The sequence below is a fragment of the Nocardioides sp. genome (assembly GCF_041913365.1).
GTDB lineage: Bacteria > Actinomycetota > Actinomycetes > Propionibacteriales > Nocardioidaceae > Nocardioides.
On sequence record NZ_JAYSFM010000003.1, the window covers coordinates 404,320 to 445,019 of the forward strand.

The 40,700-nt window shown below is 67.0% G+C and carries 40 protein-coding genes and 1 tRNA gene (1 of these 41 running past the window's edge); 25 read left to right on the top strand and 16 right to left on the bottom strand.

Going from position 1 to position 40,700, the window contains the following annotated elements; translation table 11 throughout:
- Positions 1-272 carry the 5' portion of a PIG-L deacetylase family protein gene (locus ACE3QY_RS10350; protein WP_374455932.1) on the bottom strand. The gene continues 469 nt to the left of window position 1, outside the view, so 272 of the gene's 741 nt are visible here — the first part of the coding sequence; the start codon lies at positions 270-272; its stop codon lies beyond the left edge, outside the window.
- A 98-nt stretch (positions 273-370) separates the two neighbouring features.
- Here ACE3QY_RS10350 and ACE3QY_RS10355 point away from each other — a divergent pair, with 98 nt between their 5' ends.
- Positions 371-1,564 (top strand): molybdopterin-dependent oxidoreductase, encoded by a 1,194-nt coding sequence (locus ACE3QY_RS10355; protein ID WP_374455933.1) that lies wholly within the window; start codon positions 371-373, stop codon positions 1,562-1,564.
- A 21-nt stretch (positions 1,565-1,585) separates the two neighbouring features.
- Here ACE3QY_RS10355 and ACE3QY_RS10360 read toward each other — a convergent pair whose 3' ends face one another.
- Together ACE3QY_RS10360 and ACE3QY_RS10365 are read right to left on the bottom strand one after the other, a co-directional pair.
- Positions 1,586-2,893: a DUF1501 domain-containing protein gene (locus tag ACE3QY_RS10360; RefSeq protein WP_374455934.1), complete on the bottom strand. Its 1,308-nt coding sequence runs from the start codon at positions 2,891-2,893 to the stop codon at positions 1,586-1,588.
- Between the two features lies 1 nt (position 2,894).
- On the bottom strand, positions 2,895-4,346 hold the full coding sequence (locus ACE3QY_RS10365; protein ID WP_374455935.1) for a DUF1800 domain-containing protein: 1,452 nt from the start codon (positions 4,344-4,346) through the stop codon (positions 2,895-2,897).
- 122 nt (positions 4,347-4,468) lie between these two features.
- Between ACE3QY_RS10365 and ACE3QY_RS10370 the strand changes: the two genes are divergently transcribed.
- Positions 4,469-5,425, top strand: a complete 957-nt coding sequence (locus ACE3QY_RS10370; RefSeq protein ID WP_374455936.1) for an N-acetyltransferase family protein — start codon at positions 4,469-4,471, stop codon at positions 5,423-5,425.
- A 12-nt stretch (positions 5,426-5,437) separates the two neighbouring features.
- Positions 5,438-5,514 (top strand) — tRNA-Ile (locus tag ACE3QY_RS10375).
- Positions 5,515-5,737: 223 nt separating this feature from the next.
- On the opposite strand, the gene ACE3QY_RS10380 is transcribed toward ACE3QY_RS10375, so the two are convergent.
- Together ACE3QY_RS10380 and ACE3QY_RS10385 are read right to left on the bottom strand one after the other, a co-directional pair.
- Positions 5,738-6,070 (bottom strand): helix-turn-helix domain-containing protein, encoded by a 333-nt coding sequence (locus ACE3QY_RS10380; RefSeq protein WP_374455937.1) that lies wholly within the window; start codon positions 6,068-6,070, stop codon positions 5,738-5,740.
- Positions 6,071-6,144: 74 nt separating this feature from the next.
- Positions 6,145-6,756, bottom strand: coding sequence for a hypothetical protein (locus tag ACE3QY_RS10385; RefSeq protein WP_374455938.1), 612 nt, complete (start codon positions 6,754-6,756; stop codon positions 6,145-6,147).
- Between the two features lie 501 nt (positions 6,757-7,257).
- On the opposite strand from ACE3QY_RS10385, the gene ACE3QY_RS10390 reads away from it, so the two are divergent.
- On the top strand, positions 7,258-7,668 hold the full coding sequence (locus ACE3QY_RS10390; RefSeq protein ID WP_374455939.1) for a DUF2442 domain-containing protein: 411 nt from the start codon (positions 7,258-7,260) through the stop codon (positions 7,666-7,668).
- Positions 7,665-8,102, top strand: a complete 438-nt coding sequence (locus ACE3QY_RS10395) for a hypothetical protein (protein ID WP_374455940.1) — start codon at positions 7,665-7,667, stop codon at positions 8,100-8,102. The genes ACE3QY_RS10390 and ACE3QY_RS10395 overlap by 4 nt, the downstream gene beginning before the upstream one ends.
- A gap of 34 nt (positions 8,103-8,136) precedes the next feature.
- On the opposite strand, the gene ACE3QY_RS10400 is transcribed toward ACE3QY_RS10395, so the two are convergent.
- A complete protein-coding gene (locus ACE3QY_RS10400; RefSeq protein ID WP_374455941.1) occupies positions 8,137-8,415 on the bottom strand; it encodes a hypothetical protein in 279 nt (92 codons plus the stop codon).
- A 129-nt stretch (positions 8,416-8,544) separates the two neighbouring features.
- Positions 8,545-8,784 (bottom strand): hypothetical protein, encoded by a 240-nt coding sequence (locus ACE3QY_RS10405; protein WP_374455942.1) that lies wholly within the window; start codon positions 8,782-8,784, stop codon positions 8,545-8,547.
- A gap of 404 nt (positions 8,785-9,188) precedes the next feature.
- On the opposite strand from ACE3QY_RS10405, the gene ACE3QY_RS10410 reads away from it, so the two are divergent.
- Positions 9,189-10,571: an MFS transporter gene (locus ACE3QY_RS10410; protein ID WP_374455943.1), complete on the top strand. Its 1,383-nt coding sequence runs from the start codon at positions 9,189-9,191 to the stop codon at positions 10,569-10,571.
- Between the two features lie 157 nt (positions 10,572-10,728).
- Here ACE3QY_RS10410 and ACE3QY_RS10415 read toward each other — a convergent pair whose 3' ends face one another.
- Positions 10,729-11,466, bottom strand: coding sequence for a response regulator transcription factor (locus tag ACE3QY_RS10415; protein ID WP_374455944.1), 738 nt, complete (start codon positions 11,464-11,466; stop codon positions 10,729-10,731).
- A 353-nt stretch (positions 11,467-11,819) separates the two neighbouring features.
- On the opposite strand from ACE3QY_RS10415, the gene ACE3QY_RS10420 reads away from it, so the two are divergent.
- Positions 11,820-13,484: an AMP-binding protein gene (locus ACE3QY_RS10420; protein ID WP_374455945.1), complete on the top strand. Its 1,665-nt coding sequence runs from the start codon at positions 11,820-11,822 to the stop codon at positions 13,482-13,484.
- A gap of 29 nt (positions 13,485-13,513) precedes the next feature.
- Here the strand turns inward: ACE3QY_RS10420 and ACE3QY_RS10425 are convergent, their stop codons facing one another.
- The gene (locus tag ACE3QY_RS10425) at positions 13,514-14,005 is read right to left on the bottom strand and encodes a MaoC/PaaZ C-terminal domain-containing protein (protein ID WP_374455946.1); all 492 of its coding nucleotides are present in this window, start codon (positions 14,003-14,005) and stop codon (positions 13,514-13,516) included.
- A 196-nt stretch (positions 14,006-14,201) separates the two neighbouring features.
- On the opposite strand from ACE3QY_RS10425, the gene ACE3QY_RS10430 reads away from it, so the two are divergent.
- The 3 genes from ACE3QY_RS10430 (at position 14,202) to ACE3QY_RS10440 (ending at position 17,590) form a co-directional block, all read left to right on the top strand.
- Positions 14,202-16,064, top strand: a complete 1,863-nt coding sequence (locus ACE3QY_RS10430; protein ID WP_374455947.1) for an FAD-dependent oxidoreductase — start codon at positions 14,202-14,204, stop codon at positions 16,062-16,064.
- A gap of 105 nt (positions 16,065-16,169) precedes the next feature.
- Positions 16,170-16,811 (top strand): TetR/AcrR family transcriptional regulator, encoded by a 642-nt coding sequence (locus ACE3QY_RS10435; protein WP_374455948.1) that lies wholly within the window; start codon positions 16,170-16,172, stop codon positions 16,809-16,811.
- Positions 16,808-17,590, top strand: coding sequence for an enoyl-CoA hydratase/isomerase family protein (locus ACE3QY_RS10440; RefSeq protein ID WP_374455949.1), 783 nt, complete (start codon positions 16,808-16,810; stop codon positions 17,588-17,590). The genes ACE3QY_RS10435 and ACE3QY_RS10440 overlap by 4 nt, the downstream gene beginning before the upstream one ends.
- An 80-nt stretch (positions 17,591-17,670) precedes the next feature.
- Here the strand turns inward: ACE3QY_RS10440 and ACE3QY_RS10445 are convergent, their stop codons facing one another.
- The 3 genes from ACE3QY_RS10445 to ACE3QY_RS10455 all read right to left on the bottom strand — a co-directional run bounded on the left by ACE3QY_RS10445 (position 17,671) and on the right by ACE3QY_RS10455 (position 19,617).
- The gene (locus ACE3QY_RS10445; protein ID WP_374455950.1) at positions 17,671-18,210 is read right to left on the bottom strand and encodes an ABATE domain-containing protein; all 540 of its coding nucleotides are present in this window, start codon (positions 18,208-18,210) and stop codon (positions 17,671-17,673) included.
- Positions 18,211-18,306: 96 nt separating this feature from the next.
- Entirely contained in the window at positions 18,307-18,966 is a 660-nt protein-coding gene (merB, locus tag ACE3QY_RS10450; protein ID WP_374455951.1) for an organomercurial lyase, read from the bottom strand.
- 30 nt (positions 18,967-18,996) lie between these two features.
- Positions 18,997-19,617 carry a LysE family translocator gene (locus ACE3QY_RS10455; RefSeq protein WP_374455952.1) on the bottom strand — a complete coding sequence of 207 codons (621 nt, stop codon included), beginning with the start codon at positions 19,615-19,617 and terminating at the stop codon, positions 18,997-18,999.
- 523 nt (positions 19,618-20,140) lie between these two features.
- Here ACE3QY_RS10455 and ACE3QY_RS10460 point away from each other — a divergent pair.
- The 8 genes from ACE3QY_RS10460 to ACE3QY_RS10495 all read left to right on the top strand — a co-directional run bounded on the left by ACE3QY_RS10460 (position 20,141) and on the right by ACE3QY_RS10495 (position 27,871).
- Positions 20,141-20,812, top strand: coding sequence for a GntR family transcriptional regulator (locus ACE3QY_RS10460; protein ID WP_374455953.1), 672 nt, complete (start codon positions 20,141-20,143; stop codon positions 20,810-20,812).
- Positions 20,813-21,418: 606 nt separating this feature from the next.
- Positions 21,419-22,183: an amino acid ABC transporter ATP-binding protein gene (locus ACE3QY_RS10465; protein WP_374455954.1), complete on the top strand. Its 765-nt coding sequence runs from the start codon at positions 21,419-21,421 to the stop codon at positions 22,181-22,183.
- Positions 22,173-22,817, top strand: a complete 645-nt coding sequence (locus tag ACE3QY_RS10470; protein ID WP_374455955.1) for an amino acid ABC transporter permease — start codon at positions 22,173-22,175, stop codon at positions 22,815-22,817. The genes ACE3QY_RS10465 and ACE3QY_RS10470 overlap by 11 nt, the downstream gene beginning before the upstream one ends.
- Complete coding sequence (locus ACE3QY_RS10475; RefSeq protein ID WP_374455956.1) at positions 22,814-23,467, top strand: amino acid ABC transporter permease; 654 nt, start codon at positions 22,814-22,816, stop codon at positions 23,465-23,467. Before ACE3QY_RS10470 ends, ACE3QY_RS10475 begins: the two co-directional genes overlap by 4 nt.
- 63 nt (positions 23,468-23,530) lie before the next feature.
- On the top strand, positions 23,531-24,388 hold the full coding sequence (locus ACE3QY_RS10480; protein WP_374455957.1) for a substrate-binding periplasmic protein: 858 nt from the start codon (positions 23,531-23,533) through the stop codon (positions 24,386-24,388).
- A 72-nt stretch (positions 24,389-24,460) separates the two neighbouring features.
- Positions 24,461-25,690 carry a flavin monoamine oxidase family protein gene (locus tag ACE3QY_RS10485; RefSeq protein WP_374455958.1) on the top strand — a complete coding sequence of 410 codons (1,230 nt, stop codon included), beginning with the start codon at positions 24,461-24,463 and terminating at the stop codon, positions 25,688-25,690.
- 30 nt (positions 25,691-25,720) lie between these two features.
- Positions 25,721-26,857 (top strand): NAD(P)/FAD-dependent oxidoreductase, encoded by a 1,137-nt coding sequence (locus ACE3QY_RS10490; protein WP_374455959.1) that lies wholly within the window; start codon positions 25,721-25,723, stop codon positions 26,855-26,857.
- Positions 26,858-26,908: 51 nt separating this feature from the next.
- Entirely contained in the window at positions 26,909-27,871 is a 963-nt protein-coding gene (locus tag ACE3QY_RS10495; RefSeq protein ID WP_374455960.1) for an ornithine cyclodeaminase family protein, read from the top strand.
- A gap of 157 nt (positions 27,872-28,028) precedes the next feature.
- Here the strand turns inward: ACE3QY_RS10495 and ACE3QY_RS10500 are convergent, their stop codons facing one another.
- Positions 28,029-29,357 carry a nitrate/nitrite transporter gene (locus tag ACE3QY_RS10500; protein WP_374455961.1) on the bottom strand — a complete coding sequence of 443 codons (1,329 nt, stop codon included), beginning with the start codon at positions 29,355-29,357 and terminating at the stop codon, positions 28,029-28,031.
- Between the two features lie 385 nt (positions 29,358-29,742).
- Here ACE3QY_RS10500 and ACE3QY_RS10505 point away from each other — a divergent pair, with 385 nt between their 5' ends.
- From ACE3QY_RS10505 to ACE3QY_RS10530, 6 genes are read left to right on the top strand one after another with little or no spacing between them, the layout of a single operon-like run.
- Positions 29,743-30,480: an aspartate/glutamate racemase family protein gene (locus tag ACE3QY_RS10505; RefSeq protein ID WP_374455962.1), complete on the top strand. Its 738-nt coding sequence runs from the start codon at positions 29,743-29,745 to the stop codon at positions 30,478-30,480.
- A 45-nt stretch (positions 30,481-30,525) separates the two neighbouring features.
- On the top strand, positions 30,526-30,912 hold the full coding sequence (locus ACE3QY_RS10510) for a RidA family protein (RefSeq protein ID WP_374455963.1): 387 nt from the start codon (positions 30,526-30,528) through the stop codon (positions 30,910-30,912).
- A gap of 25 nt (positions 30,913-30,937) precedes the next feature.
- Positions 30,938-32,200 (top strand): D-amino acid dehydrogenase, encoded by a 1,263-nt coding sequence (locus ACE3QY_RS10515; protein ID WP_374455964.1) that lies wholly within the window; start codon positions 30,938-30,940, stop codon positions 32,198-32,200.
- The gene (locus ACE3QY_RS10520; protein ID WP_374455965.1) at positions 32,197-32,685 is read left to right on the top strand and encodes a VOC family protein; all 489 of its coding nucleotides are present in this window, start codon (positions 32,197-32,199) and stop codon (positions 32,683-32,685) included. Before ACE3QY_RS10515 ends, ACE3QY_RS10520 begins: the two co-directional genes overlap by 4 nt.
- Before the next feature lie 12 nt (positions 32,686-32,697).
- A complete protein-coding gene (locus ACE3QY_RS10525; protein ID WP_374455966.1) occupies positions 32,698-36,204 on the top strand; it encodes an indolepyruvate ferredoxin oxidoreductase family protein in 3,507 nt (1,168 codons plus the stop codon).
- Positions 36,205-36,206: 2 nt separating this feature from the next.
- Positions 36,207-36,611: a pyridoxamine 5'-phosphate oxidase family protein gene (locus tag ACE3QY_RS10530; protein WP_374455967.1), complete on the top strand. Its 405-nt coding sequence runs from the start codon at positions 36,207-36,209 to the stop codon at positions 36,609-36,611.
- Positions 36,612-36,636: 25 nt separating this feature from the next.
- Here the strand turns inward: ACE3QY_RS10530 and ACE3QY_RS10535 are convergent, their stop codons facing one another.
- Genes ACE3QY_RS10535 through ACE3QY_RS10545 form a run of 3 tightly spaced genes read right to left on the bottom strand, consistent with a single transcriptional unit; the run spans position 36,637 to position 39,384 of the window.
- Complete coding sequence (locus ACE3QY_RS10535) at positions 36,637-37,401, bottom strand: GntR family transcriptional regulator (protein WP_374455968.1); 765 nt, start codon at positions 37,399-37,401, stop codon at positions 36,637-36,639.
- A 43-nt stretch (positions 37,402-37,444) separates the two neighbouring features.
- Positions 37,445-38,332 (bottom strand): sulfite exporter TauE/SafE family protein, encoded by an 888-nt coding sequence (locus ACE3QY_RS10540; protein WP_374455970.1) that lies wholly within the window; start codon positions 38,330-38,332, stop codon positions 37,445-37,447.
- Positions 38,329-39,384, bottom strand: a complete 1,056-nt coding sequence (locus ACE3QY_RS10545; protein WP_374455971.1) for a LacI family DNA-binding transcriptional regulator — start codon at positions 39,382-39,384, stop codon at positions 38,329-38,331. Before ACE3QY_RS10545 ends, ACE3QY_RS10540 begins: the two co-directional genes overlap by 4 nt.
- Before the next feature lie 203 nt (positions 39,385-39,587).
- On the opposite strand from ACE3QY_RS10545, the gene ACE3QY_RS10550 reads away from it, so the two are divergent.
- Positions 39,588-40,631, top strand: coding sequence for a sugar ABC transporter substrate-binding protein (locus ACE3QY_RS10550; RefSeq protein WP_374455972.1), 1,044 nt, complete (start codon positions 39,588-39,590; stop codon positions 40,629-40,631).
- Positions 40,632-40,700 lie beyond the last annotated feature (69 nt).

A 40,700-nucleotide genomic window follows, 5' to 3' on the forward strand; every position in this document is an offset into this window, starting at 1 on the left:
GGCAGCCGCAGGAACTCGACCTCGTCGACGCCGACCACGCCGGCCGAGGCGATCTCCTCGGCCTCGCGGGCGGGGCGGCACTCGTCGGGGTGCATCCCGTCGATGCCCGCCTCGCCGCTGGTCACCATGCAGTAGACGACGCGCTTGCCCTGGCCGGTCCAGCGCGCGACCGCGGCCGCGGCGCCGTACTCGATGTCGTCGGGGTGGGCCACCACGAACAGCGCGGTCTGCCAGTCCTCGGGGAGGGTCTCGTAGGTCGGAGGGTTCGCCATGGCCTGAGCATGGCACCGGCCCCTGACAGGTGTCTTCCCCTCCGCGCGAGGCGGCATTGTGTAGTGAATCAACCGTATTGCTCGTATATGATCGACGCATGACCCTCGTGACTTCCCGTCGTGGATTCCTGGCCGGTGCTGCCGTCGTCGGTGGTGCGGCGCTCGCCCCGGTCTCCTGGCCGGCACCGGCGCTCGCCCGCCCGGGGCTGATCGCCAAGCCCACGCCGCCGGAGTGGTTCATCGACCACGGGTCGAACGCCGAGATGCTGTGGGGCTCGGTCGACCGGGCGAGCTACCTCACCCCACAGTCACGCCTGTTCGTGCGCAACCACACCAAGACGCCGACGATCGCCGCCGGCGACTACGCCCTGCGCGTCTTCGGCGACGGCCTCGCCACCGCGCGACCCGAGGCGGACGCGCTGTCGCTCACGCTGCGCGACCTCCAGCGCCTCCCGCGCCACCGGCTCACCTCGGTCCTGGAGTGCACCGGCAACGGCCGCCGCTACTACGCCGCGCAGCAGGGGGAGACGGTGTCCGGCACGCCCTGGGGCCTCGGCGCGGTCGGGACCGTGCGCTGGGAGGGCGTACGCCTGCGCGACGTGCTGCGCGCGGTCGGCCTCTCCCGCGACGCCGTGTCGATCCAGGCCGCCGGCCTCGACGACCCCTACGTCAACGGCGGCGTCGACCACGGCCGGGTCCGCCGCCCGTTCCCCGTCGCGAAGGCGCTGGACGACGCCCTGCTGGCCTGGGGGATGAACGGCGAGGACCTGCTGCCCGACCACGGCTACCCGCTGCGGCTGGTGCTGCCCGGCTGGGTCGGCATCGGCAGCATCAAGTGGCTGGGGACGCTCGAGGTCTCGCGGTCCGAGCTGACCTCGCCGTGGAACACGCAGTGGTACCGGATGACCGGTCCGCAGTGGCCGGCCGACGCACCGGCGCTGACCGTCAACCCGGTGCGCTCGGCCTGGGAGCTGGCCGACGACGCCGTCCTGCCGGCCCGTCCGGTCACCCTCACCGGCCGCTCCTGGAGCGGGGCCGGCCGCATCAGCCAGGTCTCGGTCAGCCTCGACGACGGCGCCTCGTGGCGCCCCGCGGTCCTCGACCGCCGGTCGCGCCAGGACGCCGGCTGGACCCAGTGGTCGGTGCTCTGGGGCAGGCCGCGGCCCGGCACCCACCACCTGCTCGCGCGCGCCACCGACGAGCTCGGCCGCACCCAGCCCCTCCGGGCGGCCGTCAACAGCCAGGGCTACTTCTTCGACGCGGTCGTGCGCCAGCCGGTCGTCGTCGCCTGAGCGTCCGGCGGCAGTCCGCGCTCAGGCCATGACGCCGACGGACTGGGGTGCGAAGCCCGGGAACACCTGGGCCACGCTCACGCCGAACCGCTTGGTGACCACCTCGGTCAGCACGCTGCGGTAGTCGGTGGTGACCAGCAGGTCGCCGTCGAGGGTGTTCTGCAGCCCGGGCCACGAGCCGTAGTACTTCCCGCCCCGGACGCCCGCGCCCGCGACGAACATGACGTTGCCGAAGCCGTGGTCGGTGCCGTAGTTGTCGTTCTCCTTGACGCGGCGGCCGAACTCGCTGAGCGTCACGAGCGTGACGCGGTCGGCGGCGGGCCCGAGGTCGGCGAAGAAGGCCGCGATCGAGCCGGCCAGGTCGCCCGCGTTGCGCTTCATGTCGCCCCAGTCGAGCGTGCCGAGGTCGGTGTGCATGTCCCAGTCGCCCTGGTCGACGGTGATCACCTCGGCGCCGACGCCCGACCGCACGATGCGCGAGACGTCGGAGAGGGCCTTGCCCAGCGTGGTGCCCGGGTAGGGCGTCGCCGGGGCGCCGGCCGCGGTGTCGCGGGCGGCGCCGAAGGTCTCCGCGCCCGAGATGGCGTCGCGCACCGCCCGGTTCATCGGGCCGCTGCCCTTCCAGGCGTGCTTGAGCGCGGCGAGGCGCCGGCCGTCCTCGTCCGTGCCGGCGACCTTCGCGCTGTCGACCTTGCCGACCACGAACGCCGGCTCGGTGCCGAAGAGGGAGGTCGGGACCTGGTTGCCCATCGCGGTGCCCTGCAGCGGCGATGCGCCGGGCAGCTGGCCCAGCAGCCGGTTGAGCCAGCCGTTGCGCTCGGTCGAGCCCGGGGCAGCGTCCTCGATGGCCTCCATCGCGGCGAAGTGCGAGCGGTTGGGCGTGGCCATGCCGGTGGCGTGCACGGCGGCCAGCGTGCCGGCGTTCCACATCGGCACGAGCGGGGCGAGCGCGGGGTGCAGCCCGAACATCGCGTCGGGCACCAGCAGCGACGTGTGCGGTACGCCGATGCGCGGGCGCGCGGCGTAGTAGGTGGGGTCGGCGTGGGGGACCACGAGCGAGAGCCCGTCCGCGGCGCCGCGCAGCGACAGCAGCACCAGCACCGACCCGTAGGGGTTGGCGAGCCGGGACGCGGGCCGGTGGGTGACGGCGTACGCGCGCGGGCCGGCGCCGCTGAGCCCGGGGCCGAGGGCGACGGCGCCACCGGCGAGGAGGGTGCCGCCGAGCAGGGCGCGGCGGCTCATCGCCGTGCGGGCCTCGTCGTAGTCGGGGCACCCGCACGCGCGGGCGGACGGGGTCGGGGAGGTCGGGGAGGTCGGTGAAGTCGTCATGTCAGCACGCCAGGTGGTCGGGGGAGTCGAGGACGGCGGCGAGCAGTCGGGGGAAGCCCCACTGCACGAGCTCGTGCTCGCGGTCGATGCGTTCCCTGGGCTTGCAGCCGGTGGCCAGGCACGCCGTGGTGAGCAGGCCCTTCGTGGCCGGGCGGTGGAGCAGCTCGCGGCTGACCTCGTCGACGAGGTCGGCGAACTTCACCGCCTTCTTCGCCGGCACCCACTTCTCGGGCTTCTTGTAGTGCAGCCCGACCGTGGGCCACCAGCCGCCGGCCATCGACCAGTGCATGCTCATCGAGCCCAGCGCCCGCGACGGGGACGCCCAGATCTCGTCCCGGACGGGAGTGCCGTCTGGGCGCGGCCAGGCGTGCGGGGAGAGGCCCAGCCCCTGCGCCTGCCAGAGGATCGCGTTGGCGCCGGAGTCGTCCTGGCCGGGACGGTCGATGCCCACGCCGAGCGCGCGGTAGGTCGCGACGACGTCCTCGCTCGGGTCGCGCAGCTTGCGCCCGGCGGAGCCGCGGAACTCCTTGCTCGCCACCAGGGCGCGGAGCACCGGGACGATCTCGGTGTCGTTCTTCAGGTAGACCTTCGCGAGCCGGTTGACCAGCGCCCGCGGCGGGTCGTCGCGCACGAACTTGGTGGCCAGCCGCTCCGCGATGTGGTGGGCCGTCAGCGGGTGGTGGGCGAGGTAGCGGAGGTAGTCCTTGGTGACCTGGCGGCCGTCGCCCTTGGCGTTCTTGTCGCTGAAGCCCTTGACCTTCACGCGGCCGCGGTAGTGGTCCTCCTTGACGTACGACGCGGCCCAGCTCTCCCACAGGTCGACGTGCCACCCGGTGAGGATCCGGGCCGAGGCCTTGACGTCGTCCTCGCTGTAGTTGCCGGCGCCGAGCGTGTGCAGCTCGAGGAGCTCGCGCCCGAGGTTCTCGTTGGGCGCGGTCTTGGTCGAGGTCGCCGCCGAGAGGAAGATCAGCATCGCCGGGTGCGTCGTCGTCGCGACGAGCATCTCGTCGAAACGGCCGAGGGCGTGCTTGCGGATCGTGTCGCCGTAGTCGACGCGCCAGGTGAACTGGGCGTCGCCGCTGGCCGGCACGTGCAGCATCCCCTCCCAGAACTCGGTCATCTTCTCGAGCACGGGGCGCCGGGTGCGGATTCGGCGGACGAGGAGCCAGCGGCCGTAGTCGGCCATGACCTCCCAGCCGCCGCGCACCTCCTGCACCTGCCGCTGCCAGAGGTCCCTGGGCTTGCGGTCGAGGTCCGGCCACCAGCGGCGCACGGAGTCGGCCGCGCCGTCGGGGAACGACCCCGGGCGGGTGATCTGCCGTTCGAACCACGCCTGCGCGCCGCCCGCGCGGGCGACGTCCCTGGCGAGCGCGGCGTCGACGCCGTAGCCGAAGCGCGTGACGAGATGGCGCTGCGACGGGGTCAACAGCTGCGACTTCTTGTTCCTGGCCACCGAGGTCCTCCCGTACCCGAGCCACTTCCGAGACGGATCACTGTCCCATGCCGGGAGCCGGACACGAAGTCGAACTCGTATTTCGTTTGCTGCCGCGGTGCGACGTGGGGTCCCATCACCCGGTGGAGATCCAGGAGCTCGACACGTCCGACCCGGCCGCCCTCAGGGCCTGGCACGGCGCGATGGAACGGGCCGTCCGGGCCGACCGCCCGCACGCACTGCTCAGCACGTACGCCGCCTTCGAGGTGACCGCGACCGCGCCGAGCACCTACTACGCACGCACCTGGCTAAGGGCGGTCGAGGGCGGGGAGGTCGTCGGGACCGCCGAGCTCGAGCTGCCGCTGGAGGAGAACCTCGACGTCGGCTGGTGCGAGGTCGCCGTCCTGCCGGACCACCGCCGGCGGGGGACCGGGCGGGCGCTGTCGGACGCCGTCGCCGAGCGGGCCCGCCGGGCCGGCCGCACGCGGCTCGGGGCAGAGGTGACCGTCGACCTGGTCGTGCCAGGGCCGGGCCACGCGTTCGCCGCAGCCATGGGCGCGGAGGACAAGCACCGCGAGGACCACCTGCTCGCCGACCTCCCCGTCACTCCCGCGCCCATCGACCCGGCGTACGACCTCGTCGCGTGGCAGGGCCGCTGCCCGGACGAGCATCGCGCGGCCTACCTGGCGATGCGCAACCAGATGAACGCCGACGTCCCCATCGGCGAGCTCGACCTCGACGTCGAGGTCCTCGACGACGCACGGCTCGCCAGCTCGGAGGAGCGCCTGATGAAGGCGTACGACGTCCGCGTGGCCGCCGCGCGTAGGCGGTCGGACGGCACGTTCGGGGGCTACTCGCTGCTCTTCGTCCCGCACGGCTCCGACCTCGCCTGGCAGGACGACACCCTCGTCATGCCCGAGCACCGCGGGCACCGCCTCGGCGCGGCGCTGAAGACCGCGAACTACGCGGCCCTGCCGCCAAGGATCCGGCAGGTGCACACCTGGACCGCCCCGAGCAACGCCGCCATGCACCACACCAACACGGCGCTCGGCTTCCGCGTGGTGGAGCACGTGTACGAGGTCGAGGCGGTCATCGCCTAGGGTGCGCCCCGAGGGGCGGTAGCTCAGTCGGTCAGAGCAGAGGACTCATAATCCTTGGGTCGTGGGTTCGAGCCCCACCCGCCCCACCAGCAGGGCGTCCGCGAGTCTGAGAACCATGCGTGAATCGACAGGACCATCAGTGGACCTCCTCGGACTGCAGCGGACAGATCTGGACGGATGTGGACGGTGGCGATGTCACGTGTGAATCAGCGTGTGACGACCGTACTCGTACTTTACTGTCAGTGAAATAGTCGTCATGCGCTGCCGATGGCAATTTCGATGGTGGCCCGAAAATGATTGAGCAGACGTGCCTCAATCCGACGTGGATCCGTCCTGCCGGTACTCGCGGCCCCTCCCGTCGGGAGCGCGCTGGGGGAGGTCGGCAGGTGCGTGCGTCGTCCCCCACGGATAGACGCCGGTGAGCAACTCGCTGGCGACAGTGCCCAGCGCAACAGCCAGGGAGTCGAGGACCGGCAGGGGAGGAAGCCGATTGCCTCGCTCGATCAGGCTCAGATATGACTGCGTGATGCCAGCGCGCTCGGCGACGTCGGCCAGCTGGAGTCCTGCCTCGACCCGGCGGGACCGGAGGCTCGCCCCGAGCAGCAGGCGACCGCTGACCACTCGGTCCTCATCGTCTGGGGGCATGCGAGGACGCTAGCGTGCCCGGCGGCTTCCGCGAGGAATCAGTAGGTGCTTCCGGGCGGAAGGGCGTCGGAGGGTCAGCCATCACGATCGGGAACCCACGGACCTGCTTGCAGGTTCGGCACCGTGGCTAATCGCGCCGCGGTCGACCTTCGGAGCGTGCGGATCAGGAGTCCAACGGCTTCGGCGAGGTGCTCCGCGGCCTCGACATCAGGCTGCTGGATCGTGCGTCGAGTCCTCACTCCTTCGCGCAGTGCCGCGACATGGGCCAGCGCCTCGTACCTGCTGCTCGTCGCGGTGTCGACGTCGATCAGGGCGAGTTGTGAATGGTCCTCGACCCCGGCCTCACGTCGTCGGTGCGACAGCTCGACAGCCGCCGCATCCACCTGGTCGGCCAGCTGAAATACGCCCTCGCTGAGCCTGTCGGAGGGAGCGATCCCCCGGACGTAACAGTCAGCCACGCTCGCGGCTAGATCATGGGCCGCGGTCGCCATCGCGTCGAGACTCCGCGGGTCGCGCGACCGCATCTGCCAGCCGACGTCCGCGGCCATCATCATCAGCTCGACGAGCGACTCGCGATCCCCCACCAAAGCGGCGTCAACAAGATCGGGGAGCGTCTCCACCAGGCTCGACACGATGGCCGGCCGGTCGTAACGGGTTGCGGGAACGCGATCCCTTCCGGCTGTCACCTCTACTACACTAACAGTAAAGTAGTGATGTGGGTTGCCGTCCGGCGGAGGGGAGTGCTGCAGTGAGTGGGATCCACTCGACGACCGAGCTCCATGACGACCAGACGGGCTGCTGGCAGGTCACGACGAGGACGTCCATCTACGTCCTCGATCTCGATGCCCGAACGGTCTTCCGGGTTCCTGGCGTGAGCTACGAGCACGGGCTGTCGAGGACGCGACTACCTGTGTACGTGACTCGCCCGCATCCCGGCGACCGTCGCCCCGAGCCTCTGTTGCGGCTCAAACACTGCGTCGTCGGCGACCCCATGCGGCTACGTCGCTTGAGAGACGAAGGAGACCTGACGTCGACACCGGTCATCCACATCGTTCGCCTCAATAGTGCGGGCACCTGATCGGAGACACATCATGACCTCACGAGACCACGCTGAGTCCGAGCCGGGCACTCGAGAGGAGCTCCGCCTCCTCCTCGCTGAGGCGGGGCTAGGCCCCAACCAGACGCGTGTGTGGCTGGACTCGCCCACCGCGCTGCTCTCCGGACTGACACCGGCCAAAGCCATCCTCGACCCCTCGACCGCCGCACGAGCCCGCCAGGCGACCCGCCGACTCATCACGATGCTGGCGCCGAAGGTCCCCGACCTCGTATCGCTGCTCAGCGCGCGTGTCGTCCAACCGGGTACAACCCTGGTGCTGCTCGAGTTCGACGATGGCGCCCGGCGCGTCATCGACCTTCGTCCCTACCTGTGGGGAGCCGGCTTCGACAACGTGCGGAACTCGTACACAACCTTCATGGAGTTCCGCGTGGATGGAGGCGCACTGGCATGGCCAAGCGGCATCGACCTGTCACCTCGGCTGCTGTACGGCGAGTCGTGGCCCGCTCCAGAGGCAACGACACCAGCGAGCGACGAACCGTGACTCCCAGCAAGCCGTCGGACCTCGACGCGCTGCGCGTCCTGCGAGCCATCGTGGACATCGAGACCCAAGGCGCCGACCCGTACGAAGCTTCCGCTGCGATCACCGCAGACCTGGGGCTATCCGCCGGGGTCTACGAGGCGTGCCTGAAACGGTTGGTGACCGGTGGCTACATCTACGGCGGGAGGTATTTCAGCGGCCCTTACGTCGAGGGCACCACGGAGCGCGGAAGGCTCGCAATCTCGAAATGGCTCACCATCGAAGCCGCGCTCGACCACGTCCTCGAAGAGCTGGATGACATGGTCGAGAACGACGAGAGGCACGACGCCGGATCACAGGCCCGGTCGCTAGCAACCTGGGTTGGGGCAAGCCAAGCGGGCTCCGATCTGGACATCATCGACAGGCTCATCGACCTCGACCGCGGGGACGGGGCCTGACCGGCCGGTGCCGCGGGCGCCTCGACGGCCTGCGTCAGTCGTCGACCTCGATGGTGTACACCACGGCACCACCCTGAAGCAGCGACAGGGCGTGTGTCAGCGATTCGGCCTCGATCTGGATGCAACCGTTCTGGCCGCGGAGTCGGTGGAGTTGCAGCGTGTCGTCCTCGGTGTCGACCCACACCTCCCACACGGCTCCATCGGGTGTCACGACGAGCTTGGGATTCGCGAACGACAGCTCGGAGCGCAGCTCGTCGATGTCGTCCTGAGAGTTGAGGTGCCAGGTGAAGGGGCCATCGAAGGTGTTGTCCATGGGTGGCACCGTCCGCCCTTCCAGCGAACGTGCAATCAACCCCGGTATGGCTCACGACCGTCGACAGACGGTCGACGTTGGCCTCGGCGGCTGCTGCGCAATTCCCGGGGGCTGCCAGCCGGGGGCGTGTCAGCCCGTCGAGCTCTCGGCGGCCTCGACGCGCTCGATGCGGCGCACCCAGGAGGTTCGATGCCATCGCTCGCGGAGCTGGGGCTCGTCCATGTCGTCGAACCACACGAGCATCGGTGAGCCGACCTCCGGTGGGGTGATGTCGTTGAACTCGTGAACCAGCCCGTCGGTGCCGAAGGCGGCGCTATCGGGGCCGGGCACTCGCTCGTGGGTGCGGGCGTCGAGGTCGACCACATGCACGGCTGAACGGTGTGGACGTTTCACCGTCCGCGCGAGCCCGCCTCCAGGCGGGTCACGCAGCCCGACGGGAGGCTCTCCTCGTCGAGCGCGGCGGTCGAAGAGGTGTCGTCAGCCGCGCACGAGGTCTCTGAGCTGCGTTGATCGCCGGCTCGGCCAGTCCCCACGTTCGACATGAGGCGACCGTAGCGACGGCCACCGACACCACCGATCAGAACGGACCGAGTGTCAGCGCCGATGCGAGCCCGGCGAAGAAGGTGCTTCGGTCGCCGGCCACCCATTTAGTAGGCAGTCGGCTGCGTGCCCACTTTCGAGGGTTCCAGCGCTCTGTGGCCGCGATCACACTCCTGCGATCACGGTGCCGCCGCGACCGAACGGGCACGGCGAACCCAACTTCAGGAGATCCCATGACGCAGACCGCACAGGCCAACCCGGCGCCGCCAACCGCTCGCAGGGTGGCTGCCACGAGCGCAATCGGCACCACCATCGAGTACTACGACTTCATCATCTACGGCACCGCTGCCGCGCTTGTGTTCCCGACCGTGTTCTTCCCCGCGCTCGGGGCCGCTGCAGGGACCGTCGCGTCGTTCGCGACCTATGCAGTCGCCTTCATCGCCCGGCCTGTCGGGGCCATCATCTTCGGCCACTTCGGAGACCGAGTCGGACGCAAGCAGACCCTGATCAGCACGTTGCTGCTGATGGGCATTGCAACATTCCTCATCGGAGTCCTGCCCGGCTCCGCCGTCATCGGCATCGCGGCACCTGTCATCCTCATTGTCCTGCGCGTCCTGCAGGGCCTGGCGGTGGGTGGCGAATGGGCAGGCGCGGCGCTCTTGGCTGCCGAGTACGCCCCCGCTCGCAAGCGCGGGCTGTACGGGGTGTTCCCTCAACTGGGACCCTCGATCGCGATCGTGCTGTCCAGCGCTACGTTCCTGATCGTCAACATCGCCGTCGGCGAGACCTCGGATGCCTTCGTCAGCTGGGGATGGCGCATCCCATTCATCGCCAGTGCCGCGCTCGTCCTTCTCGGCCTCTACGTCCGTCTCAAGGTCGACGAGACCCCGGTGTTCCAGCGCGAAGCCATGAGGCACGACACCAGCCGGGTGAACCCGGTTGTCTCGGTCTTGAAGGAGCAGCCCAAGGAGGTTTTCCTCGGTGGTGCTGCCCTCGCGATGATCTTCACCTTCTACCACATCGCGGTCGCCTACCTGGCGGCGTACGGCACCGCGGCCATGGGGCTGAGCCGGAGCACCGTCCTCGCATTGGGCATCGTCGGGGGATTCACGCTGATCGTTGTGACTGTGCTCGCCGGCATGCTTTCTGACCGCGTTGGTCGCCGGATTCTGGTCTTGGCGTCCTGCGTCATCTCGGTTCCCTGGTCCCTCTCGCTGTTCACCATCCTCGGGCACAACACCGCGACGTCATTCGCCGTCGGCATGTGCGGACTGCTCGTGATCGTCGGCATCGCTGTCGGTCCTGCTGGCTCTCTCCTCCCTGAGCTGTTCCGGACCGAGCACCGCTACACCGGCGCCGGGATGGCATGGGCGACCGCAGGCGTCATCGGCGGTGGAACCGGTCCCATCGTCGCCACCAAGCTCACCGAGGCGGGGCACACGGAAGGGATTGGATGGATGCTCGCGGCCTACGGCGTCCTCAGCCTGGTTGCCATGCTGGCAATACCGGAGACCTCCAAGCGGCAGCTCGAGGCCGACAACGCGGCACTCGATCTGCGCCACGGGCATCAGACGGCCGGGCACCTCGATTCCACCGTCCGTGTCGAGAGGACTTGATCCCGATTCGTGTGCGTGCCCTCAATAGCGTGACCTAGACGAACACGACGAGCCGACCACGGGCGACCCCCGCATCACAGGGGAGGTCGCCCGTGGTGGTGCGATGTCTACACGTGTCCAACCGGGACGAGAAGGTCCCCAGACCTACGCGGCCGAACTAGACGCGGATCAGTCCCAGACGCTTGGCCTCCACGATGGCCTGCACCCGATTCGACGCATGCAGCTTGCGCATCGCCGTCTTCAGGTAGGACTTGATCGTGTTCTGTTGCAGGTTGAGGGCCTCGGCAATTTCCCGATTGCTCATCCCCTGAGCCACCAGGCGCACGACCTCCAGCTCCCGGTCGCGCAGGACCATTGCCACTTCGTGTGACATCGCTCGACCTGCGGCTGGAGCGACGCGCTTGCTGACCGCCTCGACACGACTGCGTACCTCGTCGTCCTCGATACGCAGGGCGAGCTCGGTGAGCTCTCGCGCGATGTCGATCAGATCGCCGCGGCTGAGCGCGGTCGCAGACTCGGTCTGTTGGGCTGACTTGAGGTCACCAAGCCGACGAGCGACCTCATCGCTGATCTCGATCTCTCGCCGCATGTCCTTGAGCACCGGACCAAACGAGTCGAACCAGCGGTCACCGAGCCCCACCTGTGTCCTCGCGGCCAGGAAGATGAGGACGCGGGGGACACCGTCGACCATGAGGGGAAGCGCGGCGACGGTCTCGAGGCATTCAGGTCGCACGGCGTGGTCGTAGACATGCGTGATGCCGGAGGCGTTGAGGTAGCTGCTCACCGAGACCGGCCGGCCGACCTCAAGCGCCTTGCCGCCCAAGCCGTTGCCGCGTTGGATGATCAGGTTGTTCGAGGAGTTGGTTCGGGCACCGAGGAGCTGCGTGACCTCCATCGTGGCTCCGCCCGAGTGGACCTGGCCTCCAAACACCATGTCCAAGCGGCTCTGTCGGTGCAGGACAGCCAACGAGCGAGCCAGGACACGCGCCTCCAAGGGGGCGTTCATCGGCGCGGCAACAGACACGGCAACCTCCAACTTCCGCTTTCGAGGTTAGTGACGGCCGTCACTGCGGGCAACGGCGTACCCCCGAAAGTGGGTCGATGCCGACAACCCCACGTTGTGAGGTTCCTCGGCGGTCGACTGTGACCTCACATTGCCGTGTGATCGAAGAACCTACGAGCCACACCTTTGCCCGTATCGCGACGGCTGATGCGCTCGACCCCTCCGGCTGCACAGAAGGAGATCGGATGAGCACCGTCGAGCGCACAGTCATGAGCCGTAGGAGCGCTCTCAGCACCTCACAGGGGCCGTCGGACACCCCCATCTTGGATGAGACGATCGGCGCAAACCTCGAACGCGCATGCGCCGCGTTCCCCGACAGGGAAGCCTTGGTCGATGTTCCCTCGGGACGGCGCTGGACCTACCGACAGCTGAAGGCCGATGTCGACGCGTTGGCGCGAGCACTCTTGGCTCGAGGCATCGAGCCAGGCAACCGAGTCGGGCTCTGGGCTCCGAACATCCCCGAGTGGATGCTGGTGCAGTTCGCGACCGCACGCATTGGTGCCGTGCTCGTCACCATCAACCCTGCTTACCGCACCCACGAGCTCTCCTACGCACTGCTCAAGTCAGGCGTCAGGATGCTGTTCACCGTCTCCTCGTTCAAGACCTCTGACTACGCCGCCATGGTGGACGAGACACGTCCCTCGTGTCCGGACCTCGAGCACGTGGTGTTCATGGACTCCCAAGGCTGGAGCGACCTCCTAGCCGAAGGCCGCTCACGGTCGTCACGAACTCTCGAGGCGGTGACGCACTCGTTGATGCCGGACGACGCCATCAACATCCAGTACACGTCAGGAACGACAGGATCCCCGAAGGGAGCCACACTGTCTCACCGCAACATCCTGAACAACGGCTACTTCCTCGGTGAGCTCCTTCACTACACCGAGCGTGACCGCGTGTGCCTGCCGGTGCCCTTCTACCACTGTTTCGGGATGGTCCTAGGAAACCTGGCGGCCACGTCCCACGGCGCGTGCATCGTGCTGCCCGGTCCAACCTTCGACGCAGCGGCAACCCTCCGCGCGTGCAGCACGGAGAAATGCACCTCGGTGTACGGGGTGCCGACGATGTTCATTGGCATTCTGGCCGTCCCCGAGTTCGACTCGTACGACCTCTCGCCGATGCGCACCGGGGTGATGGCCGGCTCTCCGTGCCCGACCGAAGTCATGAAGCGCGTGATGGCCTGGGCTCCCGAGATCGCGATCGCGTACGGCATGACGGAGACGTCGCCCTCATCAACGCAGACGCGTGTCGATGACTCTCTCGAGCATCGCGTGTCGACGGTTGGCCGTGCCCATCCCCACGTGTCGCTGAAGATCTGCGATCCGACCACCGGTGAGGTCGTCCCTCGTGGCACAGCGGGCGAACTGTGCTCGCGGGGGTACCACGTGATGCTCGGCTACTGGGATGACCCCGACAAGACCGCTGAGGTGGTGGACGCCGAAGGCTGGATGCACACCGGGGATGTCGCCGTGATGGACAACTCGGGATACGTCAGCATCACCGGCCGCATCAAGGACATGGTCATTCGGGGCGGCGAGAACATCTACCCGCGAGAAGTGGAGGAGTTCTTGTACACCCACCCCGACATCGAGGACGTGCAAGTCATCGGTGTGCCGGATCCCAAGTACGGCGAAGAGCTGATGGCGTGGATCCGGCTCCGTGCTGGAGCGCAGCCCCTCACCGAGGCCTCGGTGCGTGAGTTCTGCTCCGGCAGGCTGGCGCGATACAAGATCCCCAGGTACGTGCACCTGGTCGACGAGTTCCCGATGACGGTCACCGGCAAGATCCGCAAGGTCGAGATGCGCGATGAAGCCATCAGGTTGATGCGGCTAGACGGCGCGTCCGCGCCGTGACACCGACGCTCACGCAAGCGCTCCACGGGTCACACGCCGACGCCCTGAGGCGGACGCGCCCACGCGATCAGCCTGGTCTGCATCTCCTGACGCACGGCTCCAGCCTCATTGACAGTCCTACATGCCAGCACGAGGCTGGCTCGGCCCGGGCGGGACTTGGACCAACGCACCTCATCGACGACCACCTCCACATGGAGAACGTCTCCGGGCAGAGAGGCGGTCGGCCAGGACGACTCACAGCGCGCCCCGATCAGCCCCGTCGCGAGGGGGACGGTCTCGACCAAAAGTCTCATGGTGATCGCCGAGGTATGCCACCCGCTGGCCACGACTCGGTCGAAGAAGGTACCCGCCGCGCGCTGCTCGTCAAGATGGAAAGGCTGAGGGTCGAACTCGGTGGCAAAGCCCACGACGTCGGCCAGCGTGAGGGAGTGGGAGCGACTGGTGAAGCTCTGGCCTGGCGTCAGGTCGTCGGCCCACAACCCGCCCTCGATGGTGGGACGTGGGATCTGGTCACCAGTCATGTGAACTCCTTCGAGGGTTTGGCCGCGCTCCTGGTATGTAGATCATCAGAGCACCTACCCGCGAGGTTGCCTACGTGATGAGCGTCTCGGTCTCCACTATCGCGTTGCAGGTATGTTCGTCTGCATACCTTCCGATCCAGCCGAGCCTCTTCGCCGCAGCGCATCAGATGCAGCACATTGAGCAGGGAGAAGCACGATGACCTTCAACGCAGCCGACGCACCCCGAGGCCACAACGTGCTCGTGGAGGCAGAGGAGTTCGACGACTTCGGTGGGTGGACCCTCGACTCGCAGTTCCAGCTCGTGATGGGGTCGCCCTACCTGATGGCGCACGGCCTTGGACGCCCGGTGCGTGACGCTCGGACCACGGTCTCCGTGCCGGCAGATGGACTGTTCGAGGTGTGGGTTCGCAGCAAGGATTGGGTGCCCAGCGGACATCCCGGCCGTTTCTGCTTGGCCATCAACGGCACCGAGCTGCCGCACGAGCTTGGCGCGACGGGTCAGGACTGGTCCTGGGAGCGAGCCGGCGCAGTAGAGCTGCGAGCAGGGTCATTCACGATGGAGCTGCGTGACCTCACCGGTTTCGACGGTCGCTGCGACGCGATCTTTCTGAGCAGCGACGGAACGGTGCCGCCCGAGGGCTCCGACGCGGCTGCCCACACCTGGCGCAAGCAGCTGCGCGGACTTCCCGATCGTCCGGTTCCAGCCGGAACCTACGACCTTGTTGTCGTCGGGGGCGGCATCGGAGGCTGCGTCGCGGCTCTGACGGCCGCGCGCCTGGGGAGCACGGTCGCGTTGATCCACGACAGGCCCGTGCTCGGTGGCAACGCCAGTGTCGAGATCGGGCTCCGCCCGCGCGGCAAGAACGGCCCGCTGGTGAAGGAGCTCTCCGCACGCGAGGCCAGCGGGGACCTCGTAGCCCGAGCAGTGCTGGAGGCCGAACCCAACATCACACTGTTCCTCGAAGCCACCGCATTCGACGTCGCCACTCAGGATGCCCGGATCGTGTCGGTCGACGTGCGTGAGGCCAGGTCAGGGCGCGAGCACAGGATCAGCGGTGCGTCGTTCGTCGACAGCAGCGGCATCGCGGCCCTCGGAGTCCTGGCCGGCGCGGAGACCATGCACGGACGAGAGGCACGCAGCGACACGGGGGAGCGGAGAGCCCCCACCACGGCCGACGACATGCATCACGGGAACACCGTGTTCTTCCGCACCCGGCTGGGAGAGAACCCCGTCACGTTCCCCGATGTGCCCTGGGCCAACGAGGTCGCAAAGGACTACGCGAACCTCAGCGGACAGCTTGAAAGGCCCGGGGTCGAGAACGGCCCAGGTCCCGCTGTGGGTGGCAACCCGGACACTCCCGAGTTCGATTGGAGCCGACCCCAAGGTGACGAGCCGGGCGATCCTGAGGACAACCCCCTCATGCAGTTCCCCGCCACTCACTTCTGGGAGTACGGCCAGTGGCTTGATCCTTACCTGGATGGCGAGCAGATCCGTGACCACCTCATGCAGGCCTTGTACGGAACCTTCGCAAACGTCAAGCGCCTCGAGCCTGAGACGTACGCCAACCTCGAGTTGGAATGGATCGCTCACGTCGCTGCCCAAGGCGAGTTCCGCAGATATCGGGGTGACTACGTCCTCACCGAGACTGACATCACGAGTCATCGACAGTTCCCCGATACCGTTGTGGAGAACAACGGCGCCTTCTGCCTCCACTTTCCGTTCGAGCCAGGCGAAGGCGACTATGACTTCAGGCTCAAGAACTGGATCTTCGACATTCGAGACAAGGCGCCCTACGACATCCCGTTCCGGTGCCTCTACTCGCGCAACATCGAGAACCTGATGATGGCCGGCAAGCACATCAGCGTCACCCATGTGGCTGGCTCGTCCGTGAAGCTGATGGGCAATGGCGGACAGCACGGCATGGCCGTAGGCGCAGCCGCGCATCTGATCTCGCAACGCGCCCTCACACCGCGAGAGATCGGCGAAAGCCACCTCAACGAGCTGCGGACCCTGATCGGTCAGGTGGAGCACGCGAGCGAAGAAGCAGGAGCCCGATAGACATGCCGGCCACAGCGACGCTGCCGCGTCTCCACGGGCTGGGCCTTGCGCGCCCCCCAGTCGCCCCGCCGCCGGCGACCAACGTCATGAACTACAGCGAGAGGAATGCTCCGGATGGGTGCACGTACTGAAACCCGCGAGCGGATGCTCCGCGCAGCCGTCGACCTGCTCGCCGAACGCGGCTACGAAGGCTTCGGCGTGCTGGACGTGGTGGCTCGTGCCAACGCCTCCCGCGGCTCGATCTACTTCCACTTTCCCGACGGCAAGGACCAGATCGTCCTCGAAGCCATGCACCTGGCATCACAGCGCCGCCTCGACCACTTCGGGCAGGCGGTCCGCGGGGCCACGGACACCGCCACCGCAGTCCGCGAAACGGGACTGTTCCTCGCAACGGTCCTCGAGGCCTCCGACTACACGATGGGCTGCCCGATCGCCGCTGTGACACTCGATGTCACCACGAGCCACGACCAGCTGCGCCGGAGGTGCGCCAACTTCTTTCGGTCCTGGCAGTCGCTCTACCTGGGCTCGCTCCTGCGTGACGGCGTCGATCGCACACGCGCCGAGCGCATCGCGATGATGATCGTCGCGTCCTTGGAGGGAGCCATGGTCCTCGCTCTCGCACAGCGTTCTGCACACGTGCTGATCGACGTCAGCCACGAGTGCGCCGAGCTTTGCAACACGATGCCGTCGAGTGACGCACTGACAGCACCCGCTGACCAGTCGTCCGTCAAGGACGGCGAGCAGTGAGCTGGACCATCGAGCGGCGCGGTCGAGTTGCCGTTGTCACCATGCAGACCAACCCCGTCAACGCCCAGAACCGCGAGTTCTTCGTGGACCTCCATGACGCGTTCGATCGCCTCGAAGAACACCACGCCCGGTCGCCCGTCGTACTGACCGGGAGCGGCGAGCGATTCTCCGCCGGATTGGACCTGGGGGAGCACTTTCCCCTCTTCGCCGGCGACCCGGAGACGGTCCGAACATGGTTTGCGGACTACCGCGCCACCAACGTGCGTCTCTTCACCTATCCGCGCCCAGTGGTGGCCGCCATCAACGGCCACGCCTTCGCTGGCGGCCTCATCACCGCAGCGGCCTGCGACCATCGCATCGTGGCGGCAAGTGAGTCTGCGCGCTTCGGCATCAACGAGGTGCCGATCGGGATACCAATGCCGGCTGTCTACCTGAGAATCCTTCAGTACGCGTGGGGAGAGCCCGTCGCCGCTCGGCTGAGCCTCCATGGTGAGGTCATCTCCGGTGCCGACCTTCTCCGATTGGGGGTGGCGCACGCCAGTGCGTCATCCAACGAGCTGCTCGATCGAGCCGTGGCCGTTGCCGAGCTAACCCCGGATGACTGCATCGATCAGTACGCCTTCACCAAACGCGCCCTGCAGGCACCAGCCCTGCGCGACATTGAGGCGCTCTCAGATCCATTGGATGAACTCCTCCCGGAGGCGATGACCAGCCCGGACGCACGTCATGCTCATCGCCGGTACTGGGCCACGCTGAAGGGAAGGCCTCCTCACTGGTGAGTCGAGGATCAACCGAACGCGCGCTGCGCGTGCCGATGACGTGCGCCCGTCGGTGAGCCGGTACCGCAAGCCCGCGGTGGTCAGCCTCGCCGAGGTGTCGAGGATGAGGTGGCCGACGAAGACGCTCGGCGCGTCCGGAATGCCGCCACGGCGTCGCTGTTCGAGCATCTCGCTGAGCAGTAGCGGCGGTGGCGATTTCGAGAGAGGTCTACGAAGTAGGCGCGGCATCCAGATCGGGAGCAACGTGCGACTGTCGACAACTCGTCGGCGCGGATGAAGCACGCCACGGCCATCGCCGCTCTAGCGGCGACCATCGAAGCAACGGATCCATCGCGGGCGTCGTAATGCAGGTGCCAGTCGTGGTCACCGTGCCTGGCCAGTCGCGGGCACGGGTCGCTCTCCGTCAGGATCCTGTTCACGCGACGTGCCGCCGCGTCCCGGCTCGCTCCAAGCACCTCTCGCAGTTCACCGGACAATCGCCGAAGCTGGGCAAGGTCCGCGTGGATGGGCGTCCGTGTGCTCCGAACCTCGTGCCGATCCAAGAAGGCGCTCAGGTCGTCCATCGTCTCTAGGGAACTGTGGGATTCACCCGCATTCACCAAGTCGATCGCCATCCGCATGTTGGCCCGTTCATCGTGACCAAGCCTCACGTCCGGCCCCCAAGCCTGTCTTCTGGCACCGGTCGTGTTGCCCTAGTGAGACGGTCGGCGAACGTCTCACAGTCCCCAGAACGCCCCACTGAGACCAACCTTCCGCAGGTAGTCGGATGCCTCGCTCGGCTCCCTGCGGGTGTAGCCATAGTCGAGCCGTCCCGAGTACCAGTCGGATGCGAAGTGCCACAGAGTCGAGAGGTCCATCACGTATCCGCGCTCATTGCCGCTGCGCGTCAACCAGACCTCGACGCACGACTCGGAGCAGAACAGGCTCTGGTGACCGCACGTGTGCACCACGTCGTCCCACATGTGGACGGTCGGGACCAAGAAGTGCGCGACTTCCGACCCGCTCGGCGGCTCGTCGGTTCCAACACTCCAAGCCAACGCCCGACCGCAGCCTGGGCACCGGGTCGCGACCACGACGGGAGCTTGCCCCGGGATGAGGTGGGGCAATGCAAACGAGTCCCACGCGCATCCGCCCCACCAGAGCGTTGACGCGCCCATGACAGAGAAGCCCAACGGGATGGCGGAGAACGGATGAGCCATCACGATGCGGTCTGTGGCATCAAGAACGAGGTGGCGCGAGGTTGCGAGCTCACGCAGGCCCGCGACGACGTCGTGCTCAGGCACGTTGAGACTCTTGGCGAGGTCTGCCATCTCAGGAGCCTGGCCCGTGCGGGCGAACGTCTCGTAGACCGTCACGCGGAGCTGTTCGAGATCCATCGTTGTCTCCTTGTCACGTTGCTGCTTGAGTCAGGTCAGGGATTGCTCGGCGACGATCAGCAGACCAATCGCAATCATGGCGCTACCGGATACGCGGGTCAGCGTGCGCGCTGTCGCCGGGCGAGCCCTGACTGCGTGGCGCGCGCCCACGCCGACGATCGTGTAGACCACAGCGCAGCTGGCCATGTGGATGAACCCGAGGGCGAAGATCTGTACGGGAACGGCCCACGCAGCAGCTGCGTCGACGAACTGGGGGAGTAGCGCCAAGAAGAGTAAGAAGACCTTCGGGTTCAGGCCGCTCACGCCGAGTCCGAGGAGCGCCTGCCGAGCGCCTGACACCTCATCGCTCGAAGCCTCCGGGGACAAGGCGACGGACTCACTGCGCAACATGCCGACGCCGAGCCACACCAGGTAGGCCGCACCGGAGAGTGTCATCGTGGTCATCATCGTCGGCGACGCCGCGAACACGGCCGCGAGGCCGGCCGCCACAACGGCGGTTGCGGCTAGGTGGCCGGTCAGGAGGCCACTGATGGCGGGGACGATGGTGCGGTGCCGATGACCGGCGGTCATGACGTATGCCCAGTCGGCGCCGGGCGTGATGACGAACAGGAATGACACCGCCCAGAACGCTGCCGCTGTGCTGAGCGCCATCTGTCGACCTCCGAACGAGTTGGTATCCAGAATTGTATCCCATGCTGACTAGCGCGGCATGCCGAGGCCTCCGGCCAGGCGCCTGTTCCGGTCTTAGAGCGGTACATGGGGCAGGCATGGTGCAGGTTCCGCTCCAGCGAATCCGCCGGAGCATCCCAGCGAATCCGCAGGAGAATCGCCATCGCCGCAGGTCAGCGGCCTGCGGACCCGACACAAACGAGACGCCCACTTCTCCGTCAGGAGAAGCGGGCGTCGTCGGTTCAGGGTCGTGCATGCGCCCGAGAACCACTGTTTCAGCCGAACAGGGACCAGGTGGCATACGCGTGGCACGGGTCGTCGAGGAACCTTTGCCCGCCCGGCCTGACGTCATGTGCTCTGGCTTCGACGGCGCGGTACGCGGTCGGGATCCAGCGCAAGGGCACTTTCAGCGAGCCGCTCCGGCCAGCACATTTCTGCATCCGGTATTGTTCCGGACCGTGGCAATCTGTCGTACGCCGAGCGCGTGTCAGTTGGGGGAGAAGCTGTGACAACCGCAAGCGGGCGCGAGGACTCTTCCAAAGGCGCTGCTTCCCTCGTCGACACTGTCTACGACGCCATCCACCGCAACATCGTGACGGGCTTGTACCGGCCGAATCAGAGACTCGTCGAAGCTGCCATCGCGTCCGACCTCAATGCGAGCAGGACCCCGGTGAGAACCGCGCTCTTCCGACTCTTCAACGAGGGCCTGGTCGTCAAGGGCACGCAAGGCCTACACGTGCGTGAGTTCAGCATCGACGAGATCCGAGAGATCTACGTCGTTCGTGCTGCCCTCGAGGGGATGGCGGCAGCGCTCGCGGCCAAGAATGCCGATTCCGCCGCCGTAGAACGCGTGGGGATGAGCCAGCGAGCGCATGCGGCAATCTCCATGTCGGAACCTCTCGACAAGGCGGCTGTCGTCACGGCCAATGCCGAGTTCCATCAAGCCGTTCTCGAAGCCTCGGGCAACGACAGGCTCAGGCGATTGGCACTGACGAACAACGCCTACTACTTCAACTACGAACTCGCGGCCCTCGCCTCTGACACGTCGACGAGGCACGGACTCGACGAGCATGCAGGGATCTACGACGCGATCCACGCGGGCGACGCGGAGCTGGCCGAGCGACTCACACGGGAGCACGTAATGACCGGCTTGCAAACGATCGAAGCCATCGCCTGAATCAGGTCGTCTGACCGCTCGTTCTGAAGCACTAGCCCGGCGGAATGCATGGGAGGCGCAAGCCGCAGCCTCGACCTCGAGCCGGCGTGGTTTGTGGCCCCCTGTGCTGTTGAGGCAAGCCATGACCGGGCGGCGCTTCGCCCGCGCCTGGCGCGGGACGGCGACCGACGTCGTCGCCCGCTGACGGATGGCTTGTGGAGGTCGCTTCGCCCGCTGGCGGCGCCCACCTTCGCCGGGGCGACTGAGGCCCGCCTTCGCGCGCAAGGGGAGCGCTGGCGAGCCAGCGCGCCCGCGATCCCACGCCCCATCGCGAGGCCGCCGGCGCGATGTCGAGTCGCACCCCACGCTCGACGGCTACGAGGGTCGGCGGTTGGCGCCCAGCTCGTCAGCGTCGGGCAGCGCATGACTGCCAGATAAAGGTTCTGTTTCACGCCGCGGCAACCCCTTGACAGTTGGGATGCAGTGCGGTGTGATGCGTTGCACGCAAAACGGGATGCAAATTAGGATGCGACGCGAAGGAGGCACTTCGACATGGTGACTTCCGCCCGCCGAACCAGGGCCGACAACCCGTCCATCGCACCGGACCTCACATGGAGGAGAACCCACGTGCCCACCAAGCAGCCAGCGATCCAGCTGGACTCGGTCGTCAAGACCTTCGGAGACCACACGGTCATCAACAACGTCTCGATGACCGTCGCCGAGGGCGAGGTCGCAGCGATCATCGGGCCCAGCGGAGCCGGCAAGAGCACGTTGCTGCGATGCATCAACCTGCTCGAGACGCCAGACACCGGGACCATCACCGTCGCCGCCAACACCATCGACGCGGGCCGGCAGCTCAAGCCCAAGGACCTCGCTCAACTGCGTTCGGTCGTCGGAATGGTCTTCCAGTCCTTCAACCTGTTCCCGCACCTGACGGTCCTGCGCAACGTCACCCTGCCGCAGGAACGAGTCCTCGGCCGCTCGCCCGACGAGGCGCGCAAGCGAGGGATGGCCCTCCTGGAGCGGGTCGGCCTGGCAAACAAAGCCGAGCAGTACCCCAGCAAGTGCTCAGGGGGACAGCAGCAGCGCATCGCGATCGCCAGGGCGTTGGCGCTGGACCCGAAGGTGATGCTGTTCGACGAGCCAACCTCAGCGCTCGACCCCGAACTCGGCCTGGAAGTCCTGCAGGTCATGCTCGAACTGGCCTCCGACGGCATGACCATGGTGGTCGTCACTCACGAGATGGCATTTGCCCGAGACGTGTCGAACCACCTCGTCGTGATGGCTGACGGCGCCATCCTGGAGGAAGGCCCCCCAGCCGAGATCTTCGCGGCGCCCAAGGAAGCCAGGACCAGGCAGTTCCTCCGGGCGGTGGAGCGCGATGGGGTCTGACGACATCCTCGCCGTCCTGGCGGGCATCCCAATGACGCTCGCGCTCACGGCATCCGCACTCCTCATCGGGGCGGTCGGGGGCATCCCGCTGGTCGTCGCTCGCACCGCACCCAGCGGCCTCGTTCGCCTTCTGGCGCGCTTCCTGATCGAAGTCCTGCGCGGCATCCCACCTCTGGTGTGGCTGTTCATCATCTACTTCGGAGTCGGCCTCTACCTGCCCTGGCTCAGCCCCCTCCAAGCCTCGATCGCCGGGCTGGGCGTCATCTCGTGCGCCTACATGGCTGAGATCTATCGGGGTGCTCTCAAAGCAGTCCACGCGGGGCAATGGGAAGCGTCCGCGGCACTGGGCATGACCCGCACCACCACGGCGGCACGGATCATCGGACCCCAGGTCATCCGCATCTCGATCCCGGCCGCGGCAACGTGGGGTATCGCGCTGATCAAGGACTCCTCCGTCGCGTTCACCCTCGGAGTTTCAGAGATCCTCTACTGGGCGAACTACCAGGCGCGCGACACCGCCGATCCGATCTGGCCCTTCGTCGCTGCAGCTGTCGTGTACATCGTCATGTCCGCCATCTGCGCATATCTGGCCCGCGTCGTCGACCACCGTCTCCGCAGGAGGATCGCCCGATGAGTCTTCTGGACGATTGGCTCGCCTACTCGCCCGACCTCCTGCACGGGCTCCGCGCCAGCCTCCAACTGGTGGCCGGCAGCCTCATCATCGGAATGCCTCTCGGGCTTCTGCTCGCGCTGGGCAGCTCGGCAAAGTCCAAGGTCGTCCGCACAACGATCATCGTCGTCGTCGAGATCGGGCGAGGCACACCCGCCTTGGTGATGCTCCAGCTGGTCTACTTCGGGCTGCCTACCGCTGGACTCACCTTCACTGCGTTCATCTCCGCCACGATCGCGCTGGCGCTGACCACTGGTGCCTACGCCAGCGAGATCATCCGGGGAGGCCTACAGGCGGTCCCCGACGGTGAGCTTGAGGCCGCCGCGGCACTCAACATGTCCCGCCTGGACACCCTGCGTTACATCACCATCCCTCAGGGCATGCGTGTGGCCATCCCCTCCCTGATGGGCCTCGCGATCCTCGTATTCCAGGCGACCTCGCTGGCCTACTCGATCGCCGTACCGGAGCTACTCGGTGCCGCGTACTCGCTCGGCTCATCCACGTTCCAGTACCTGTCGGTCCTCTCGCTGGCCGGGCTGTTCTACCTCGTCATCACCATCCCCGCCAGCTGGCTCTGCGAGCGGGTGGAACGGCGGCTCGCCCGCCACCTCTGAGCCCCGCGACTGAACCATCCAGTCGGTGGACACCCGCACAACCCAACACAGGAGAAAACCCTCATGATGATCCGTAAAGCCGCCGCCATCGCGGCATGCGCAATCGTCGGCCTCGGTGTGCTGACCGCTTGTTCACCTGACTCCCAAGCTGACTCGGCGGCCGGCGGAGACTGCGAGCCGGCGCACGAGTTCAAGACCGTCAGCGACGGCGTGCTCACCGTGAGCGCCTACGAGCTGCCGCCGTTCGGCACGTTCAGCGGCAACGAGTTCGGAGGCATCGACGGTGCCATCCTCGACGAGATCGCAGCCATGGAGTGCCTCACCGTCAAGGCGAGCCCCGGCGCGGCTGCAGCCGTGATCCCTACGGTGCAGGGTGGTCGCGCCGACCTCGCGGCGACCGGCTGGTACCGCACGGCAGCGCGCGCTGAGGTCGTCGACCTCACCGACCCGATCTACCTCGACCAGATGGCGCTGGTCTCCAAGAGCGGCATCTCCTCGATCCCCGAGCTCAAGGAGCAGGGCCTGTCCGTGGGTTCGGTCGACGGGTACCTGTGGGTCGAGGACCTCAAGAAGTACCTGGGCAGCTCGTTCAAGACCTACGCCAGCGGCCTCAACTGCAACCAGGACCTGGAGGTGGGCCGCGTCGATGTGTGTGTCGACAGCATCGGTTCGGGCTCCTACGCAGCGAAGGACATGGACGGCATCAAGGTCGAGCTGGTCGAGCCCTTCGACGAGGTCGCAGCCTCCATCGAGCCGGCACAGACGACCTTCCCGATCCAGAAGGGCCACGAGGACCTGCTCACTGCACTCAACGAAGACATCGCCACCCTGCGCGAGAACGGTCGCCTGGCGGAGATCCTCGAGGAGAACGGCCTCGACCCGTCCGGCGCCGAGCCGGGCGAGGCTCGCCTGATCGGCTGACAGACCAGGGGAGCGGGGGCATCCAGGCAGCCCCCGCTCCCCTTCAACCGAGATCTAGCCCAAGGAGCAATTGTGAAGACCCTTGTCGTTGGTGCCGGTCTGTCCGGCCTCGTCACCGCTCGCGAGAGAGCCCGAGAGGGAGACGAGGTCCTCGTCCTCGAAGCCCGCAACCGCGTCGGAGGCAGGCTGTGGACCGTCCGCGGCAAACTCGCCGCAGGTCAGTTCGGCGAGCTTGGCGCGGAAACGCTTTACGCCGGTCACGTGAACGTCATGACGCTCACACGAAGTCTCGATCTCGACGTGGTCGCCTGCGGCTACTTCGACACGAACGCGCCACCCATGGTGTTTGGGGGCAGGGCACTGAGCGACGGTGAGCGCCGCAGCATCACTGGATGGCTCAAGGAGTCCTACCGGAAGGCCCCCCCGGCGCAGTACGAAAGCCTCGAGTCCTGGACTCGCCGCCTGGAAGCACCTTCGGCGGTCATCGCCTACCTCACCAGCTACACCCAGTACACCCCCGTCGCCTCGCTGGCAGACACCGACGCCCTGGAGTTCTCCCGCCAGCTCGATCACGAGTCCGACTCCTATCGAATCGTCGGCGGCAACGACCTGCTTGCCACTCGTCTCGCTGAAGGCCTCGACATCCGATTCGGACAACATGTCCGCGCGGTTGACTGGTCAGGTCCAGGCGTACGCGTGGAAACCGACACCGATGTGTTCTCCGCCGATCGCATCGTCATCGCCGTCCCCGGACCCCTGACGACCGGCATCGACTTCCATCCCGCGCTTCCTACAGCAAAGACCGCAGCACTGGGGGAGATCACCTACGGCACCGGAGCCAAGCTCATCTCCCAGTATGCCGAGCGGGACCTCGTGAACAGCGCCGTCGGTCCGGGTGGATTCACTGACGGCCAGCTCCCATGGATCGTCGAGCAGTCCATTCACCAGCCTGGTGCGGCGGCCTGCATCTCGTCGATCGCCATCGACTCACCCGACTCGCCGCCACTTGATGAGGAGGCGCTGTTCTCCGCGTTCGACGACTTCGTCGGCTCGCTCGCTGGACAGCCACTGACGCGCGTCGGACAGCTCGCATATTCGTGGGCCCGAGACCCGCTGACCACCGTCATCGTCCGCGCGCTCTCCGGTGACCAGCGCGCCAGGATCTTGCCCGAGGTCCAACGACCGCTCGATGGCCGTGTGTACTTCGCGGGCGAGCACACCGACGACCGGGTCGGACCGGGCGGACTCGAGGGTGCAACTCGATCGGGCCTCCGCGTCGCCTCCGAGATCCGAGCGGCATGACACGGCGTCCGCACCCAGAGGCGGCCCTCGATGGGTGACACAACCGTCGGCACCGCCGTCATTGGAGGAGGCATTGCCGGCATCGCGCTGGCCTACCATCTTGCGAGGCTCGGAGAGACCGGCATCCTCGTCCTCGAGGGCAGCGAACCAGCCAGTGGCTGCACGGGCGGATCCCTTGGCGGTATCCGTCAGCAGTTCAGCACGCCGGACCAGATCGAGCTCGCCCGACGCGGCCGAGCGTTCTGGCAGACCTTCGAGGAAGCCTTCGACCATCCGTGCACCTTCTACCAGGACGGATACCTGATCCTGACCGGGAGAGAAGACGTGTGGGGCGGCCTGGTCCACGCGGCTGACATGCAGCGCGCCGGCGGAGCCGGGCCGGTCGAACTCGTACCGGCCGACGAGTTGCCTTCGCTCTTCCCTTGGCTGAACCCAACGGGCCTCATCGGTGGGTCGTGGACGCCTGAGGACGGACGAGCAAATCCCACTGACGGCCTCTACGGCCTGATGCGCGCCGCACGACAGCTGGGCGTCACGGTCAAGTCCCATACGCCCGTCACGGGAATCGAACGTTGCGGCGACGACTGGGTACTGCAAGCAACCGAACCGATCACCGCGAGCCGCGTCGTCGTGGCCGCCGGTCTCGGCTCACCGGAGCTGCTGCGCCCGTTTGGCCTTGAGCTCCCCATCACGCCCATGCTGATCCACTCCGCCTTCACGACCCCCGTGGTCCAAGAACACCGTCTGCCGCTGACGATCGACCTCGACACCGGCCTGTGCCTTGAGCGCGAGCAGGATGCCGCTGTCGTCTGCATGCTCGAGTCTGCAGCCGCGCCCGGATACGGTCCCGACGACATGCTCGCCGACTTCGCGGAAGCCGCCGAAGTGCGCGCGCCGGTCTTCACGGAGGTCTCGATCCGTTCGACAGTCAGCGCCAAAGCCGATGCGACAGGCGGCGACGGTCGACCGTTCCTCGGCGAGGTGGAGGCCGGTTTGTGGACACTCACGGGCTTCGACGCGCACGGGACCATGCTGGGCCCGGTAGCCGCGGAGTTCACCGCGAACCTGATGGCAGGGATACCCGACGCCGTTCTCGACCCTGCGATCTTCCACCCCCGTCGAGAGCCACAGCAAAGCCAAGAGTGGCTTCGTGGCGCGCGCCGCTAGACCGTCGGCGACGTCCGACGCGCCCAGTTGAATCTGTCGAGAGAGATCGCAATGCCACTTCCGATCCCCTTCATTGATGCAGACGAGCTCCAGGAGCGCCTGCCGTGGCGCCTGGCTGTGGATGCTCTGGAATCCGCTCTCCCGCACGCCTTTGCGGGCACAGGGTTCGCGCCACGCAGCCGGCTGGGAGCGCCAGGTGGCGAGCTCCTTCTGATGCCCGCGGCGAGCTCGAGTGCCGTCGGCGTCAAGCTGGTTGGTTTGGGACACTCCAACGCCAGCCGTGGGCTCGCGTCGATCTCGTCGGTGTACGTGCTCTTCGACGCCGACACGATCCGTCCGATCGCCATCGTCGACGGCACCCGGTTGACCGAGATCCGTACAGCTGCCCAGAGCGCCATGGTGGTGCGATGTCTGGCTCAGCCTGACGCCTCGCGTCTCGTCGTGTTCGGCGCTGGCCCACAAGCGTTGGCACACGCGCGAGCCATCGCATCGGTTCGTCCCATCGTGGACATCGCGATCGTCGCGAGGCGCGTGGAGGCAGTCAACAGCGCCTGCCAGAGGCTGCAACGAGAAGGCCTCGACGCCAGACCAGCCACGGACACCGACGTTGCACGCGCGCAGGTCGTCGTCTGTGCGACCAGTGCGCAGCAGCCGATCCTCTTCGGACGGGACCTCGCTGAAGGTGTTCTTGTCGTCGCGGTTGGATCTCACACGGCAGGCGCGCGCGAGGTCGACGACGATGCGATGGCCCGCGCAGACCTGATCGTGGTCGAGGATCGAGACACGGCCATGCGGGAGGCCGGCGACGTCATCCAGGCCGTGACCTCTGGGGTGGTGAGCCTTGAGCGCATCAGGGACTTCTCGGATCTCGTCGGCGGAACGCTTCGACCGTCCAGCGGGATCACCGTCTACAAGAGCGTGGGCATGGGCTACCAGGACCTAGCGGTCGTGGAGATGGGCCTGCGCGATGTCATACAGAATGCGGCTCTGGAGAGCGCTGGCACTGGGCAGTGACGGATCGCGTTCACCAGCTGCCCTCCCTCAACTGGTTCGCCGGTACTGCCGCTCTCGCCTGGCGTCGACCGGCCTGCAGTCCCGTCGCGAGGCTCATGTCGCCGAGTCAGAGTCCAGAGCTACGCCGAGTACCGCTCCGACCTGGTCCGAGCTAGTCCTACGCGCGCGCCGAGTGAGGATCCTCGGGGCAATCGAAAGAGCGACCGGCGCGGATCTCGTCCAGAACGCCCGGTTGGTCAAGGTCGAGGTAGTTCAACGCCCTGACACGGTGCCGGAGGACCTGAATGGTCCCGACCAGCCAGAGGACGTACTGCGTGGACATGGCGACCCGAAAGTCGCGAAGGTCGTAGTACTCGCTACCGCGTGGCTCGACGACGTCCAGGCAGATCCCGATCATCAGCATCGCGATGAGCGATCCCGTGAAGCCGGCGGCATTCACGATCGCGTTTGCCTTTCCAATGGCGCTTGCAGGCGTGAACGTCCTGGCAAGGTCGAACGCGACCATGGTGACCGGACCCACGAGAGAGACCGTGCAGATGAGGACGATCAGGAGCCATGTGGGAGCGGGACGTGGATGCAGCAAGACGGCGGTCCACGGGATGATCGTGAGCCACACGACGCCGAGCACCAGCCGTGCGCGCCAGTACGGGAGCCGCGAAACCAGCACGGCGATGAGCTGCCCGGAGCCGACCCACACGAACCCGATCAACATCAGCAGCGTGCTCGCAAGCTCGGGTGACAGCCCCTCGCCGCTGACCAGGAAGGGATACCCCCACAGCATGGCCAGCACTGTCACTGGGAACTGCGAGACCAGGTGCGCCCACGCGGCCAGACGAACTCCAGGGTTGCGGACGATCTGACGAACCCCTGACGAGCTCGGGCGCCTCTCAGCGCCACGGCCGTCAGAGGTATCCGAACCGTCCTTCACCGTGAACGCCACGAGCACGGACACGGCCACTCCCAGGGATGCGAGCGTGACGAAGGTGAGGCTCCACCCCAGGTGAACCAACGCGAAGAGCATGGGAGTGGTGGCAGCGATCGTGCCGGCCTGTCCTATGTGTCCAGTGAGGTGGCGAAGCCGCACGCCGCGCCGCCCCTCGAACCAGGTAGCCACGAGCCTGAGAACGCTTGCGAACATGAGCGCGTCCCCCGCCCCCAGGAGCAGCCGTGAGGCGGCAGCGACCTCGTACGTGGTCGTCCACGCGAACGTCAGCTGGGCCGATGCCATGATCCACAGGCCAGCGACGAGCAGCTTGCGTGGCCGGAATCGGTCCAAGAGGACGCCCACGGGTAACTGGAGGAGGGCGTAGACGCCAATCTGAGCGATCGTCAGACCCGCCAACTGGGATGCGGAAGCACCGAACCGCTCGCCTGCCTCGAGCACAGTGACGGCAAGTGAGCTTCGGTTGAGAACAGTGAGGAAGTAGGCGCCGACGGCCACGGACCACGACGTCCACGCAAGACGGGCTGTCGAACGGCTGGTCACGACGTGCTTCCCAGCATCTCCGAGGAGGCGCGTGCGCCGGCGCCGACGACCGCGTCAGCCGCGGCGCCAGGGCGCGAACGCAGGATGTCGAGACCCCCATAGACACGCCCTCGAGGGCGTCGTGGGGGAGAGGTGGCTGCGTTGCTGGATTTCATGCGGTCCTGCTCGAGGCGCCGAGGAACGAGGTTTGATGGACTGAACGGTACACGATTCTCGCGGAAGGCATTCCGCCTCAGCCAACTACTCAAGTCGTGCCGGAGAACCCCTTGACAGGAGCGGCAAACAGGAATGTACTTCAGGGGATTCAAAACTGGATGCAATCTGGGTCACACTTGTGAACACGGAATGCTTCAGTCTCATGTGACGCCCCGAGGAGGAGGCTCAAGTGACGGTGTACGAGGCAAGGCCAAACACCATGACGTACGGCTATCCGATCGGAATGCTCTGCGCCGAATGGAACGTCCCCTTCATCCCGGGCGACCTCAACAACGCGTGGACCTTCGACTTCCCCATCCGGTATCTCTCCGTCAAGGGCGCCGTGGGAGCTGACGTGCTTGCAGGACGGGGCCAGGACTACGCCCACCTGTTCGTCGAGGCCGCACAGCAGCTCGAATCAGAGGGAGTCCGAGCGATCACGGGCAACTGCGGCTACATGGCGGCGTACCAACGAGAGGTGGCGGCCGCAGTCAACATCCCGGTCTTCATGTCCTCGCTGCTCCAGCTGCCACTGGTACGACCCATGGTCGCGCCTGACAAGAAGATCGCCGTCATGTGCGCCAGCGAATCCACCCTCAGCCCCCAGATCCTCGAGTCGATCGGCCTGACCAACCTCGACGGGATCCTCATCCGCGGCATCGACCATCACCCGCACTGGAACGAAGTCATCATCCAGGAGCGCGGCACCCTCGACGAACAGCTCCTCCGCAGCGAAGTCGTCGCGACGGCCCGAGCAGTCGTCGAGGAAGACCCCGCTGTCGGTGGGTTCCTCTTCGAGTGCACCGACCTGCCGCCCTACTCCGCAGCGGTCCAGCAGGCCACGGGGCTGCCGGTCTTCGATGCGGCGGGGTTCATCCGCTACGTCTTCGACGCCGTCGCGCCGCGCACCTACACCGGTCTTTTCTGACGTCCACCCAGCTCTCACCGCACAACACCTACCCAAGGAGACTGCATGTCCAGCCAGCTCGAGATCATCAACCCCAGCTCGTTCGGCCCCGCCCTTGCGCCGTACTCGCAGGCCGTGGCCGCCAACGGCATGCTCTACGTGGCAGGACAGGTCGCCCTCGACAACGACAACAATGTCGTCGCGCCCGGCGACGTAGCCGCGCAGACCGCGGTGTGCATCGACCGGATCAAGGTGATCCTCGCCGAGAAGGGCAAGGACCTCACCTCGATCGTCTCCGCGAACGTCTGGCTGAGCGACCCCAACGACTTCGCTGCGTTCAACGAGGCGTGGGGCAAGGAGTTCGGAGACCACCGGCCCGCTCGCGCGGCCGTCATCTCCCAGCTGCTGCTGCCCGGCGTCGTCGTCGAGATCATGCCCCTCGTCGTCCTCTAAGACGACCAGCAGACAGGGAACGACAATGAAGACAGTTGTCATCGGCGCCGGCATCATCGGCGTGACGACCGCGTACTACCTGGCTCGCGAAGGTCGCGAGGTGGTGGTCATCGACAAGGCCGACCGGGTCGGAACCGACGCCACTGGCGGCAACGCCGGCCTCATCGCCCCGGGGCACTCCTTCGCCTGGGCATCGCCGGCCGCTCCGAAGATGATGGTCCAGTCGCTGCGCGGGCAGGCCACCGCCATCCGGGTCAAGCCACGCCTGGACCCCAAGCTCGTCAGCTGGGGTGTGCAGTTCCTGCGCGAATGCACCAGCGCTCGCGCCGAGGCCAACACGCTGGTCAAGTACCAGCTCTGCCGCTACGGCCAGCAGGAGCTCGACGCTCTCGCCGAGGCCGAGGGCATCGACTACCAGCAGGTCAAGAAGGGCATCGTCTACCTGCACCGCGACCAGCAGGCGCTCAGCGGAGCTGCAGAGAAGATGCAGTTCATGGTCCGGCAGGGAGTCGGGCTCGATGTGCTCGACATCGACCAGGTCGTCAAGCTCGACCCCGCACTCGAGCGCGTCTCAGACCTGTTCGTGGGAGGCATCCACGTGCCCTCCGACGCCAGTGGCAACAGTGCCATCTTCACCGAGCGTCTCGCCCAGATCTGCGAGGGACTTGGCGTGGAGTTCCGGTTCGGGACCGAGGCCACCAAGCTTGTTGCCAGTGGCAACAAGATCGTGAGCGTCGAGACGTCAGCTGGTCCGATCCGCGCCGATGAGTTCGTCCTGGCCATGGGTGTGGAGAGCCCCCGGCTCTCGCGCACGATCGGGCAGCGGCTTCCGATCTACCCCGCCAAGGGCTACTCGATGACTGTCGACATCCTCGACGGTGACGCGGTGCCCACCATGGGTGGCGTGGACGAGGCCACCCTCGTCGCCTGGTCGCGACAAGGCGACAGCATGCGACTGTCCTCGACTGCGGAGTTCGCCGGCTACAGCCGTGACTGGAAGCACTCGGACTTCTCCAACATCCTGGCCACCGGCAAGCAGATGTTCCCCGAGGGCCTGGACTGGGATCGAGCGCGCATGCGCTCGTGCCTGCGTCCCATGACCCCGGACGGCCCGCCCATCGTCGGGAAGGGCAAGCACCAGAACATGTACTACAACACCGGGCACGGCCACATGGGCTGGACGATGGGATGTGGCTCCAGCAGGGTCGTCACTGACCTCATGCTCGGCCGGCGCCCCGAGATCCCGCTCCGTGGTCTGGAAGTCCGCTCTCACCGCGTGGCGTCGTGAGCGTCGAACCCACCCTGGATGAAGGTGTCGTGGGCCTGGGCGTGCCACTGACGTTCCACCATGTTTGCTTCGTGGTGGACGACGTTGAGCACGCAGAGGCCTACCTCACCAAGTTCGGGATCGGGCCTTGGCGCGATTACCCGCCCCTGGATGAGTACATCGAGCTCGACGTACCCGACCGCGAAGCGTTCCTCCAGCACATCTACCGCGTGGCAGACCTCGGCGACATCCAGATCCAGCTGTGCCAGCCCGCGCAGCGGCCCAGCCCGCAGCGGACGTTCCTCGAGGACCGTGGGCCCGGAGTGTTCCAGGTCGGCTTCGCAGTCCCGGACGTAGATCGAGCGCAGGCGAGTGCCGCGGTGCAGGGATTCGATCACGTGCTCGCCGGGCGGCGTGCGGACGGATCGGGCTTCGTGTACCTCGACACGCTGGCCGCCCTCGGCACACACCTCGTCGCCAGGCAGACCCCAGGCGACCACCACTGAAAGGAACACGTCGTGGCAGATCGCGATGCCCTCGACCGCCGCTACGCGGTAGGTGACGACCCCGTGGTCCTCACCGGCATGCAGGTTCTCACCCGCATCGTCCTGGACCAGGTACGCGCGGACCGAGCCGCCGGGCTGCACACCGCTGGTTTCATCTCGGGCTACCCAGGCTCGCCGATCGCAGGCTACGACCTCGAGCTCAGTCGGCAGAGCGGCCTGCTCGCTGACCACGACATCGTTCACCAGATGGGCCTGAACGAGGAACTTGGCCTGACTGCGGTGGCCGGCAGTCAAGTCGCTCACACGCGACGAGATGAGATGTCCTTCGATGGCATCGTCGGAGCCTGGTACGGCAAGGCCCCTGGTCTCGACCGCGCGATCGACGCGCTGCGCCACGCCGCGATGGCGGGAAGCGATCCGAAGGGGGGCGTCGTCGCTTTCGTCGGCGACGACCCGTCTGCGAAGTCGTCCACCATGCCCTCCGCATCAGAGTCCGTCCTCGCCTCGGTGGGCGCCGCGGTTCTCTATCCCGCCGACCAGCAGGAGCTCTTGGACTACGGGCGTCATGCGATCGAGATGTCGCGAGTCAGCGGGCTGTGGACCGCGCTGAAGGTCGTCACGGACGTGGCAGACGGAACGTCCTCAGTCGATGTCCGCGCGAACCGGCTTACGATCATTCAGCCCGATCTCGAGGTCAACGGCCGCCGGTTCCGTCACAACGCAACCGGCTTCCTGATGCCGCCGGCAACGAGCCGGCTCGAGGCAACCCTGCACACCGAGCGCCCCACGATTGCGGCGCGCTACGCAGTGGCGAACGGCCTGAACAAGCGAGTCGTTGAGTCCGAGAGCGACCGGGTAGGACTCGTCGTTGCGGGCAAGACGTATCACGACACCATCGAGACGCTGGCGTCCATCGGTCTGGACCTCGACGCGTGCAGGTCCCTGGGCATCCGCATCATCAAGCTCGGCCTGATCTACCCCCTCGACTCGGCCGAGATCGCCGAGCACGTCAGCGGCCTGGACACTGTGTTGGTGATCGAGGAGAAGCGCAGTTTCATCGAGGCGGCCATCAAGGACGCACTGTTCGGAACCGCGGACGCGCCCAAGGTAGTGGGCAAGAGGGCATCGAACGGCGCGCCGCTGCTGCCCGCCGATGGCACCCTCGACGTTGACCGGCTCAGGCCACTGCTTGCCCGGTACCTCGCCGAACAGTGGCAGGTGGCCCAGGCTCGGACGTGGCTCGACGAGAACCAGCAGGCCATCCGCCCCCTGCGCTCTCTGCCGATTGTCACGCGGACTGCGTTCGTGTGCTCCGGGTGCCCGCACAGCAGCTCGATGAAGACGCCGGACAACTCCTTCGTCGGCACCGGAACAGGGTGCGGGTGCCTGACCGCGCTCCAGGACCCGAACATCTCGGACGGCGGACTGCTCATGCAGATGGGCGGTGAGGGAGCGCAATGGATCGGCATGGCTCCCTTCCTGTCCCGCAAGCACATGACCCAGAACCTCGGCGACGGCACCTGGCACCACTCCGGACAACTCGCCGTCCGAGCGGCAGCGGCTGCCGGAATCGACATCACCTACAAGCTCTTCTACAACTCCGCCGTCGCCATGACTGGAGGGCAGGCAGCGCCTGGACGGCTCTCAGTCCCGGCAATGGCCGAGTCCATGCTCCAGGACGGCGTCGCCCAAGTCATCGTCACCACCGAGGACCTCAAGAGGTACCGCAAGGTCAAGATGCCACGAGGCGTCAAGGTGCTCGACCGGTCCGAGATCGTCGCGGCCCAGGAAGAGCTCGCACAGGTCAAGGGCGTCACGGTCCTCATCCACGACCAGGAGTGTGCGACCGAGAAGCGCCGCAAGCGCAAGCGCGGCCTCGTCGAGGAGCCGCCCTACCGCATCATGATCAACGAGCGCGTCTGCGAAGGCTGCGGCGACTGCGGCGTCAAGTCGAACTGCCTGTCCGTCGAGCCGGTCGAGACCGACTTCGGTCGCAAGACGAAGATCAACCAGACCACATGCAACCTGGACTACAGCTGCATCAAGGGCGACTGCCCCTCCTTCCTTCGAATCGAGCCGGGTAAGAAGTCTCGTCGCTCGAGCACGACTACTGAGCTCGATCGAAGTGATCTGCCGCAACCACTCCTCCCGTCGGCGCAGCAACCCTTTGCAGTACGCGTCTGCGGAATCGGCGGAACCGGCGTGGTCACGGTCGCGCAGGTTCTGGCGCAGGCGGCGCACGTCGCCGGCGTTGACGTGCACGGGATGGACCAGACGGGTCTCGCGCAGAAGGGAGGAGCCGTCGTCTCAGACCTGAAGTTCGGACCTCGCACCAGCGTGCCAGCCTCACGCGTCGCGGGCGGAGGAGCAGACCTCATGCTGGCATGCGACCTTCTGGTCGCTGCAGAGGCGTCCAACCTTGCCACCCTGGCTCCTGGTCGCACCTTCGCGGTGGGTTCCACGACTGAGTCGCCCACCGGAGCGATGGTGATCGACACCGCGGCGACCAAGCCCGACCTGGGAGTAGTCGTCGACGAGCTTCAACGCATCGCGGGCAAGGAGCGCACATCATTCTTCGACGCCCAAGCGTTGTCGGTCGAGCTGTTCGGGGGTGGCCAGTACGCGAACATGATGCTGGTCGGTGCCGCCTACCAGCTCGGCGCTCTCCCGCTTCCGGACGATGCCATCGAGGCTGCCATCGAGACGAACGGTGTAGCGGTCGCTGCCAACGTTCAAGCCTTCCGGCGAGGTCGACAGATGGTGAGCGACCCCTCGAGCCTTCCGGCGAGCAGCCACGCCAAGCCGCAGCCGGCTCTCTCAGGGGTTGTGCGCAACATCACCACAACGGTCGGCGTCGCCCCCGGTGGTGAGCTGGAAGCTCGCATCGGCGACCGCGTTGCGGAGCTCATCGCCTACCAGAACGCCAAGTACGCGCGACGTTACGCCGCCGTCGTGAAGGAGGTCGTCGAGGCAGAGCGCCCGCTGGCTTCGTTCGACCTTGTCGACGCTGTGACATTCGGCCTCCACAAGTTGATGGCCTACAAGGACGAGTACGAGGTGGCGCGCCTTCACGCCGACCCGCGGGTGCGCGCCGACGTCGAGCGCGACTTCGGGCAGGGAGCCCGCGTGTCGCTGCTCCTTCACCCGCCGATCCTGCGAGCGCTGGGCGTGAAGAACAAGGTCGCCTTCGGGCCGCGCCTGCAGTGGACGATGTCGGCGCTCTTCCGGCTCAAGGGGCTGCGTGGTACTCCCTTCGACATCTTCGGGTATGCCAAGGTCCGGCGGGTCGAGCGTCAGCTCATCGAGGAGTACGTGGCAGATGTCCGCTGGCTGCTGTCCCGGTTGACTGACGAGAACCACGCCCTCGCAGTTGAGGTCGCGCAGCTTCCTGATCTGATCCGGGGCTACGAAGACATCAAGCTGGACAACGTTCGCGTCTACCGAGACCGCCGCGCCGAGCTGATGGGCAAGCTCGAGCTCGCGACAGGCTCGTCCGCGCCGGCTCCGGCAGCGCTGTAGCGGTGAGCGTCGACCAGGACCATCTGCTCGAGCTACCCGTCCTGGCGGTGCTGTTGACGTATCGCCAGGACGGCACCGCTGTCTCCTCGCCGGTGTGGTTCCGAGCGACGGAGGCGACGCTCGAGGTTGTCATCGCAGAAGGAGACGTGAAACTGCGTCACCTGAGGCGCGATCCCCGTTGTTCACTCCTCGTCTTCGAGAATCGAGCGCCATTCCGAGGTGCTCGCTTCGAGGGACGGGGCGAACTCGCGGTCGATCGAGGCGACGTCACTCGGTTGAGCATTGCCACCCGCTACCTAGGCCCGGACAAGGGTGCGCAGTTCTGTCGCGACCGGCCCGCCGGCGTCGTGCTCTCACTTCCACGTGCGGGTGGTCGGGAGTGGGATCTGCGGGCGATCCTGCCCTGACCAATTCGGAGCCGTTCTGAATGGCTCAGCCGGTCAGCAAGCTGGTCTCGAAGGAGTAGCGGCTGGCGGCATAGACGTGTGTGCCGAACTCGACGATTCGTCCGTGGTCGTCGTAGGTGGTGCGTTCCATGGTGAGGAGTGCGGCGCCCTTGGGTTCGCCGAGCAGCTTCGACTCCTCGACAAGCGCCGTCCGCGCGCCGATGGCCTGGGTGGCGGAGTGCAAGGTGATGCCCTGGGCCCGAATCAGGTCGTAGAGGCCCCGGCTGACGAGGTCGTCCTGGGTGAATCGGACCAGGTCGGCCGGGATGTAGTTGGTCATCTTGGCGATGGGCATGTCGCCGGCCGAGCGCAGCCGTACGAGTTGGAGGATCTCGTCGTCCGGGCTGACGCCCAGTCGGTCCGCGACGTCGTCGGTCGCTGAGACCAACGCAAAGCTCAGCACCTTCGTCGCAGGGGTCCGTCCGGTGCGTGACAGGTCGTCGTAGAGGCTGGTCAGCTCCAGGGAACGGCGGAGCATCGGCTGCACCACACGCGTACCGACTCCGCGACGGCGTACGAGAAGGCCCTTGTCGACGAGTGACTGGATGGCGCGGCGCATCGTGGGTCGCGAGAGGTTGAGGACGTCGGAGAGCTCGACCTCGTTGAGGAGCAGGGTGCCGGGCGGGATCCGTCCTTCGGCGATCGCTTCTTCAAGTTGCTGGCCGACCTGGAAGTACAGGGGAACGGGGCTGGACCGGTCGATGACGAAGGCGCGCATCACCTCGGTGGATTCGGTACGGGGGTTTGACATAAAAGTCAGTATGTCGGTACGTGCTGATCTTTCGGTTGAAAGGTCATGCGAAGAGAGCGACTGCGCCTACGGCTGTGGCGAGCATGACGACCCGCTCGAACAGATCTTGGTTGATTCGGTTGATGGTCCACACGCCGGCAACTGCGCCGGCGAGGAGCGGTGGGACGAGTACCGCGTTGAGGGCTAGCGTGTCCGGGGAGATGAAACCGAGGCTGGCGCTGACGGGCGCCTTGGCGGCGTTCACGATCAGGTAGAACCATGCAGCTGTCCCAAGGAAGACCCGCATGGGTAGCCCCGCCAGGATCATGTAGAGGCTGGTGACGGCACCGGCGGCGTTGGCAGTCATCGTCGCGAAGCCGGCTGCGATTCCGGTCAGCCCAGTCCAGACTGGGCGGCTGCCTGACGGGGGCCGGTGGGCCCGCGCGTTGCGTGCGAGGGGCGCGCGGGGCGTTCCCGCGGCAGGCGTGGGCTCGGATGGGGTACCGGACGCGGGGGAGGCCGCTGGTTGGGCATCGAGGATGCGGGTGTTCAAGGGGTCCTCGTCCGCGGCCGGGCTCATGCGAGATCGCCGCATCGACAGCTGGATGACGACCATCGCGACGAGGGTCGCGCCGATCGCCCGCCGCATGAGCGTGTCGTCGGCGACGCTGAGGAACCAGGCCCCGACAGCCATGCCGGGCACCACTCCGGGAAGCAAGGTGAGCAGGACGTGCCAGTCCGCGTGGCGGTGGTACACCCGCACCGCGATCAGGTCCCCGACGCACAACAACGGGAGGAGTGCGCCCGTCGACTCCTTCGCGGGCAGGACGGCGGCGAACGCGACGACTGCGAGTGCGCCGACACCGCCCACGGCGGTCTTGGCGAACCCCACCAGCACGGCGCCCGCCGCGAGAACAACCCAGGCGTGCGGCGGCAGATCGAGAAGGCTCACCGGTCCACGGTGGTGTCAGAGCCACCCGCGGCAACTGACCTTGGACCCGGAGCCGCTGTGCTTCCCCTGAGCGTGAGATGCGGGTCGAGGATGACCTCGCGCTCGAGGGCGACCGAGGAGCCGTCGAGCCGCGCGATGAGCCGCTCGATTGTCCGCTCGGCGAGCTCGGGAGGTCGTTGGCCGACGCTGGTGAGGTTGAAGGCCGGCGTCGCGGCGAGGGCGCTGTCGTCCCACCCGATGACGGAGATGTGCTCAGGGACCCGGATGCCTTGTTGGGCGAACACGCTCATCGCGGCAGCCGCGGTGTCGTCGTTGTAGGCGATCACAGCGGTCGGAAGGCGGTCGTGCTCCAGGATCCGGTTCGCGGCAAGCTGGCCGTCGAGCTGGTCCTCTCCGCCAGTGATGACGCGCGTGTGCGCGCCCAGGCCCCGTCGTGCCATGGCCTCCTCGTATCCGGCGGTGCGGGCATCCGCGACGAGCTGCTTGCCGCCGTCAAGGTGCCAGATGTCGCGGTGTCCGATCCCGACGAGGTGGTCCACGGCCAGATCCATGCCGACTGCGTCTGAGTGCCGAACGGAGTCGACGTCCGGATCTTCGGTGTGCCAACCAACAACGACAACCGGCACCTGACCGGACATCAGGGGGTGGTCGGTGGCCGGACCGAGCATGACGAGCGCGTCGAGGCGGAAGTCCTGGAGTGCCTCAATGGCGCGTCGCTCGCTGCGGTCGCCGGTAAGGGCACTCAACACGAGGTTGTACCCGTGCTTCTCGGCGGCCGCGTAAAGGCCCTCGAGAAGCTCGAAGTGATACCGGCGGGCGGCGCCGAACAGCACGCCGATGAGTCGTGACTGCGTGCTTGCCAAGGCGCGAGCACGGATGTCGGGGCGGTATCCGAGGTCCTTGGCCACGGACAGCACCCGAGCGCGTGTGGTCTCACTGGCTCCTGGCGCTTCGCGCATGACGATGGACGCCATCGCCCGGGAAACACCCGCGCGGGCCGCGACATCGTCGAGCGTGACGCGTCGCCCGGAGTTCCGTTCGGGCTGAACCACCTCGCCAGTGTGCTGGCCCACCCGACGCGAAGTCCAATCGGACTAGAGCGCTTCAATTTGTTCTAACAAACTGTTGACGTGCCCGGGGTGTGAGGTGTGTCATGTGACAGGTGCCACACCGGGTGGCACGCCCCGTAGAGCCAAACCGGCCCGAACAGCACCGAACGCCGGATCACGTGGCTCGCAGATCGAAGGAGCAACTCGTGTCACTCACCCTCTCCCGCGCCGGCCGTACCCGGGCGGCCCTCGCCGCCGTGGCCGTCGCCACCCTGTTCGCCACCAGCGCCTGCGGTTCCGACGGAGGAGACTCCGACGACAGCGGCAGCAACAAGTCGGCGTCCGGTGACGGTCCGGCGATCTTCGTCGTCGGCGGCAAGGCCGATGACCCGTTCTGGTCCCGCGTCAAGCGCGGCGCCGACGACGCCGCCGAGGTCGTCAAGGCCGGCGGCGGCAGCGTCACCTGGCTCGGCCCGAAGAACTACGACAACCTCGGCCCGGACGCCGCGAAGCTCCTCGAGACCGCGCTGAGCCAGGGCGCCGACGGCGTCGTTGGCCCCGACTGGGTTCCCGAGGCGCAGGACGCCGCGTTCGAGAAGGTCGTCTCCGGGGGCATCCCGCTGGTCATCTACAACGCCGGCGGTCAGGACGCGGCCGACAAGCTCGGCGCCCTGAACTACGTCGGCAGCGACGAGTTCACCGCCGGCCAGGCAGGCGGCAAGTTCTTCGGCGACAGTGGGCAGTCCAACGTGCTGTGCGTCAACACCCTGCCCGGTGCCGCCAACACCGAGGCTCGTTGCGAGGGCATCGCGGACGGCATCTCCGAGTCGGGTGGCACGAGCACCCAGCTCCCCCTGCCCTCGTCGAAGTTCGGTGACCCGACCGCGGTGGCGCAGGCCATCAAGGCAGCGCTCCTGAAGGACGACAGCATCGACGGTGTCGTCACCATCAGCGCCGGCGACGCCACCTCGGCCGCCACCGCCATCGAGCAGGGCAACGTCGGCGACTCCGTCGCCCTCGGCACCTTCGACCTCGACCCCGACCAGCTGGACCGCATCAAGGACGGCAGCCAGCTCTTCGCCATCGACCAGCAGCCCTACATGCAGGGCTACCTCGCCGTCTCGATGCTCTACGCCAACATCCAGTGGGGGCTCGAGCTTCCGCAGAAGCCGCTGCTGACCGGCCCGGCCATCATCAACGCCGACAACGTCGACCTCGTCATGGCCGGCGCCGAGGCTGGCGTCCGCTGACCCTCACGTGGGTGCCGGCGCCACCCGCCGGCACCCACCGCGAGTCCACCCGGACACACACCCCAGAAG

Bases quoted from the DNA above. Each gene is read 5' to 3' on its own strand.
- ACE3QY_RS10435 (WP_374455948.1), top strand. From the start codon at position 16,170: ATGCTCCGGATGGGTGCACGTACTGAAACCCGCGAGCGGATGCTCCGC.
- ACE3QY_RS10415 (WP_374455944.1), bottom strand. From the start codon at position 11,466: ATGGAGGTCACGCAGCTCCTCGGTGCCCGAACCAACTCCTCGAACAAC.
- ACE3QY_RS10455 (WP_374455952.1), bottom strand. From the start codon at position 19,617: ATGGCGCTCAGCACAGCGGCAGCGTTCTGGGCGGTGTCATTCCTGTTC.
- ACE3QY_RS10420 (WP_374455945.1), top strand. From the start codon at position 11,820: ATGAGCACCGTCGAGCGCACAGTCATGAGCCGTAGGAGCGCTCTCAGC.
- ACE3QY_RS10535 (WP_374455968.1), bottom strand. From the start codon at position 37,401: ATGTCAAACCCCCGTACCGAATCCACCGAGGTGATGCGCGCCTTCGTC.
- ACE3QY_RS10445 (WP_374455950.1), bottom strand. From the start codon at position 18,210: ATGCGGATGGCGATCGACTTGGTGAATGCGGGTGAATCCCACAGTTCC.
- ACE3QY_RS10430 (WP_374455947.1), top strand. From the start codon at position 14,202: ATGACCTTCAACGCAGCCGACGCACCCCGAGGCCACAACGTGCTCGTG.
- ACE3QY_RS10510 (WP_374455963.1), top strand. From the start codon at position 30,526: ATGTCCAGCCAGCTCGAGATCATCAACCCCAGCTCGTTCGGCCCCGCC.
- ACE3QY_RS10495 (WP_374455960.1), top strand. From the start codon at position 26,909: ATGCCACTTCCGATCCCCTTCATTGATGCAGACGAGCTCCAGGAGCGC.
- merB (WP_374455951.1), bottom strand. From the start codon at position 18,966: ATGGATCTCGAACAGCTCCGCGTGACGGTCTACGAGACGTTCGCCCGC.
- ACE3QY_RS10475 (WP_374455956.1), top strand. From the start codon at position 22,814: ATGAGTCTTCTGGACGATTGGCTCGCCTACTCGCCCGACCTCCTGCAC.
- ACE3QY_RS10360 (WP_374455934.1), bottom strand. From the start codon at position 2,893: ATGACGACTTCACCGACCTCCCCGACCTCCCCGACCCCGTCCGCCCGC.
- ACE3QY_RS10480 (WP_374455957.1), top strand. From the start codon at position 23,531: ATGATGATCCGTAAAGCCGCCGCCATCGCGGCATGCGCAATCGTCGGC.
- ACE3QY_RS10490 (WP_374455959.1), top strand. From the start codon at position 25,721: ATGGGTGACACAACCGTCGGCACCGCCGTCATTGGAGGAGGCATTGCC.
- ACE3QY_RS10355 (WP_374455933.1), top strand. From the start codon at position 371: ATGACCCTCGTGACTTCCCGTCGTGGATTCCTGGCCGGTGCTGCCGTC.
- ACE3QY_RS10410 (WP_374455943.1), top strand. From the start codon at position 9,189: ATGACGCAGACCGCACAGGCCAACCCGGCGCCGCCAACCGCTCGCAGG.
- ACE3QY_RS10400 (WP_374455941.1), bottom strand. From the start codon at position 8,415: ATGGACAACACCTTCGATGGCCCCTTCACCTGGCACCTCAACTCTCAG.
- ACE3QY_RS10470 (WP_374455955.1), top strand. From the start codon at position 22,173: ATGGGGTCTGACGACATCCTCGCCGTCCTGGCGGGCATCCCAATGACG.
- ACE3QY_RS10425 (WP_374455946.1), bottom strand. From the start codon at position 14,005: ATGACTGGTGACCAGATCCCACGTCCCACCATCGAGGGCGGGTTGTGG.
- ACE3QY_RS10380 (WP_374455937.1), bottom strand. From the start codon at position 6,070: ATGCCCCCAGACGATGAGGACCGAGTGGTCAGCGGTCGCCTGCTGCTC.
- ACE3QY_RS10515 (WP_374455964.1), top strand. From the start codon at position 30,938: ATGAAGACAGTTGTCATCGGCGCCGGCATCATCGGCGTGACGACCGCG.